Source organism: Geothermobacter hydrogeniphilus, assembly GCF_002898515.1.
Taxonomy (GTDB): Bacteria; Desulfobacterota; Desulfuromonadia; order Desulfuromonadales; family Geothermobacteraceae; genus Geothermobacter_A.
On sequence record NZ_PPFX01000018.1, the window covers coordinates 1 to 57671 of the forward strand.

Below are 57671 nucleotides of genomic sequence, written 5' to 3' on the forward strand. Positions count from 1 at the left end.
CCGTACGCACGGTGGTGTGGGAGGACGGCGGGGGCAACCCCGCCTCCTACCCGATTGCGGGCGTCGGCTTTTTCATCAACTCAGCGTTGCAGACCCGCTTCGCTTGTGCGATGTAGTTGTCGCTACGCCTCCGCGCTCATTGGGCTGCGCCTTCATTTGATAAAAAAATCCAACGTCTTGAGACGGTGATATGGGATTCTTGTTCGAGATGTTGCCGATTTGTTGAGCAATTAATCACTGGAACCGTTGAGGGTGGGAACCCGGATGCTTACGCTCACCCACGCACAACCGTTGAAGGTGATTGAGAAGTACCTGAATGCAAGGCGTCTCCCGCCGGAAGGAGTGAGGCGTAGCGGAAGCTACGTCGCAGCGACCGAGGGCGGGAGCAACGCAGCAGGCAGGTGCTTATCGATCACCCTCCCACCTAACCATGGTGGCTGATGCCGGCTGCCGCAACCACATGATTCGCCTTGGCGGCATAATAGCCGACGGCGATCAGGCAGTAGATGCCGAGGACAACCCAGCCGCCCTTGGCGAACGCGGGTCGAACGACATCCCAGTCGACGATAAAGACCAGGTAGAGAAAAAGTGCCAGAAAGAATAAGGCCAGTAGCATTGCTGCCTCCTTGAAACATGAATGTGCAGGTTGGAAAAGATTTTGCGAATTTTATATCAATGAGTTAAAAATGCCAAAGGCTTTTTTCCGGCTGTCACCCCCGCCGCGGTTCGGCGGCCTGGTGGCGCATGGAGGGATTCGTGACCCTGGATCTTTTTCCGGTCGATGCTCCGACCGATCTCTATTTTGAACAGCAGGCCCGTTCCCGTGGCTACCGGGTCATTGCCGGTATCGACGAAGCCGGGCGCGGCCCCCTGGCCGGGCCGGTGGTGGCGGCGGCGGTGGTGCTGCCGGAACGGTTCGATCTGCCGGGCTTGACCGATTCGAAAAAACTGACCGCCCGCAAGCGTGCCGAACTGTTTCTGCAGATCCGTTCCCAGGCGGCTGCCGTAGGGGTCGGCATCATGCCGGCCGAAGAGGTGGACCGGCGCAATATTCTCCAGGCCACCCTGGCGGCGATGCGCCTGGCGGTGGAGCGCCTGCGCTGCCCGGCCGATTACCTGCTGGTCGACGGGATCTCCAGAATTCCGACGACGATCCCGCAGTTGACACTGAAAAAAGGTGACTCCCGTTCCCTGTCGGTCGCGGCCGCCTCGGTGATTGCCAAGGTGGTGCGGGATCGGATGATGTGTGCCTACGACAGGCGTTATCCGCAGTACGGCTTCGCCGGCCACAAGGGCTACGGCAGTGCCGCTCATCGACGGGCGATTGCCGAGCATGGTCCCTGTCCTCTGCATCGGCGGACCTTCGGTGGGGTGCGTGAGCATCTCGAGCGATCATGACCGAGGAGCGTCTGGCGCTGGGCCGCTGGGGGGAGGAGCAGGCTGTTTTGTTCCTGCGTCGCCAGGGGTTCAGGATTCTGGAGCGCAACTATCGCACCCGGGTCGGCGAAATCGACATCATCGCCCGCAACCGCCGTCTGCTCCTGTTCGTCGAAGTCAAGACCCGTCGCGGCCAGGCCTGCGGCCTGCCGCAGGAAGCGGTCGGCATTTTCAAACAGCGGCAGATCATCCGCACCGCCCAGTGGTATCTCAACAACCAGCTGGCCGGACGGCTGCAGCCGCGTTTCGATGTGATTGCCGTTCGGCAGTGGCGGGACGAGGCGTTTATAGAGCATCTCCCCAACGCCTTCGGGCTTGATTTCTGAGTACGGCTGAAATGCCCTCATCTGCTGCGTTGCGCACCCCCTTCAGTCGCTATTCATCTCCAGGCGAGGTTCAATTTGCCAATTCCCTGAACTTCCCCTATGCTTACCTGAGTCAGAGAGTCCCTTGTCGGCGGCCGGTACAAAGTCATTGCTCTGCCTGAGCTTTCCCAAAATTGCCAACGAATCTATGGGTGCGTTTCAGATTTTAGAAAATCTCATTCAGACCAAGTACTTGCACTCTCCATCCGACAGGAACTCACTGATTCAGGTTGTCGCACACGACAGATGGCAGGAGAGAGATGAGCTATTCTTTGCGAAAACTGGGGCTGGTGCGGGTTGCGGTGGGAACCCCCGAACTGCGGGTGGCCGACATTGATTTCAACCTGCGGCAGATCGTCGGACTGGCCGGGCAGGCTGCCGAGCGCAAGGCGCAAGTGCTGCTGTTGCCCGAACTCTGCCTGACCGGCTACAGCTGTGCCGATCTGTTCTATCAGCCGTTGCTGCAGGAAAAGGCCCTGCAGGCCCTGCAGGAACTGGCCCGGTTGAGCGCCGAACACTCCCTGGTGCTGGTGGCGGGGCTGCCGCTGGCGCTTGACGGCAGGCTCTTCAATTGTGCTGCCCTGATCGCTTCCGGCCGGGTCCACGGGCTGGTTCCCAAGACCTTTCTGCCCAATACCGCGGAATTCTACGAGCAGCGCTGGTTCAGTTCGGCCCGTGAGTTGACGTCCGATACTTTCTGTCTCGATGGTGAGCGGATACCCGTCGGCACCGATCTGCTGTTTGCCGCCGAAGGTTTTCCCGCCTGTTGTATCGGGCTGGAGGTCTGCGAGGATCTCTGGGCGGTTGAACCGCCCAGCGGCCGTCTGGCGGTTTCCGGAGCCACGCTGCTGCTCAATCCCTCCGCCAGCCCCGAGGTTCTCGGCAAACGGGATTACCGGCGGCAGCTGGTCTGCTCCCAGTCGGCGCGCTGCCTGGCAGCCTATGCCTACGCGTCTGCCGGGCCGGGCGAATCGAGTACCGACCTGGTGTATGCCGGTCACAGTCTGATCGCTGAAAATGGTTTGCAGTTGGCGGAAACCGAACGTTTCAGCTTTGACAGTCAGCTGGCCTGCGCCGATGTCGACCTGGAGCGCCTGGTTCTGGAACGTCAGCGCAACGCCAGTTTCGCTGACAGTCCGGCCACGGCGAGCCGCAGGATTCCCTTTGTCCTCAAGGATGTCCGGACAAAAAATTTTGCCCGCCCGATTCCGCCGCGTCCCTTCGTTCCGGAGGGTGACCATGAACGGGATGTCCGTTGCGAGGAGATTTTTGCCATCCAGACCACCGGTCTGGCCCGCCGTCTGCGTCATACCGGCAGCAGCCGGGTGGTGATCGGCATCTCCGGCGGACTCGATTCGACCCTGGCGCTGCTGGTCGCGGTCCGCGCCTTTGATCGCCTCGGTCTTGATCGGCGGGGTATCCAGGCGATCACCATGCCCGGTTTCGGCACCACCGTCCGCACCCGCGGCAATGCGGAAAAACTGGCGGATCTGCTGGGGGTCAGCCTCCAGGTCATCGGCATCGACGCGGCGGTACGGCAGCATTTCGCCGACATTGGGCAGGATGAAAAGAATCACGACATCACCTATGAGAATTCCCAGGCCCGGGAGCGGACCCAGATCCTGATGGATGTCGCCAACCAGCTCGGCGGACTGGTGATCGGCACCGGCGACCTGTCGGAACTTGCGCTGGGCTGGTGTACCTACAACGGCGACCACATGTCGATGTACGCGGTCAATGTCGGGGTTCCCAAGACCCTGGTCCGCTATCTGGTCGACTGGTGTGCCGAAACCGGATTCAGCGGCGAGGCGCGGGCGGTATTGCACGACATCGGTGCCACCCCGGTTTCTCCGGAGCTGCTGCCGCCGGACGAAAATGGTGAGATCGGCCAGAAAACCGAGGAAACGGTCGGTCCCTACGAGTTGCATGATTTCTTCCTCTATCATGCCGTGCGGCTGCACTATCCGCCTGCCAAGATTCTTGCCTTTGCCGGCCAGGCCTTTGGGCGTTATGAATCGAAGGTTATTCTGGACTGGCTGCAGGTTTTCTATCGGCGCTTCTTCAGTCAGCAGTTCAAGCGTTCCTGTCTGCCCGACGGTCCCAAGGTCGGCAGCGTTGTTCTCTCCCCGCGCGGCGACTGGCGCATGCCGTCCGACGCGGCTGTCTGCCTCTGGCTGAAAGAGCTTGAGGCTTTGGAGCAGGGCTGATGAAAAAACGCCATCTGTTTCATTGCCCTTGGCTTTGTTGCTGCGGAGTAGCTGCCGCTGTACCTCACTCCTCGGCCTGCAGGCGCCTCGCATCTGACACTTTTTGATCAGCCTTGCAGCTTTATTGCCTCTCACTTTAGCCTTTAGCCTTGAACCTTTAGCCTCGAACCTCTTTATGCTCTATCTCGTCGCCACCCCGATCGGTAACCTCGAAGACATGACCTTCCGCGCCGTGCGCGTACTCAAGGAGGTTGATCTGATCGCCTGCGAGGACACCCGCCACAGTCGCAAGCTGCTGCAGCACTACGGGATCAGCACCCGTCTGACCTCCTTTTTCGAGCACAATGAACGGGACAAGGGAGAGAAGCTGCTGGTTGAGCTGCGGTCGGGGAAGGATATCGCCCTGATCAGCGATGCCGGTACCCCGGCGATCTCTGACCCCGGCTACCGGTTGGTGCGTCGCTGTCACGAGGCGGGGATCGGGGTCAGTATTGTACCTGGCCCGCAGGCGGCGGTCAGTTCGCTGGCGGTCAGCGGCCTGCCGACCGACCGATTCGCTTTCGAAGGCTTTCTGCCCGCCCGCTCCGGGGCCCGTCGGGACCGTCTGACGGCGCTGCTCAGCGAGGAGCGGACCCTGGTCTTCTACGAATCGCCGCACCGGCTGGCGGCGACCCTGGCCGACCTGGCCGGACTCTGCCCGCAGCGGGACGTGGTGGTGGTCAGGGAACTGACCAAGTTGCACGAGGAGATTTGCCGCGGGAGTGCCGGGGAACTGGCTGAGCGCTGGCGGACAGAGAAGGTGCGTGGCGAGGTGGTGCTGCTGCTGGCCCCGGCGGAACCGGTCGAACCCGAACTCGACCTGGACTCCGCCCTGCGCCGGGAACTGGAGCTGGACCGGCCGCTCAAGGAGGTGAGCCGGGAACTGGCGAAGGTGTACGGGGTCTCGGGGAGCGAAGTCTACGCACGGGCGCTGGCTATAAGGAAGTGAGGGCGGCCGATACGCCCTCGTCTGCTCTGCTCTGTTTCTTGTCGCCCTCAGCGAATTTTGAAGTTGGCGAATGTTTCTCCCGGTTCCCGCCAATCCACCTCCACCTCACTGACCTGCGCCGCCGGAGGCCCCTGGTGGCACCATTGAATCAGCGCCTCGATCTGTTCCTGCGGGCCGCAGGCCAGGGCCTCCACCCGCCCGTCGGGCAGATTGCGGACCCAGCCGGTCAGGCCGAGTTCGCGGGCCTTGTCCTTGGTGCTGCCGCGGTACCAGACCCCCTGGACGCGTCCTGAAATCAGCAGGTGCGCGCAGCTTTCACTCATGATTTCTCCTCCCCGATCAGACGTAGAAAGGCCTCTTCATCCAGGATTTCGATGCCGAGCTGTTCAGCTCTGGCCAGCTTGCTGCCGGCGCCGGGGCCGGCCACCAGGTAGTCGGTCTTGCGGCTGACCGAGCCGGCGGCGCGGCCGCCGAGTTGTTCAACCCTTGTTTCGGCCTGTTTACGGCTCATGCTCTCAAGGCTGCCGGTAATGACCAGGGTCTTTCCGCTCAAAGGGCCGTCCTGCTGCACCGTCGCCTCGGCCTCGGGATGAACCCCGGCCCGTCGCAGCTTTTCCAGCAGTGCCAGCTGGCAGGGATCGGCGAAGAAGTCAATCAGCGATTCGGCAACCTTGTCGCCGATTTCGTGGATGGCCTTGAGATCGTCGACGGTCGCCGCCGCCAGGCTGTCGAGGTCGGGATAGCGCCGGGCCAGCACCCTGGCGGTGTGCTCCCCGACGTGGCGGATGCCGAGTCCGAACAGCAGCCTCGACAGCGGGCGGGTGCGGCTGGCGTCGATGGCCTGCAGCAGCTTGGCGGCGAGAGTCTCTCCCATGCGTTCCAGTTCGAACAAGTCTTCCTTCCGTAACAGGTAGAGCTCGGCGACATCCTCCACTTTCCCCCGTTCGATCAGTTGTGCGATCTGTTTTTCCCCCAGGCCGTCGATATCCATGGCCTTGCGCGAGACGAAGTGGCGGATTCGCTCCAGGGTCCGGGCCGGGCAGTGGGCATTGCCGCAGCGCGGCACGACTTCCTCCTCCCGGCGTATGACCGGTTGTCCGCATTCCGGGCAGAGGGTCGGTTCGGGGCAGGTCGTTTCATTCCCCCGGCGCTGGTCTTTGAGGACCCGCACCACGTCGGGAATGACGTCGCCGGCCCGTTCGACGATCACCCGGTCGCCGATACGCAGGTCGAGACGTTTGATCTCGTCCCAGTTGTGCAGGCTGGCGCGGGAGACGGTGACACCGCTGATACTGACCGGACGCAGATGGGCGACCGGGGTGATGGCACCGGTGCGGCCGACCTGCAGGCCGATCGTTTCAACCACCGTCTCCGCCTGCCTGGGCGGGAACTTGTAGGCGATGGCCCAGCGCGGCGAGCGGCTCAGTTCGCCGACTTCGTGTTGCAGGTCGAGGTCGTTGATCTTGATCACCATGCCGTCGATTTCGTAGGGAAGGTTGTCGCGGGAATCGAGAATTTCGGCGTAGCGGCGGGCGACGGCGTCGACCCCCCGGACCACCCGGGTCTGCTCCAGGTTGACCGGCAGCCCCCAGCGGGCCATCGCTTCAAGCAGCCCGAACTGGGTTTCCGGTTGTGCCCCGTTCAGGCGGCCGACTCCGTAGCAGAAGATGCGCAATGGGCGTTCGGCGGTGACGGCGGCATCAAGCTGGCGCAGGCTGCCGGCGGCGGCGTTGCGCGGGTTGGCGAAAGGTTTCAGCCCGGCTTCGCTCTGGCGCTGGTTGAGACGGCGGAAATCATCGAGGTCGAAAAAGACTTCGCCGCGGATATCGACCAGGTCCGGGTAATCCCCCTGCAACTGTTTCGGCAGCCCGGCGATGGTGCGGATGTTTTCGCTGATCTCTTCGCCGGTGATGCCGTCGCCGCGGGTACTGGCCTGCAGCAGCCGGCCGTCGCGATAGGTCAGTTCGACCGCCAGCCCATCCAGTTTGAGTTCCAGGCAGTATTCGAGTTCGCTTTCGCGGGCGAGAAAAGTGGTGCGCAGGCTGTGGTCAAAATCACGCAGTTCGGCATCGTTGCGCACGTTGCGCAGCGAAAGCATCGGCTGGGCATGACGGATCGGGGAGAATTTTTCTACCGGTTCGGCGCCGACCTGCTGTGAGGGGGAGTCGGGGGTGGCGAGCTGCGGGTACTGTTTCTCGATGGCGAGAAGTTCCCGGAACAACAGGTCATATTCAGCATCGCTGATCTCCGGTGCGTCAAGACGGTGGTAGAGGCGGTTGTGGCGAAGAATTTCCTGGCAGAGTGCCTTGTGGCGGGCAACAACCTGGTCGTCGGGCATCGAAGGTCTCCTGGGATAGATACTTGCAACTGTCGGCTCCGGTGCTGTCTCCGGAGTCCGGATGTCTGGGATATACCATAGGGGGCAGGCCGGTTCAATCGTCACCGCGATCAGCGGGCGACGACAGGAGCGGTTCAGGTGATTGTCAACCCGCGTTCGATGCGCTAAACTCCGGCAAACAAGCTACTGGAGCCTGCATGCCCGACGACCAACTCCTGCGCCTCGGGGCGCTGTTCGTTCTTTTTCTGCTTTCGGCCTTCTTTTCCGGGTCGGAGACGGCGCTGACGGCCATTGACCGGTTGCGTGTCCGCTACCTGGTGGAAAAGAAACGTCCCGGTGCCGAACGTCTCGAATCCCTGTTGAGCAATCCCGAACGTCTCCTGTCAGCCATCCTGATCGGCAACAACCTGGTCAATATTGCCGCCTCAGTTTTCGCCACCACTCTCTTCATCGCCTGGTTTGACAAGCATGGAGAGTTGGCCACCATCCTGATTCTGACCCCGTTGCTGCTCCTGTTTGCCGAGGTCTGCCCGAAAACCTATGCCGCCCGCTATCCGGAAAAGGTCTGTTTCCTGGTTCTGCGGCCGATTCTGCTGGTGATGTTGCTGCTGTTCCCGCTGGTGACCCTGGTCAGTTTTCTGTCCGGTCTGCTGACGCGGGTCATGCCGGGCGAGGAGGAACGCCCGTTGATTTCCGAGGACGAGATCCGTACCATGATCAGCGTCGGCGGTGAAGAAGGGGTGGTGGCCAAGGAGCAGCACCGGATGCTGCATGGTGTTTTCGAGCTGTCGCAGATCCGGGTTCGGGACGTGATGATTCCGCGCACCGAGGTGGTCGGCATCGAACTTGACACTCCCTTTGACAAGGTCCTTGAGGCCGTGCAGCAGGCACGCCACTCCCGCTTTCCGGTATTCGACGGTGAGCTGGATAATATCATCGGCATCATTCATTCGAAGGAGATTCTCAATTACGTCCATCGTCCCGACGAGTTTTCGTTGCGGAAACTTGCCCGGGCGCCTTATTTCGTCCCCGAATCGAAGCAGATCGAAACACTGCTGCAGTCTTTTCGGCGACGGCGTATCCACCTGGCGGTGGTGGTTGACGAGTACGGTGGGGTCGAGGGGATTGTCACGCTTGAGGACGTGGTGGAGGAGATCGTCGGTGAAATCCAGGATGAATACGATGCCGAGGAAGTCCTTTTCCGCGAAATCGAACCGGATCGTTTCCTGGTCGACGGCAGCGCCTCGATCCGCACCGTCAACCGCCGTTTCGGCCTGGATCTCTCCGAGACCCACGCCACCACCCTGGCCGGATTCGTGTTGCGTACCCTGGGCAGTATTCCGCGGCCCGGGGAGAGTTGCCGGGCCGATGGCGTAACCTTTGTCGTTCGCAAGATGGAGGAACGTCGTATCGAGGAAATCGAGATGAGGTTGCCTTCCTCTCCCCCCGGGGACCAGGGTTGATCCGCTTTTCCTGACCTGCTTTTCGCCACTGATCCTTCTTTTCTCCCCGGGAAATTTCAGTCTGTTTTTATTTTCTCCTCGTCCGCGTCAGTTTCGAGCCGTCGATCTCCCTCCTTCAGACAGCCTAACCCCTTAAAAAATTGCCTGAATCTCCTTGACAGGAGGGTTGACTCCCAGTATTCTTTCACGAAAAGTGGTGAAAGGTGTTAAACGAGGTCAAAAAGGTGTCAATGGTCACTTTCCGCGGAAAATTCTACAACACCATCGACCCCAAGGGGCGGGCGAGCATCCCGGCGAAGTTCCGTGACGAGCTGGCCGCGGCTTACGGAGACAATCGCCTGGTGTTGACCGAAGGGGATGGCGGCATCGTCTGCTACCCCGTTCCGCAGTGGGAGGAAATTGTTGCCAGAATTGACGCGCTGCCGCCGACCCAGGATCGTGAGGACCTTTACATGACAACGGTTTCGCCGGCGGTGGAATGCAGTTTCGATAAGCAGGGGCGGGTGCAGCTCAGCCATTCCCTGCGTGAACATGCCGGTCTTGTGGGTGAAGTGAGGGATTTCGTGGCAATCGGCCTGAACAACAAGATCCTGCTGATGAACCGCAATCAGCATGCCGCTCAGCGTGCCGAGGCCCAGGAGCGTCTCAAACAGAAACCCGAAGTCCGTTACAACCTTGGTCTTTGATTTTTGATGACGGCGGCCTTCGAGCATCTTTCGGTCATGCCGGTCGAGGTCCTGGAGTTTCTCGCTCCCCGTTCCGGTGGCGTCTATCTTGACGGAACCGTCGGTGGCGGTGGGCACGCCCGCCTGGTGCTGCAGGCGAGCGCTCCGGATGGACGCCTGATCGGCCTTGATCGGGACCGGTCGGCCCTGGCCGCGGCGGCGGACGAGTTGAAGCCTTTTGCCGACCGGGTGGTGTTGCGGCATGCGCCTTTTGCCGACTTTGAGGAGGTTCTGGAGGATCTCGGCATTGATCGGCTTGACGGCATGCTGCTCGACCTCGGGGTTTCCTCGCACCAGATCGATACTCCGCAACGCGGTTTTTCCTTTCGCCATGAGGGGCCGCTTGATATGCGCATGGACCGGGAGGCGGGCGAGACGGCGGCCGAAGTCCTGGCGCGTCGGGATGCCGATGAGTTGACGGATATTTTCCGCACTTACGGCGAAGAGCGTTTTGCCAGACGCATCGCCCGCAGGATTGTCGCCCGGCGCGAAGAAGAGCCGCTGGTGACGACGAAGCAGTTGGCCGAACTGGTGAAGGAGGTGGTTCCGGCTTCCCGGGACAGCCGCCGGATTCATCCCGCGACGCGCGTTTTTCAGGCGTTGCGCATTTATGTCAATGGCGAGCTGGATCAGGTTTCCGAGGGGGTGGCCCGGGGGATCCGACGACTTCGCCCGGGGGGGCGGATGGTGGTGATCAGTTTTCATTCGCTGGAAGACCGCATTGTTAAACGGGCATTTCAGGAGGCGGCCCGCGGCTGCATCTGCCCTCCCAGACTGCCAATCTGCCAATGTGGTCAAACTCCGGCGGTCCGCATTCTGACCCGTAAGGTGCGGCGCCCCGGTGATGAAGAAATCGAGTTGAATGCCAGGGCGCGCAGTGCTGTTCTGCGGGCCGTTGAAAAATTGTGAAAGTTCACGTGAAGGGAGGGTGGTATGGCCGATACTCTTCTCAAGCCAATCCCGAAAATCAATGGGTTCAGTCTGCATCGTCCCCAGTTGCTGCCGACATTCCTGTTCCTCGGTCTGGTCCTGGCGGTGAGTCTGTTTATCGTCTGGTCCCGCCTGCAGGTGGTCAATCTCGATTACGACATCTCGCGGCTTGAGTCAGAGTTGCGCGCCCTGGGGCAGCAGACACAGCAGTTGCGTCTGGAGGCGGCCAGCCTGAGCCGTCCGGACCGGATTGAGGCGCTGGCCAGACGTGATCTGGGATTGCGCTTTCCAACATCGCGACAGATTATTCCGGTTCGTTGATGACCAGGTCGGGGCAGGGACACCACTGGCGGATCAGGGTTTTCGGGTTGCTGTTCGTGGTGGCCTTCGGATTGGTCGTCGTCAGGGCTTACCTGCTCCAGGTGCGCGGGCAGGAGGAATGGCTGCGACGGGCCGAACGGCAGCATCAGCGGGTGATTCCGCTCACCCCGCAGCGGGGCACCATTTACGATCGCAACGGCGAGGAGCTGGCTTTGAGCATCGAGGTTGATTCCATCTACGTCAACCCCGCCCAGGTCAAGAAGACCGCATCCGTGGTGCGCGAACTGGCACCGACGGTCGGCCTGAAGAAGCGGACCTTGAAGGCCAAGCTTTCCTCACGCCGTGGTTTCGTCTGGCTCAAGCGACAGGTTTCTCCGGCCGAGAGCATGCGGGTGAAATCCCTCGGGGTGCCCGGGGTGCATTTCATCAAGGAGCACAAGCGCTATTATCCCAACGGTTCGCTCGGTGCCCAGGTGCTGGGTTTTACCGGCCTCGATCCGCATGGACTCGAAGGTCTTGAGTTGCGTTACGACAGCGCGGTGCTCGGCGAGGGTGGCTTTCTGGTCACCGAACGAGACAATCTCGGTCGTGGTATAGGCGCCGGTGATGGATTGGTCAGCGGCGCCCGGAGGGGCGGCAGCCTGCATCTGACGCTGGATAAAAATATCCAGTATATCGTTGAAAAGGAGCTTGCAGCCGGGGTCAGGGCAGTGCGTGCCAAGTCCGGCTCGGCCGTGGTTCTGGACCCGCGGACGGGCGAGGTGCTGGCCATGGCCAGCCAGCCCGATTTCAATCCCAACGCGTTCAGCAAGTATGGTCCGGGCAATTATCGCAACCGGGCGATTGCCGACGCCTATGAGCCCGGTTCGACTCTCAAGACATTTCTGCTGGCAGCGGCCCTGGATAAAAAGGTCGTCCGGCCGGACCAGGTTATTTACTGCGAAAAGGGAGTTTACCGGGTCGGCGGCAAGACCATCCATGACCACCATCCCTATGGCAGGCTGAGTGTCGCCGAGATCCTCAAGTACAGTTCCAATATCGGCGCCGCCAAGATCGGTCAGGCGATGGATAGGGAACGTTTCTACCGGGCGTTGCGCGATTTCGGTTTCGGCTCGGTGACCGGTATCGAATTGCCGGGAGAATCCCCGGGGCTGTTGCGGCCGCCGGAGGAATGGTTTGATGTCGACCTGGCGGCGATCTCTTTCGGGCAGGGGCTGATGGTGACGCCGCTGCAACTGGCGACCGCCCTGGCGAGCATCGCCAATGGCGGCACCCTTATGCGTCCCTATCTGGTGGAGCGGGTGGTTGACGGTTACGGGCAGGTGGTCGAGTCGCATGGACCCGAGGTGGTGAGGCGGGTCATTTCCGAAGAGACCGCGGCGATTGTAACCAGGATGCTGGAAGGGGCGGTTGAAAAGGGTGGTACCGGAACCCTGGCGGCGGTGCCCGGATTCAAGGTCGCCGGCAAGACCGGTACCGCGCAGAAGGTCGACCCGGTGACCGGCGGTTATTCCCGGGATCGCTACCTGGCCAGTTTTGCCGGTTTTGTTCCGGCCGAAGACCCCCGCCTGGTGATCCTGGTGATGATTGACGAGCCGCAGGGGAAATCGTATGGCGGTCTGGTGTCGGCGCCGGTGTTTTCCCGCATCGCCAGCCAGGCGCTGGCGCAGATGAAGGTGGCTCCCCGGCGGCCGATCAATGGGCCGCGCCTCGCACCATTGCCGGTACTGGTGAAGGATGCCGCGCCGGTGATGCCGGTGGCGAGGGTTGCCAATGGCGCTGATGGTGCGCCGCTGATGCCGAGTTTCATCGGCATGAGCATGCGCCAGGTACTGCAGACCATGGAACGGACCGGACTGAATGTTCGTCTGCGCGGCAGCGGCCGGGTGGTTGAACAATCTCCCCGGCCGGGGCAGAAGGTCAGTTACGGCAGCGAAACCTGGGTCCGGCTGGCCCAGTCCTTCAGCCGCCGACTTTGACTTTATCCCCACAAGAGTAGGACAATAGGGATTCCGATGAGACTTGCCGATATAATACCCAATCTTCATCCCCTCCAGACGCGTGGGGTGCGCGAAGTTGAAATCGGCGCGTTGTACTATGATTCCCGCCGGGTGACTGCCGGCGGGTTGTTCTTTGCCTTGCCGGGAGCCCTGACTGACGGCCATCGTTTTATCGCCGATGCCGTTGAATCCGGGGCCGCGGCCGTGGTCTCGGAACGGGAGATGAATCTTCCGGAAACGGTCGCGGCGATTCGGGTGAGGGATGCGCGTCACGCCCTGGCCGAGGCCGCCCGTACCTTTTACCACGATCCGACGGCGGCCATGACGGTGGTCGGGATTACCGGCACCAACGGCAAAACGACCATCAGCTACCTGGTGGAGTCATTGCTGGCCGCCGCCGGTCGTCGACCGGCGGTTACCGGCACCGTCGCCTACCGTTTTGCCGACCGGTGCTATCCGGCCCCCAACACCACTCCGGAGTCTCTCGACCTGCAGCGTCTCGCTGACCAGTTCCGGCAGGCCGGCAGTGACAGTCTGGTGATGGAGGTCAGTTCGCACGCCCTCGACCAGCAGCGGGTGGCCGGGGTTTCCTTCGACGTTGCGGTCTTTACCAACCTGACCCCCGAGCATCTCGACTATCACCGCGATATGGAAGGCTATTTCGCCGCTAAAAGCCGACTCTTCCGGTCCACGGACGGGGGGAAGGCTCCACTGGCGGTCATCAACGTCGATGACCCTTATGGCGCGCGACTGGCCGGAGAGCTTCCCGAGGCGATCACCTGCGGCCGGGATGTAGACGCCAGGGTCCGGCTGCTTTCATCGCGGGTGGGCCTGGAAGGTATCCAGGCGCGGGTGGTGACTCCGCATGGCGAGTTGCAGCTGCGCTCCCCGTTGCTCGGTCATTTCAATCTTTCCAACCTGTTGTGCGCAGCCGCCGTCGGTGTTGCTCTTGATCTGACAAAAGAACAGATCGAGAGCGGGCTGGCGGATGTCAGCCGGGTTCCCGGTCGGCTCGAGCCGGTCGCCAATAACCTCGGGGCCCATCTCCTGGTTGACTATGCCCACACCGGCGATGCCCTGGAAAAGGCCCTTGAAACGCTTAAAAGCCTGCAGCCGGAGCGTCTCATCTGTCTGTTCGGTTGTGGTGGTGACCGTGATCGCGGCAAGCGGCCGGTGATGGGAGAGGTGGCCGGTCGCCTGGCCGATCTGGCGATTGTTTCATCCGATAATCCCCGTACAGAGGATCCGCAGGCGATTATTGCCGATATTCTGCCCGGGTTGGAACGGGTCGACCGGCAGCGGATCGACCCGGATCAGGCCGCGGCCGGGGCCAGTGGCTACCTGGTCATCCCCGACCGCGGGAAAGCCATTGATGTTGCCGTAAAACTGCTGAAGACCGGTGATATGCTGCTGGTCGCCGGCAAGGGGCATGAAGATTACCAGATTGTCGGTCGGCAGAAGATTCATTTCGATGACCGTGAGCAACTGCTGGCGGCGCTGGCGCGCCGGAAAGAACAGCCATGAAACTGTCTCTGCAACAGATTGCGGATATGACCGGTGGTCGTCTCACCCCGGCAAATGCTCGCGGAGAGATCTGCGGTGTGTCCACCGACAGCCGCACCATCCATCCGGGGGAACTTTTCATTCCCCTGCGCGGACCGAACTACGACGGTCATGATTTCCTGGTACGCGCCCTGCGCAACGGGGCGGAGGCCTGTCTCAGCGAGGAGGTCATCGGCGGTTTGAAGGTGCCGGTCATCCAGGTGGCTGATACTTTGCGGGCACTGGGTGATCTGGCCGCCGGTGTCCGGCGCGGCTATCGGGGACCACTGGTGGCGATCACCGGATCCACCGGCAAGACGACCACCAAGGAGATGCTGGCCGCGATCCTCTCCCGTACCGCCGAGGGGCTGAAGTCGGCCGGTAATTTCAACAACCTGGTCGGTCTGCCGCAGACCCTGCTGCAGCTCCGTCCGGATCACGCCTGGGCGGTGGTCGAGATGGGTATGAGCGCCCGCGGCGAGATTGCCCGCCTGGCGGAGATCGCCGCGCCGAACATCGGTCTGATCACCAACGTCGGTCCGGCGCATCTCGAAACTCTACATGGACTTGACGGGGTGGCCCGCGCCAAGGGGGAGCTGTTTGCCGCCCTGCAGGCCGGAACCACTGCGGTTATCAATGCCGATGATCCCCATGTGGCGGCGATTCCGGTCGCCAACGGCGTCAGGCGGCTGCTGTTCGGTCTTTCCGGGCAGGCCGAGGTGCGGGCCGAAGAGATCGTCGCCCGTGGTCGCCAGGTCCGCTTCAAGCTTCATCTGCGGGGTGAGGTGCTGCCGGTGGTGCTGCCGGTGGCCGGCAGCTGCAATGTTCTCAACGCGCTGGCGGCCGCTGCGATCGCTATGGCGCTCGATGTTCCCGCGATTGAAATCGTTGCCGGTCTGCAGAGTTACCGGCCGCTCGACGGGCGGATGGAAGCCGTGACCCTTGCCAACGGCGTGGTGCTGCTGAAGGATTATTACAATGCCAACCCCCTGAGCATGGGGGCCGCGCTGGAGGCGCTCGACCAGCTCAACGGCGGCGGCCGGCGGATGGCGGTACTCGGTGACATGCTGGAGTTGGGGGATGAGAGTGAGCGTCTGCACCAGGAGGTCGGCGCTTTCGCCGCCAAGTATTGCGACCTGCTGCTGCTTCTCGGCGACATGGCCGAGGCAATGGCCCGCGGCGCCCGCGCCGCCGGTCTCAGTGCCCGCCGGGTGCGGATTGCCGCCAGCCACGAAGAAGCGGTCAGTTGTCTCGGCCGGGCTCTGCGCAGTGGTGACCGGGTGCTGATCAAGGGATCGCGCGGTATGCGGATGGAACGGATTGCCGAAGGGCTCAGCGCGGCCAAGCCGCGTTCGGCCGGAAACTAGGGGGACGGATGCTGTATCACCTGCTCTACCCGTTGCACACGGAATTCTCGGCGTTCTACGTCTTCCGCTTCATCACCTTCCGCACCATTTACGCGGCGATTACCGCGCTGGTTCTGTCGTTCATTATCGGCCCCTGGCTGATCCGCAAGCTTTCCGAACTGCAGATCGGTCAGCAGATCCGCAAGCTGGGACCCGAATCGCACTTTAAAAAAGAGGGGACGCCGACCATGGGCGGCACCCTGATCCTGTTTGCTATCGTCCTGCCGACCCTGCTGTGGGCCGACCTGACCAATTACTATGTCTGGGTCACTCTGCTGGTAACGATCGGTTACGGGGCGATCGGGTTCGTCGATGACTATCGCAAGATCAAGCTGAAGAACAGTGACGGGCTGCGGCCGCGCCAGAAGATGTTCTGGCAGCTGGCGGTGGCGGCCGCCGCCGGAGGCAGTCTTTACCTGCTGCCCTCCTTCGAGACCACCCTGGCGGTCCCTTTTTTCAAAGGGGTGAAACCGGACCTGGGAGCCTTCTATATCCTTTTCGCCATGGTGGTCATTGTCGGTGCCAGCAATGCGGTCAACCTGACCGACGGGCTGGACGGTCTGGCGATCGGACCGATGATCATCGCCTCGGCCACCTACCTGGTCTTCGCTTATGTGGCCGGTCATGCCAAGGTCGCCGCCTACCTGCAGATCAGTTCGATATCGGGTGCCGGAGAACTGGCGGTGCTGTGCGGCTCGATGATCGGTGCCGGGCTCGGCTTCCTCTGGTTCAACAGCTACCCAGCGCAGGTGTTCATGGGGGATGTCGGCAGTCTCTCCCTCGGCGGCGCCCTCGGGACCATCGCGGTGATCACCAAGCAGGAGATCGTCCTGATCATCGTCGGCGGCATTTTTGTCATGGAGGCGCTGTCGGTCATTGTCCAGGTGACCTCGTTTCGTCTCTACGGCAGGCGGATTTTTCGCATGGCGCCGATTCATCATCATTTCGAGCTCAAGGGTTGGCCGGAACCGAAAATCATTGTCCGTTTCTGGATCATCAGCATCATCCTGGCGCTGGTGGCCCTGTCGACGCTGAAGTTGAGGTGACATGAAGCACGGCTATGAAAACATGCAGATTGTCGTCGTCGGGGCGGGTCGCAGCGGCCGGGCCCTGAGTCGCTATTTCTGCAGCCGGGGCGCGCAAGTCGTGCTTTCGGATCGTCGTCGCCGTGAGCAGATCGACTCCCTTGACGAGTCCGGTCTCGACGGAGTGCGTTTCGATCTCGGCGGTCACGATTCCGGGCTGCTGAAGGCCGCCGACCTGGTGGTGATCAGCCCCGGCGTGCCGAGCGATCTGCCGGTTCTGCAGCAGGCGCGCGCCGCCGGCGTGCCGGTGGTCGGGGAAGTGGAAATCGCCTGGCGTGATCTGGACGCGCCGCTGGTCGGCATCACCGGCACCAACGGCAAGTCGACCACGACCGCCCTGTGCGGTGAGATGTTCCGACGGGCCGGCTGCGGAACTTTCGTCGGCGGCAATCTCGGTACGCCGTTGATTGAAGCGGTGGATAGCGCTGACTGGCAGTACCTGGTGGTCGAGCTTTCCTCTTTTCAGCTGGAAACGATCGCAGACTTCAGGCCCCGGTACGGGATGCTGCTCAATCTCAGCGCCGACCACCTCGACCGCTACGCCGACATGGATGCCTACCTGCGGGCCAAGCTGCGGCTGTTTGAAAACCAGCGGTCCGCGGATGTCGCCATTCTGAATGCTGATGATCCCCTGGTCCGGGAAATCGCCGCCGACCTGCCGGGACGCCGGGTGTTGTTTTCCTCGGAGAGATGTCTGTCGGAAGGGATCTGCCGGGAAGGGAAGGAGATCGTCTGGCGGTGGCAGGGGGGCGAACAGCGCTTCGCCATCAACCAGCTCAGGCTGCGCGGGGCTCACAATCTGGAAAATGTCATGGCGGCCCTGCTGCCGCCGCTGCTGGAAGGGTGTGACCCGCAGCTGATCTGGCAGGCGGCCTGTGAGTTCAGCGGTCTGCCTCATCGCATGCAACAGGTGCGGACGTTGGGCGGTGTTGACTGGATCAACGATTCAAAAGGGACCAATGTCGGCAGCGTGCTGAAGAGCCTCGCCGGCCTGGATGCGCCGGTGACGCTGATTGCCGGCGGCCGGGACAAGGGCGGCGATTTTCGGCAGCTGGCGTCCCTGGTTCGCGAGAAGGTGCGGCATCTGCTGCTGATCGGCGAGGCCGCCGGGAGAATCGCGGTGGAACTTGAAGGTTGCAGTGAAATTGAACTCTGTCCCGGTCTCGACGTGGCTGTCGATCGTGCCCGGGCGGTGACTGCCGAAGGCGGCACGGTGCTGCTTTCACCGGGCTGTTCCAGTTTTGACATGTTTGCCGACTTTGAGCAGCGCGGCGACCGTTTCATCCGCCTGGTGAACGCCCTGCCCGGAAACGAGGATCGCTAGGATGGAAATTCGCAGCGGACATGATCGCACGATCCTGATGCTGGCGGTGGCCCTCACCTGCTTCGGCGTGGTGATGGTCTACTCCTCGTCGTCGATCATGGCGGCGAAAAAATATGCCGACGGATTCTTCTTCCTCAAGCGCCAGGGCCTCTTCGCCCTGATCGGATTGACGCTGCTGGCCGGGCTGATGCAGTTTGACTACCACCGCTTGCGCAAGTTGGCGGTGCCGCTGTTCTTTTTCTGCGGGCTGCTGTTGCTGCTGGTGTTCGTCCCCGGCCTCGGCAACCGCGCCGGCGGCGCCAGTCGCTGGATCAGGCTACCCGGTTTTTCCCTGCAGCCGTCGGAATTGGCGAAGCTCGCCCTGGTGATTTTCATGGCCCATTCCCTGGCCAAGAAGGGGGAGAAGATAAGAACCCTGAAGGTTGGCTTCATGCCCTACATGGTGGTGTTGGCGCTCCTGCTCGGCATCGTGCTGGCACAACGCGATCTCGGTGCCGCGGTGACCATGGCCGCCGTGGCCCTGAGTATGCTGGCGGTCGCCGGAACCCGCTGGCGGCACCTGGTGTCGGCGGTGCTGGTGGCCGCTCCCTTCGCCTATTACCTGGTGATGGGGGTCGATTACCGGCGGCGACGGATCCTGGCGTTTCTCAATCCCTGGGATGACCCGACGGACACCGGCTTCCAGATTATCCAGAGCTGGATCGCCTTTGGTACCGGCGGCTGGTTCGGCAGCGGTCTGGGTGAGGGTAAGCAGAAGCTGTTTTTCCTTCCCGAAGCGCATACCGATTTCATCTTTTCGGTGGTCGGTGAGGAACTCGGCTATGTCGGGGTGCTGGTGACGACTCTGATCTTCCTGGTGCTGGTACTGCGCGGGATCAGGACCGCGCTCCACGCTCCCGACGATTTCGGCCGCAACCTGGCCTTCGGTCTGACAGTGCTGATCGGCCTGGAAGCCTTCACCAATATCGCGGTAGTCCTCGGCATGCTGCCGACCAAGGGACTGGCCCTGCCGTTTCTTTCCTACGGCGGGACCAGCCTGGTCTGTACCCTGATGGCGGTGGGAATTCTGCTCAATATCTCCAGCCGGATCCCGGGGGAGGTGCGATGAAAATGCTGCTGGCCGGCGGTGGAACCGGCGGACATCTTTTTCCCGCGGTGGCGATCGCCCAGCAGCTGCTGAGGACTGTGCCCGATGCGGAAACCCTGTTTGTCGGTACCGAAAAAGGTATCGAGGCACGGGTGCTGCCGCAGCTGGGATTGGCGCTGAAAACCATCGATATCGCCGGTTTCGTCGGCAAGAGCCTGGCGGCGAAACTGGCGCTGGCGCCGAAGCTGCTGCGCAGTCTGCGGCAGTCGTTGAAGATTATCGACCAGTTCCGTCCGGACGTGGTGGTCGGTGTCGGCGGCTATGCCAGCGGGCCGGTGCTGCTGGCGGCGAAACGGCGCGGCTGTCCGATTCTGATCCATGAGCAGAACGCCGCGCCGGGGCTGACCAACCGGTTGCTGGGACGACTGGCCGGGCGTATCTGCCTGACCTTTGACGAAAGCGCGGTCTTCTTCCATGGCAACACGGTGCTGACCGGGAACCCGGTACGCAGCGCGATGGCCGATTGTCCGCCGCTGCCGGAATCCCCGCCGACCCTGCTTGTTTTTGGCGGAAGCCGCGGCGCGCGGGCCATCAACCAGGCGATGGTCGGGGCTCTTCCTCATCTCGAATCCTGGCGCGGGGGGTTGAAGATTATTCATCAGACCGGTGATGAGGATCTGGAAATGGTTCAGGGGGCCTATCGTGAAGCCGACTGGAAGGATGCCGAGGTCAGGGCTTTCATCGATGATATGGCGGATGTCTATGCCCGTTCGCAACTGGTGGTCTGCCGCGCCGGCGCGACCACCATTGCCGAGCTGACCGCCTGTGGTAGGCCTGCGGTGCTGGTTCCTTATCCGCATGCGGCCGGGGATCACCAGAATGCCAATGCCAGGTCGCTGGCGAAAAAGGGGGCGGCGCTGCTGTTGCCGCAGACCCAGCTGGATGGAGAACGGCTGGCGACCCTGGTGGCCGACCTGCTTGACGATCGCCGGCGACTGCTGGAGATGGCCGGCGCGGCACGGTCCCTGGGGCGGCCGGAGGCCGCCGAACTGATTCTTGACCAGTGCCGGGCCATGGCCCGGAAAGGATGAGCTGATCATGTATGGCAAAATACGCAACATACATTTTGTCGGCATCGGCGGTATCGGCATGAGCGGCATCGCCGAGGTGCTGCTCAACCTCGGCTACCAGGTCTCCGGATCCGATCTCAGGGAGAGCGAATCCACCCGCAGGCTGCAAAGTCTCGGCGGGCTGATCTCGTTCGGTCACGTGGCGGAAAATATCGGTGAAGCCGACGTCGTGGTGACCTCCACCGCGGTTCGTGATGACAACGTCGAGGTGCTGGAAGCCCAGCGTCGCCTGATCCCGGTGATTCCCCGGGCCGAGATGCTGGCGGAACTGATGCGGATGAAATACGGCGTCGCCGTGGCCGGAACTCACGGCAAGACCACCACCACCAGCATGGTGGCGACGGTCCTGACCCGCGGCGGGCTTGATCCGACCGCGGTCATCGGTGGCCGGCTGGACGCATTCGGATCCAACGCAAAGTTGGGACGGGGCAAGTTTCTGGTCGCCGAGGCGGACGAGTCGGACGGCTCGTTCATGCATCTCAGCCCGACCATCGCCGTGGTGACCAATATCGACGCCGACCATCTTGATTTTTACAGCGGCCTGGATGAAATCAAGACGATCTTTGTCAACTTTATCAACAAGGTTCCCTTTTACGGACTGGCGGTCCTCTGTCTCGATGATGCCAACATTCAGGAGATTATCCCGCGGGTCAACAAACGCTTCGTCACCTACGGCCTGGCGACCCAGGCGGATATCTATGCCACCGATGTCGAGCATAAGGCCGACGCGACCCGCTTCAAGGTCCATGATCGCGACGGACTGCTGGGCGAGCTGTCGCTGCGGATGCCGGGACGGCACAATGTCCTCAATGCCCTGGCGACGGTGGCGGTGGCCATGGAACTGGGACTGTCGTTCAAAAAGATTGCCGAAGGTTTCAACGGTTTCGGTGGTGTGCAGCGGCGTTTCCAGATTCTGCCGAGCGGCGGAGACATCATGGTGGTGGATGATTACGGGCATCATCCCGCTGAAATTCGCGCCACCCTGGCCGCGGCGCGGAGCGGATGGCCGGATCGCCGGGTGATCGCGGTTTTTCAGCCGCATCGCTACAGTCGTACCCGGGCACTGTTCGAGGATTTCACCACCGCTTTCTACGATGCCGACAAGCTGCTGGTGATGGACATTTACGCGGCGGGTGAAGAACCGTTGACGGATATTTCGGCCGAGGCCCTGGTTGCCGGCATCAGCGGCCACGGTCACCGGGATGTCACCTGGTGCGGGGATCAGGAGGCGGTGCTGAAGCACCTGGAAGATGAACTTGAAGCGGGTGACCTGGTGATCACCCTCGGCGCCGGCAGTATCTGGCAGACGGCCAGGGAACTGGCGCAACGCTTGGCCCGATGAAAAACGGGCTGCAACAGCTCTTTGACAACCTCAGCAAGTCGGGCGGCGTGCTGCGTCGCCACGAACCGCTCAGTCGCTGGACCAGCTGGCGGGTTGGCGGCCCGGCGGACCTCTTTTATCAGCCGGAGAATTCGGAGCAGCTGCTTTCGGCTCTGGAGCAGGCGGTTCGATGCGGTCAGCCCTGGACGGTGATCGGCGCCGGCAGCAATCTGCTGGTACGCGATGGCGGTATTCGCGGACTGGTCGTCCAGACCCGCCGCCTGGATGGTCTGCAGGTCGGCGCTGATGGGCGCGTTGAGGCCGAATGCGGGCTGTGGCTGCCGCTGCTGGTGCGGCGCTGCGTTGCTTCCGGACTGGCTGGGCTGGAGGAACTGGCCGGAATTCCAGGAACTGTCGGCGGCGCCCTGGTGACCAATGCCGGGGCCCATGGTCGGAACATCGGCGACTGTCTGCAGCAGGTGGAACTGTTCAATGCCGGTCGCCGCGAGATCTGGAGCGCCGCGGAGGTCGGATGCGTGTATCGCGGATCCAATATCGGTCCCGGGCAACTGGTGTTGCGGGTTGCCCTGCAGCTGCAGCAGGGGGCGCCGACCCCGTTGCGGAACCGGGTTGACGCATTGCTGGCGGCCAGGCGTCGTTCCCAGGCGGTCGGTGGAGCCAATGCCGGTTCGGTGTTCAAGAACCCGCCGGGAGAGGTGGCCTGGAAGCTGATCGATGCCGCCGGATTGCGCGGCCTGGCCGTTGGGCCGGCCCAGGTTTCACCGCGGCATGCCAATTTTATCGTCAATCGCGGCGGAGCCGGTGCCGGGCAGATTCTTGAGCTGATCGGGCTGGTGCAGGAAAAAGTCAGAACTTGCTGTGGAGTGGAACTGGAAACCGAAGTAAAGGTGGTCGGTGAAGACAACCCGGACCGCCCGGCGGAGAAATAGGACAGCAGTATGACATTGAGTCAACAACAGATTCGCGCCGCCACGATCGGCATTCTCTATGGAGGGCTTTCCGCCGAGCGGGAGATTTCCCTGCGGACCGGGACGGCGGTTGAGAAGGCGTTGACCGGGCTCGGCTATCGGACCGTCGGCATCGATGCCGGCCGGGACCTCGCCGCCCAGTTGCGGCAGGCCGGAGTCGAAGTCGCCTTTCTCGCCCTGCATGGACGCTATGGTGAGGACGGCACGGTGCAGGGGATGCTGGAACTGATGGGCATTCCCTACACCGGCAGCGGGGTCCTGGCCTCGGCTCTGGCGATGGACAAGGTGGCAACCAAGAAAATCCTCCTCCACCACGAGCTGCCGACGCCGGGCTTCGCGGTGTTGACCGCCGGTGAAGATCGGAGTTCGCTGCTTGAGCGCTGCCGCCATTTTCCGCTGGTGGTCAAGCCGTCCCGCGAGGGTTCGACCATCGGCATCAGCATTGTCCATGACCGGGAAGAGTTGCAGACCGGGCTGGATGAAGCCTTGAAATGCGATTCGCTGGTGCTGGTCGAGGATTACATCGAGGGACTGGAGGTGACCGTCAGCGTGTTGTGTGATCAGGTGCTGCCGATCATCCAGATCGTCCCGAAGGACGGTTTCTATGATTACAACGCCAAGTACACCGCCGGGCAGACCGAATACCTGTTGCCGGCGCCGCTGCCGGCGGTCCTCTACGAACGTCTGCAGCAGGTGTCGCTGCAGGCCTGTCGGGCGCTCGGCTGCCGCGGCGCGGCGCGGGTCGATTTCATGGTTCGCGAGCGGGAGTTCTATTGTCTTGAAGTGAACACCATTCCGGGAATGACCGAGACCAGCCTGCTGCCGAAGGCGGCGGCCGAAGCGGGTCTGGGTTTCGCCGAACTGGTCGAACGGATGCTGCTCGATGCCGGATTGAACAGGTAGCGGAAAAGGGTCCGCTGACGCTGCGGACAGGGGATGATGGATGCGCGATTTCAAGTCGCCGGCTGTGAAAAAAAAGACCCGGGGCAACCGGCGCAAGCTGCAGAAAAAGCAGCGCAACTGGCGCAAGCTGCTGCGGAGGGCGATGCGGTCGCTGGTCTTTTTCTGCAGCGCCGCGCTGGTGGTCGGTGGTGGTCTGCTGGCATCCCGCCTCTTGCTTGACTGGGGCTATTTCAGGGTCGAAACCATCCGCGTCGAGCATCAGCAGCGGGTCTCGAAGGAAGCGATCCTGGAACTGTCGAATATCCGACCCGGGGTGTCGATCTTCTCCCTTGACCTGGAGCGGATTGGTCAGAAGATCGAGGAAAACCCCTGGATCGCGACCGCCAGCGTGAAGCGTATCTTCCCCCGCGACGTGGTGATCGATGTCGTCGAGCGGACTCCGGCGGCGGTCCTGAGCCTGGGGTACCTCTACTATGTGGATTGGGATGGGGAAATTTTCAAATTGCTGGACGCCGAGGATCGACTCGATTTTCCGGTGATCAGCGGTGTCTCCAAGGAGGATCTGCTGAAACGTCCGCGACAGACCCGCGAGAAGCTGCGGGAGGTGATGCAGTTGTTGCGGGAAATCGAGACCCGGCAGGGATTCAACCTGGACGACCTGTCGGAAATCCACCTCAGCGACAGTGACGGCATCGAGCTGATGACCTATGTCGGCGGGGTGCCGATTCGCCTGGGGTTCGGTCATTATGCCGCGAAGCTTGATCGGCTGGAAAAAGTCTACAAGGAACTGCAGCCAAAACTGATGGCTCTCAAATCGATCGATCTGAATGTTGCCGACCGGGTGATCGTTCGGGTCGCGACGAACATGACGGTTGGGAAGGGTTAGCCCAAGGGGGTAGGTTATGAGCACAAAACGTGAAAATCTGATTGTCGGTCTCGATATCGGCACCACCAAAATCTGCGCCATTGTCGGCAGCGCCACCGAAGATGGGCTCGACATTGTCGGTATCGGCACGGCACCGTCGAAAGGTCTGCGCAAGGGGGTGGTGATCAATATCGAGAGTACTGTCGAGGCGATCCGCAAGGCGCTGCAGGAGGCAGAACTGATGGCCGGCTGTGAAATCAAGTCGGTTTTCGCCGGCATCGCCGGCGGGCACATCAAGGGCCTCAATTCGCAGGGGGTGATCGCGGTCAAGAACCGCGAGGTGACCCAGGAGGATATCCGCCGGGTGATTGACGCCGCCAAGGCGATCGCCATCCCCATGGATCGCGAGGTGATTCACATCCTGCCTCAGGAATTCATCATCGACGACCAGGACGGCATCAAGGAGCCGCTCGGCATGAGCGGCGTGCGGCTGGAGGCCAAGGTGCATATCGTCACCGGGGCGGTGGCCAGTGCCCAGAATATCATCAAAAGCTGCCAGCGTTCGGGGGTGGATGTCGCCGACATCGCCCTGGAGCAGCTGGCATCGAGCGAAGCGGTGCTCTCTCCCGATGAAAAGGAGCTGGGTGTGGCGATGGTCGATATCGGCGGCGGCACCACCGACGTGGCGATCTTCTCGGAAGGGGCGATCAAGCATACCGCGGTGCTTTCCCTCGGCGGTAACCACCTGACCAACGATATCGCCGTCGGGCTGCGGACGCCGATGGCGGAAGCGGAGATGATCAAGCAGAAATACGGCTGCTGCCTGGCGGCGATGATCGGCAAGGATGAGACCATCGAGGTACCTTCGGTCGGCGGCCGCGAGCCGCGGGTTCTTTCCCGGCAACTGCTGGCCGAGATTCTTGAACCGCGGGTGGAGGAAATCTTCACGCTGGTCAATCGCGAGATTGTCCGCAGCGGGTTCGAGGACATGATCGCTTCGGGCGTGGTTCTGACCGGCGGCAGCGTGATCCTGCCGGGGATGCCGGAGCTGGCCGAGCAGATTTTCAACCTGCCGGTACGGCGCGGGGTCCCTCAGGGGATCGGCGGTCTGATCGACGTGGTCAATTCACCGATCTACGCCACCGGGGTCGGGCTGGTGAAATATGGCAGCCGGAACCTGCAGACGAAGAATTTCAGTATCGGTCAGGAAAATATTTTCGATAAGGTCATCCGTCGGATGAAGGACTGGTTCGGCGAGTTTTTCTGAACCGGTCGTTGAGTTCGCCGGTTCAAGGCCAAAGAGTTGTGTCAACCCAAGGGGCGGGAACGGAGAACCCGCGCCACACCAGGAAAGGGAGGGAGTTATGTTTGAATTTGATGAAACGATGGATCAGGGTGCACGGATCAAGGTCATCGGAGTCGGGGGCGGGGGCGGCAATGCCGTCAACACCATGCTCGCGTCCGGTGTCGCGGGAGTCGATTTCGTGACCGCCAATACGGACGCCCAGGCGCTTCGGGCCAGTAAATCGCCGATGAAGGTGCAGCTCGGCGGCAAGCTGACCAAGGGGCTCGGTGCCGGTGCCAATCCGGAGGTCGGTCGCGAGGCCGCCCTCGAGGATCGGGCGCGGCTGGCGGAACTGCTTGAAGGAGCTGACATGGTGTTCATCGCCGCCGGGCTCGGCGGCGGCACCGGAACCGGGGCCGCGCCGGTGATCGCCGAGGTGGCGCGCGAGGTCGGCGCGTTGACCGTCGGGGTGGTGACCAAGCCCTTCAGCCACGAGGGCAAGCAGCGCATGGCCAGGGCCGAAGAGGGCGTTAATGCACTCAAGGAGGTGGTCGATTCGCTGATCCTGATCCCCAACGACCGGCTGATCGGGCTGGCGGGCAAGAACATGAGCATCCTCGACGCCTTCAAGCCGGCCGATGACGTGTTGCGTCAGGCGGTGCAGGGGATTTCCGACCTGATCACCACCCACGGCATGATCAACGTCGACTTCGCCGATGTCAAGGCGGCGATGAGCGAACGCGGCATGGCGATGATGGGCATCGGCGTCGGTTCCGGTGAAAAACGGGCTGCCGAGGCCGCCCAGGCGGCGATTTCCAGCCCGCTGCTGGAGGAGATCGACATCTCCGGCGCCAAGGGTGTGCTGGTCAACATCACCGGTTCCGCCAGCATGACAATGGAGGATTTCGAGGAAGTTTCGCGGATCGTGCATGAGAAGGTTCACGATGAAGCCAACATCTTCATCGGCCTGGTGATCAACGAGGAGATGGGCGATGCCATCAAGGTGACCGCCATCGCCACCGGATTCGGCGACTCCTTTGAACAGGCGCAGCGCGGCAGCGAGGTCCTCAAGACCAATGCCGTCGCTCCGGTGAGCAAGGTCGATCGTGATCTGCCGACCTTCATTCGGCGGCGTCAGATGGAAAATCCGCGGGCCTTTGCCGGGGGGATGAGCGAGGAGGATGAGTATGATATTCCGACATTCCTCCGCAAACGCGTCGATTGAGGAGCAGGGGCGGTTCTTTTCCGTCAACTCTGCGTTGCGTCTCTCTTCGCTTGTGCGACGTAGCTGCCGCTACGCCTCCGCGCTCATCGAAGGAAGGAGGGGCGACTCTTTTCCGCCAACTCTGCGTTGCGTTCCTCTTCGCTTGTGCGACATAGCTGCCGCTATGTCGCCGCGCTCATCGGGACGCGCCTTGATTTGGCGAAAAATCCCTCGCCCTTGGAACGGCGGAGGAAGAGTGGCGCTCCCGGGGACTGTCCCCGCAGTGGGACTGTCCCCCTTGAAGTAGGCAGGTGCGGGGATGCAGACAGAAGGGGTTTTGCTTTGCGCCTCTGCGTCTTTGCGCCTCTGCGCGAGACAGGTTTCTTGTTTGTCCGTATGTACGGTTCGGATACCCCGGTACCGGTGTTCTCCGCCCGGTACGTTTGACGGGGAGACCGTCCATGGTGTGTTATTATCTCCCTCCAGGGTCGCAAACGCGGCCCTTTTTTTCTTGGGGGCGGTTCCTTTTAGCCATCTCGGGGTTGTCTGGAAAACCTGTTATAACGGAGAGGCGCAGAGAGGGAGAGAGCGCGGAGGGGAAAATTTCAAGGTTTTTGATTTCTAAACCAACAGGCCTGATTTTTCTCTCCAACTCAGCCCCTCCCCGTCTCTGCGTTGAAGCCGTTGATTTTCTAGGCTCACTTGGCGGCCTGGCAAAGACTTTGTCTTTATCCTTTCCTTTACCCGAACCGGCAGAAATGCCAAGATACACCCATGGCATCATCACGACTGATCGACAAGGCCAGGCGGCGTCTGGCGACCGAGACCGGGGTGCGCTCCAACCCCTGGGGCGGGCGGCTGAGTGTCGCGCTGGTGTTCCCCAATACCTATCACCAGGCGATGAGTAACCTCGGGTTTCTGACCGTCTATCGCCTGCTCAACAGCCGCGATGACACCCTGGCGGAGCGTTTTTTTCTGCCCGATCCGGAGGATCTCAAGGAGCATCAGCGGACGAAGACGCCGCTTTTTTCTCTCGAATCGGGACGGCCGCTGAGTGATTTCGACCTGGTGGCGTTTTCGATTTCCTTTGAAAACGATTTCCTCAACCTGCCGGTTCTGTTCGAGCTGGGCCGCCTGCCGCTGATGCGCGCACAGCGCAACGCCTGGCACCCGCTGGTGATCTGTGGCGGGGTCTGCGCTTTTCTCAATCCGGAGCCGCTGGCCGACATCATAGACCTGTTCGTGGTCGGGGAAGGGGAGGTGATTCTGCCCGCGCTTCTGGATGGTCTGCTCGCTGCGGAAGGAAGGGATAGACCCGAGCTGCTTGGTCGTTTGGCTGAGGTTCAGGGGTGCTATGTCCCGTCTGCCTATGCCGTGGAATCAATGCCGGATGGGAACCTGGTCGCCGGGCCTCCCCTTGAGGATGCTCCGCAACGGGTTCGACGACAATGGCTGGCTGACCTCGACTCATCACCGACCGGATCGGACATCCTGACTGAGGAGACTGAGTTCAGCGACATGTATCTGGCCGAAGTTTCCCGCGGCTGCAGCCGCGGCTGCCGGTTCTGCGCCGCGGGTTACATCTATCTGCCGCCCCGCGAACGGGGGTTGAGCAGTCTCACTGATCAGGTGGAAACGGGACTCTGTCAGCGACGGCGTATCGGTCTGGTCGGGGCGGCGGTTTCCGATTATTCACAGCTTGAGGCCCTGAACGCCGAAATTCTCAACCGGGAAGGAGAAATATCGGTCGCCAGCCTGCGTATAGATTCTCTCACCGCTGCTGAAGTGGAGGCCCTCAAGACCGCCGGACATCGGACCCTGGCGCTGGCTCCCGAGGCGGGCAGCCAGCGGATGCGTGACCTGATCAACAAGCAGCTGTCGCGCGACCAGATCCTGGCGGCCGTCGACCTGCTCGGTGAAAAAGGAATTTTGAACCTGAAGCTCTATTTTCTCATCGGGCTTCCGGGAGAAACGCATGCCGATATCGAAGAAATGGTCGACCTGGTGGTGGAGATTCGGGACCGCTGGCTGGCGCACGGCCGTTCTCTCGGGAGGATCGGCAATCTGCTGCTCTCGGTCAATCCTTTTATCCCGAAACCCTCCACACCGTTTCAGTGGGCCCCGATGGCGGAGATGCGGGTTTTGAAAAGAACCTTGAAATATCTTCAGCAGCAGATCGGGCGGTTGCCCAATACCGAACTGCATCATGAATCCCTGCGTGCGGCGCGCCTGCAGGGAGCCCTTGCTCGCGGCGACCGTCGATTCGGTCAGCTGTTGTCGGAACTCGCCGCTGGAAAATCGCTGGAGTCCTGTTGTGCCGACGTCGGCCTGGACTTGGCCGGAATGCTCCATCGACAGCGCCCGGAAAAGACACGTTTCCCCTGGGAGATTCTCGATATCGGCGTCTCTCGTGACTACCTGTGGCGGGAATACCGGCGTGCCCTTGACGGCCTCAAGACCCCGCCCTGCCGTCCCGGTTGCCGGCGCTGCGGCATCTGTCACTGAATCCCCCTGGGGGAGGACGATGTTCCTGCCCCGCCACTGTGGATCTGCGCACCCGTTTTTTACGGACCTTCGCACGACTGATTAAAACCGCGTTTTACAGCTTGCCCCGCATCTTTTTCCTGCTAAACTCAACCCATTATCTGTGCATTGTGAAAGGCCGTCCTGTCCGTGGCCTGTGACGGGTTGTTCCATGAAAACCCACTCCTGAGTTTCGTAACCACCTCCACTTATTGCCCCGCCGGCGGCGATATACCTGAACCGGGTTGCGAAAAGAACCGATAAGAACGGGTCAACACTGTGTATGCCGGGATCGTTTTTCCGGCCGATGAGGAGGTTCCCCGATGAAAGTGCGTTTTTGTGTGGCCAGGGGGCTGCTGCTGGCCGTGCTGGCTCTGCTGGCACTGCCGATGAACAGTGCCGCGGTCGAATTGCGGGTGCAGTCAGATACCCTGCTGCGGGTTTTTGAGCGGGATACCACGAGCGGTACCGATAACCTGGTCACTCCGGGGTACGAATACCTGCAGGTTGACATGGGCAGCCTTTCGGAGGCCGGACTCTCGTTTCACGCCTACGGCTGGGGACGTTATGATTTTGCCGACAATGATTTTTACCAGGATGCCGATGCCGGGGAACTGCTCTACGGTTATCTTGAATACAAGCGGGAGAATGCCAATCTCAACATCCGTCTCGGCCGCCAGTATATTTTTGAAGGGGTGGCCAATGAGTCGGTTGACGGTCTGCGCCTCAGTTCAGATCTGAGCGAAAATATCTCCGCTTCGATCTATGCCGGCCAGCCGGTCGGGCTTGATTCGACCAGTGGTCGCAGCGGCGACAGCATCTATGGCGGTCGGGTCGCCCTGCACAAGATGAGTCTCGGCGAAGTCGGACTCTCCTACAAGAATATCCAGAATGACAGCGATACCGCCGAGGAGATGGCAGGTGTCGACATCGCTCTCTACCTGCCGAAGGGCATCAATTTCTTCGGGAATTCGAGTTACAACCTCGACAGCAACGGTTTCGCCGAACATTCCTACGAGTTCAGCATCCCCTACGAGAATTTCCGCTTCCGTCCATTCTTCCAGATGTTCAACTACGCCGACTATTTCGCAACCGGTGCCAACAGCGTCAATCCCTTCCGGGTGCTGGCGACCGGTGACGAGGAGATCAGTATCTACGGTATCGACCTGAGCTGGCTCAAGTCGGAGGCCTGGACTTTCGTCGGCAAATTCAAGTACTACGACTACGACCAGGCCGACGGCAACCAGTACTACGGTCTGGCGGCCACCTGGCATCCCGGAGAAGCCACCGATCTCGGTGGTGAAGTCGGCTACCTGAACGGTGACCTGAGCAAGAACACCTACCTGCTGACCCGCCTGTTCGCGACGGTTGACCAGTTGGGGGACAAGCTCTGGCTTGATTTTCTGACCGGCGATATCGTCTACGCGAGCTACGATCAGGATATCTATGGCGAGGATTACTCGTTGTTTGTTTCCCTGGGGACAGGCAAGACCTTCCTGGACGGTCGATTGCGGGTCAAGCTTTCCGGTGACTACAGCCAGGATCCCTATTTCGATGACGACCTGCGAGGTCTGCTCAGCCTGACTTACAATTACGATCACGGTCTTTGATGCCGTTTGTGCCCGACAGGAGTCCGACCATGAAGAAGATCTTCTCCCCGCTTGCGGTTCTGATTATCTGCCTTGCCGTTCTGGCGGCATGCTCGACCATGAACAACAGCTTCCAGCTGCCGAACAACCACCCTTCACCTGATGACCTCGGTGAACAGCCCAAGGTCTGCACCAACTGTCATGACGCCCGGGGGGACATTCCCTTCGAGCGTTTCGTGCATGGTCCGACCTGGGGAGAGAACCACCGCCAGGCTGCCTACCAGGGAGAACGGGTCTGCGCCCTCTGCCACCAGACCAGCTTCTGCAACGACTGTCATGCCACCCGGGTGGAACTGAAGCCGTCGCTCAGGCATCAGACCGATAACGTCCGGCGCATGCCGCATCGGGGCGATTATCTCAGCCGTCACCGTATCGACGGCCGGGTCGACCCGACGTCCTGTTTCCGTTGTCATGGCAATCCCAAGGCCGCAGCGACCTGCGTGACCTGTCACGGCTAGAGCCACAGGAGGGAAGGATGATGAAGCGTTTTCTGTCGATACTATTTGCCATATCGCTCCTGGGTGCCCTGCTTTACGGCTGTTCCAGCAGCAGTTCCGATGCTCCGCGGATCGGCACTGCCCACCCGGAGGGATGGGTAACCCTGCATGCGAGTGATGCACGGGCTGAGCAAAAGAGTTGTAAAAGCTGCCATGGCCTCGACCTCGCGGGTAGTGGTAATGCTGTCAGCTGCTTCTCCTGTCATCTCGACGGACTTCCAGTTCGGTTGCATCCGGTTTCCTGGGAGGATGCCACTGGTTCAATTGTTCCCGGCCATAAGGTGTGGCCGGATAGTTTCAGTTGGACCAGTTGTGCGGTTGCGGCCTGTCATGGTGCTGATTTGCAGGGAGGAGTGGCCGCCCCTAGCTGTCTAGCCTGTCATCCCGACCCCAGCAGCATGGCCCCACATGCCTTGCCTTTTACCGATCCTGTCGATCATGGAACCCCTGCCAAGTCAGGTCAGAATTATTGTCTGCACTGCCATGGTACGCCGCCCAACAATGTGGATGGTGGAATGACCACCAGCGCGGCGATCTGGGGAAACAACTTCAGCGTGAATGGTAATTGCTCCAACTGTCACAAACATGCCGGGGCGCACCCGACCAACTGGCAGGGCGATAATGATAACGGGACGGGAACTGATGTTCAGGATCCTGCTTATGATTCCAGCCATCGCGGTATTGAGCAGACCACTCAGAATACCAGCTGCGCTCTCTGTCACAAGGTTAATGGGCCGGGGAGCGGACCTGTACCTGCCGCGCCAAGCTGTTTCTCCAGTGAACATGACAATGCCAACGGAACGCGGATCAACGGCAATATACCGGCCTGCCATTCGAGTGGTCCGCGTACGGCCAATCACCCTCTGGGTACGGATTGGAGAGCGGCGAGCGGACACGGTAAACAGGCCAAGGCCGACCTGACGAAGTGCCAGCAATGTCATGCCGACAAGCCGGCAGGAGGCCCGGGAAGCAACCCGCGCTTTGATGTCGCGCTGGGCAATCTGACGAACGGTTGTGAGACTTGCCATGCCTTCCAGACTGCCCACCCCGTTGACTGGGCCGGGCCCAATAACACCTTTCATTATTCCGCCGGCAACATCCAGAAGGCCTGTACGCTCTGTCATGGAGTGGCTCTTGACGGTGTCGGTGGGGCTCCGACCGCGATCAGTTGCAAGGACTGTCACGCGGAGACCGTGGCTTTTACGCTGGACTGTACCAAGTGCCATGGATTCCCGCCGGATGGGACGGGAGACATCGAAGTTGTTATCGAAGGCGGCCAACCGGTAGATCATAAAAATGTCAGTGTTGTCGCCAGCCATGACACCTGCGCCACTTGTCACGGTGTCAAGCAGACCGGAACCGGCAGCAGTGGAGAACTCAATCCATCGGCAAATTATGCGGCCTTCGATAAGACTACAGATACGATCGGTGACCACTGGAATGGCCAGATCAACATGAACGGACCATCGGTAAATGATCCGAGCAACACCAGTGGACAGAATGTAGGGGCAGGTTACGACCCGGCCACGTTCGGTTGTGATGCGGCCTGCCATAGCACAGGCCCCAATGACGCCGCTCATCAGTTGTCAGATTCATTGCTGCCGGTGAAATTCGGTGATTTCGGGACCGGTGCGCCGCATGTTGTTGGTGACAGTTGGTTGACGCTTTCGGCCCATGCTACCCAGGCTGTTGCCGGAAGCCTCGATTGTGTCGGTTGTCATACTCAGACCGGGGGCGGGGTCAATCCACCCTGCCAGGGCTGTCATCAGGTTGCGCCGAAGATGGACTTGACCCAGGCTGGATGCAGTTCCTGCCACAGTGTCCCCCCTGATGGCGCCACGCCGGTCGCGACAGCTCCCAATCGTGCCGGGAAACATGCAACCCATGATGGTTTTACCACTGAAACGGCCGATTGCAGCGCATGCCATGAGGGTGGCGGAAGCGACTCCTTATCCCACTACGACCGGACCGACCAGACAACTCCCAACTTGCCTGCGGATATCAGCTTCCCGGCCGCCTACAATGCCAAGAGCGGCGCTGCGGGTTACGATACCGCAAGTCAAACCTGCTCCGCGGTCATTTGTCATGGCGGGCAGACCACTCCAGACTGGGCATCGGGCTCGTTGCCAACGACCGATCCCGCGACCAGCAATGCCTATTGCCAGGCCTGCCATGTTGCGGGCACGGGTCAGTACAACGGATATTCTTCAGGCCAGCATGACCGCCATGTGAATAGTGAAAACCGTAAATGTGTTGAATGCCATGACCAGACGATTCTGCAGTCTGGTGTGGGGGGGACGGGACCGACTCATTGGAGTGATCTTTCCACGTCAGTTTTTGAACTGGATCCGGCCAAGACGATTGAAAGCAGTGTCAATTATGATGGGACCAGTTGCAACCCCAGCTGTCATGGGAGTGAAACTTGGTAAAGGTATTTCCGGCAGAACCGGGTATTTATCCTGCCGGACCTTAACCCCATGAATTGTAACGAAGAAAGGGGACGTACTCCGATGGAGCACGTCCCCTTGTTATTTTTAACGCTGGCCGTTTTCTGTTCAGCTTTTCTTGTCCGGCCCGTTCTCCGTCCTGTCGTCGGGTTTCTTCCCCCCAAGGAAGCGTTCCAGCAACCCCGTCGGGCTGAGGACGCTGCGTTTGGCCTCATCGACCTTCTTCACCGTGCCGAAGATCTTGCCCGCCATCGCTCCGGCCCGTCCCGGGCCGAAGACCAGCACCAGGATCAGGACGAGTATTCCGATTTCCATCCAGCCGAGTCCGAACATGCCTGCATCCTAGCCCAGACGGGGGCAACTGGCAAGGATGGACATCCGGATTTCTTTGCGTTATCCTGACTGCAATTGTCAGTTATTATGTTAAAAACCTGAGGCCGCCAAGACGCCAAGGGCGCCAAGAAAACCTTTTTTAACGGAGAGACGCAGAGCAGGAGAGAACGCAGAGCAACCCCAAGCCTGGATTCAGGGTTTTAAATTCTCCTAAATGGATTTTCTTCATCTCTGCCCCTCTCCGCCTCTGCGTTAAACAGGTTTTGACTTTCTTGGCGCCCTTGGCGTCTTGAGCGAACAGCGTGAGCGGGCGGCTCGTGAATCAAGGATTTTCTTCATGAACATCGAACAGATGAAGCTGGTTCTCAAGGAGATGCTGGCGAAAACTGACCTGACACCCTGCGTGGTGGGGCACCGCGGGGTCGGCAAGACGGCCGGGATCATCCAGGCGGTCAGGGATCTTGAACGCGACTATGTCTCTTTGCGTCTCGGCCAGATGGAGGTCGGCGACCTGGTCGGCATTCCCTGGCGGGATGGCAACACCATGCACTGGTCACGTCCCTCCTGGTGGCCCGGGGATGACGCGTCGCCGACCGTGGTCCATTGCGACGAATTAAACCGGGCCCAGCAGGAGGATACCCTGCAGGCGATCTTCCAGTTCGTCGAACCGCCGGCCGAGGGGCTGCGGCGGGCGCTGCACACCCACCGGCTGCATCCAAAGCACCGGGTGGTGGTCTCCATCAACCCGCCTGACGGCAGCTACCAGGTGGCGACCCTCGACCGCGCCCTGCTCGACCGCATGGTGCTGATCTATGTCGAGACCGATTACCAGTGCTGGGCGCGGCATGCCCGCAGCCGGGACTTCGACGGTGACGTGCAGCAGTTTCTCTCCGCCAGCCCGGCGCTGCTGGCGCGGCAGGGCAGTCCCCTCGACCTGCAGGTCGAACCGACCGAACGCGCCTGGGAGATGGTCAGCACCCTGAAAAAATATTGCCGCCTGCCGCGGGAACTGGAGATGGAGGTCTATGCCGGGATCGTCGGTCAGGAAGCGGCGGTGGCTTTTATGCAGTGGTGCCGGGAACGGAAGGAACGCCCGGTGACCGGACGGGACATCCTGGAAAACTGGGAGGAGGTGGCTGAACGAGTCAGGAGCCAGCGTCATGATCTGCTGGCGGCGACCCTCAGTGACCTGGTTACCACCCTGGAAACGGCTCCGCAGCTGGCCGAGGCCGGCGAAGCCAACCTGGTCGCCTGCATCGGCAGCCTGCCGCGAGACCTGCAGTTCGGCCTGGTCAAGTCGCTGCTGAAGATTCCCGCCGTCGCCGCCATCCTCGCCAAGGATGAGCATGACGCGGTGGTTTACGATGCTATCGCCGCGTTGAGCCGGGAGGCGTCGTGAATTGATTTCACTACCAAAAGATCAGGGTTTCCAGGACCCCCCCCCTCAATCCCCCCTATAAAATAGGGGGGAAGCAAGCGTAGCGCAGCAGGGGGGTGCTCGTTGTGGAATGATCAATTTTTACCTGCCTGTCAGATTCAGGGCATAGTTACGGCTTCAAGTTATGGAAATCCTGCAGAATGCCATCATCCGGATGTTGAAGCGACGCCCCTTTTACGGTCAGCTGCTGCTTGCCTGCGACCGCCGCGGCGGGGATGCCGAGAGCTTTGGCCTGCATCTGCAGAACGGCACCCCGGTGCTGACCTGCGGTGACAATTTTCTCAAGCAGTATCCGTTGCCGGTGCAGGAGGCGCTGCTTGAACACCTGCTGCTGCACCTGCTGCACCTGCACCCGGCGCGCGGCAAGGGACGCCATCCGCTGGTCTGGGATATCGCCTGCGATCTGGCGATCAATCCCTCCATCGAAAGCCTTCCGGAATATGCCACCCTGCCGGAAGCCTATGACTTGCCGGACGGGTTGGCGGCCGAGGAGTATGAGCAACTTCTTCTGCGTCGCTTCGGACTCGGCAACCAGCGCGGTGAAGGGCAGGGGAATGCCGACCGCAGCGCGGCCGGCAGCGATCAGCTCGGGACCGGAGAGGACAACCAGGAGCTTGAGCAGGCCGCCCGCCAGCGCAACCGGTTGGACAGCCACCGCGACTGGCCGGAGGCGGACAGCACCCCGTTGCGGCTGGCGGAGCAGGTGGTGCGGCAACTGGTGCGTGATGCTCATCGTAAAAGCGACGGCACGGTGCCGGCGGGGCTTGAGGCCCTTGTCGCCGGCTATCTCGCGCCGCCGGCCATCCCCTGGCGCGAGGTGCTACGCCAGTTTGTCGCCACTGCCGGCCGGGTCGGTCGGACCGGTACCTGGAAACGCGAGCATCGCCGTTTCGGACATGAGACCCCCGGGCAACGCAAGCGGCGGCGGCTCAATCTGCTGGTCGGCATCGATGTGTCCGATTCGACCATGGTGCCCGAACTCCGTGAAAATTTTGCCCGGGAACTGCTGCAGATCGCCCGCGGTCGTGACAGCCGGTTGACGGTCCTCTACAGCGGCAGCCGTATCCAGCAGATCCGGCGTTTTTCCAGCAGCAACGTGGTTCACGAGGTCTTCCACGGCGGCGGTTTCACCGATCTGCGCCCGGTGTTCGACTATGCCCGCGAGATGCGGCCGCAACCGGCAGCCATCATCTACCTGACCGACGGTTACGGCGAGGCACCGGAAACAATGAAAATCCCCACCCTCTGGGTGCTGACCGCCGACGGGCGCAAGCCGGCCGACTGGGGGGTGGAACTGCGGTTGGGGGATGAGACGTGAGATGGGAGATGGGAGATGCAGCAGACTGAAGCGATGACGGAAGACTCGGTCCGTGAACTGGTCGAAGCCGCCGGGGCGCGGGTGATGTCGCGCGGCGGCCGGACGGAGCATTATGGTTCGCCGCGGGAATTTTCCTTCGAGGTCAAGGCGGTGTTTGCCAACGGCCTGGCGCTGCATATTATTGCCCGCCAGTACAATTACCGTGACCCCTGGGAGGCCGAGGGTCGGGTCAACGACCTGGTCGACGTGACGCTGATTCAGGGCGGCGGTCCAAGCTGCCTGCCGAAGGGGCACGCCTGGTTCCAGGGGCGGGACGAGGAGGAGGGGGTCGACTGGCCGGGCTTGCGGCAGATCGTCGAAGTGGTCAGCAGTTTGAACCCTAAGGTAATAGAACTACAGAGACTAACCGGCGATTTGTGAGGTAGGGGCGACTCTTTTCCGCCAACTCTGTGTTGCGGCCCTCTTCGCTTGTGCGACGTAGATGCCGCTACGCCTCCGCGCTCATCGGGGAGCAGGGGCGGTTCTTTTCCACCAACTCTGCGTTGCGTTCCTCTTCGCTTGTGCGACATAGCTGCCGCTATGTCTCCGCGCTTATCGGGACGCGCCTTGATTTGGCGAAAAATCCCTCGCCCTTGAACTGGCGCGTGGTGACGGGACGCTCCAAGGGACTGTCCCCGAAGCGGGACTGTCCCTCTCGAAACATCCGCCTCTGCGTCTCTGCGCGAGATACGGAGTTCGGTCTTCCGCTTTTGGATCCCTTGGCGCCTCGGGGCCTAATCCTTCGATTTTCCCTGTTTTTTCTCCAACTCCTCCACCCGCCTGCGCAATTCGTTACTGAGGGTCACCTGGCCGTCGAGAACGCAGCCACGCCGACCGGGGATGCACTCCCCGCCGAGTTTGCGGCAGCAGTCGCCACTGGCGTCATAGTTGATGCAGGCGAAGGTCATCTGTTACTCCGGCAGTTTCCAGGCCACCCGCTCATCCCCCTGCCGCAGGGTGTATTTCTTCGCGTCCCAGTATTCGAGCAGCGCCTGGACCTGCTTGCGCGCCGAGCCGAACAGGTCGCGGAACTGGGCGAGGGTGAGGGTCTTTTCGTCGGCAAAATGGTTTTTCAGCAGGTCGAGAGCTTTGCGATAGCTGTCGGCGTGGAGGAAATTCTCCTCGTTCAGGCGCACCAGGATACCCTGGTTGAAGAGCAGTTGCAGCAGCGGTTCCGCCTGTTCAAGGGTCATGCCGATCTGGCCGAGCATTTCCCGGTGGTTCTTCGCCTGCGGACCGGCGCTGCGGTAGAGTTCGACGATGCGGTCCAGCTGTTTCTGCATGGCCGGGTCAATTCTGATCTCGAAGCCTTTTTCTGCCAGCCATTCATCGTTCTGCACCAGTTCGCCTGATACGAGCAGCCGGTTGAGCAGGGCGTCGAAGCCTTTCTGCTTCAGCTGTCCGGGAAGAACTCCCTTGAGGGTCGCTTTGGCCATCCCCGGCTGCAGCGGTTGGTCGCGGTGCCATTTCCTGACAGCATTCAGCAGCAGTTTCTGCCAGTGCCGGAAGGTTTCGCCTGCCGTCCATTGACCCGCCAGTTCTTCGACCAGGCCGGATTCCGCCAGCGCCTGCAGGTGATCCTCGATACGGTCGCGGCCGAGTCCGGACGCGGTTTCAAGTTCGCGTAATCCGGCGCAGCAGAGTTCCTGCAGTTTCTGCAGCAGAAAGGCCCGTTCTCCCGATTCGAGCTCCTTCAGTCCCTGCATGACTTCATCGCGGAAGCGTTTGTGGCGGGCCGGCCTGGGATCGATCACGCTGCCGCCGCCGATGGTGGTGACCGGCGAGTAGGAGCGGATGATGAAACGGTCCTGGCGGTGGGCGACCAACGGCCGGTCGAGGTGGATCTGGACCAGCGCGCTCTCACCCGGACGCAGCACATCGCGGTCGAGCAGGGCGACCAGGCCGACCGCCCGGCCGGTGCCGATCAGCAGGTGGACCGGGTCGCGGAAACGCAGCGGGCGGGGGGCGGTTTCCAGCAGGCCGAGGCGCACGTCGAGACGGCGGGTCTGGGTGAAGATGCCGGGCGTGGCGATCACCGTGCCGCGTCGCAGCATGCTTCGGTCGAGACCTGCGAGATTGAGGGCGACCCGTTGCCCGGCCGCGGCTGTTTCGACCTTCCGGCCATGCACTTGCACCTCGCGTACCCGCACCTGCAGTCCCCGCGGCAGCACTTCGACCTGGTCGCCTGTGCCCACCCGGCCGCTGAGCAGGGTGCCGGTGATCACGGTGCCGAAACCGGCGACACTGAAATGGCGGTCGATGGGCAGCCGCAGGGGCCCGTCGGCCGGTTTCGGTTCGATGCGCCGGACTTCTTCGGCGATGGTCCGTACCAGCTCCGGGATGCCGGTGCCGTCGATGGCGGCAACCCGGCAGCAGGGCGCTCCCTCAAGGAAGCTGCCGGCGACCTCGTCGCGGATTTCTTCCTCCACCAGGTCGACCAGATCCTCTTCGGCCTGGTCGCACTTGGTCAGCACGATGATGCCGCGCGGTATCTGCAGCAGCCGGAGAATCTGCAGATGCTCGCGGGTCTGCGGCATTACCCCCTCGTTGGCGTCGACCACCAGCAGCACCAGGTCGATGCCGCCGATACCGGCGAGCATGGTGTTGATAAAACGTTCGTGGCCGGGGACGTCGACCACTCCGGCCAGGGTGCCGTCCGGCAGGCGGAAGGGGGCGAAGCCGAGTTCGATGGAGATGCCGCGCTGCTTCTCCTCCTTCAGGCGGTCGGTTTCGACCCCGGTCAGGGCGCGGATCAGGACCGTCTTGCCATGGTCGACATGGCCGGCGGTGCCGATGATGATATGGCGTGGTTCAGGCATGGATCAATGGTCCGGGGCGTTCAGTGCCGCAGCCAGGCAGCGGCAAAGCAACGGCTCCTCTTCGGGGAGGACGGTGCGTGGATTGAGCAGCAACTGATCGTTTTGGATACGGCCGACCAGCGGTGGTTCGCCCTGTCGCAGGCGGGCGGCCAGGGCTTCAACGCTGCCATCGGGCAGGCGCAGGGCCAACGCCCAGCCGGGCAGTTCTGTCAACGGCAGGGCGCCGCCGCCGACCCGGGAGACTTCCGCGAGAATCTCGACCGCCACGTGCCCGCCGCAGGTTTTTTTCAGTGTGGCGGCCAGTTTGCGGCAACGCCTGCGCAGATTCCCGGCACTTTCACCAAGCATGCGCAGCACCGGGATTTCCCGCAGAGCCCGTTCCCGGTCAAGGTAGGGACGCAGGGTTGCTTCCAGCGCCGCCAGGGTCATCTTGTCGATGCGCATGGCACGCGCCATCGGATGGCGGCGGATTTTGTCGATCGCCTCCCGGCGGCCGACGATCAGGCCGGCCTGAGGGCCGCCGAGCAGCTTGTCGCCGCTGAAGGTGACCAAGTCGACACCGGCGGCCACGGTTTCGGCGACGGTCGGTTCGTGCGGCAGACCGTATTCGGTGAGGTCGATCAGCATGCCGCTGCCGAGGTCTTCCAGCACCGGCAGGCCGTGTTCAGCGGCCAGGCCGACCAGGTCGGCGGCCGGTACCGCTTCACTGAAGCCGACGATCCGGTAGTTGCTGGTGTGAACCTTGAGCAGCAGGCCGGTCTGCTCGCCGATGGCGGCGCGATAGTCGCGCAGGTGGGTCTTGTTGGTGGCGCCGACCTCGCGCAGTTGTACACCGCCGGCCGCCATCACCTCGGGGATGCGGAAGGCGCCGCCGATCTCGACCAGTTCGCCGCGTGAGACGATGGCCTCTTTCCCCTTCGCCAGAGCGGTCAGGGCCAGCAGCACGGCGCCGGCGTTGTTGTTGACCACGGTCGCCGCCTCGGCACCGGTGAGTTTGCAGAGCAGGTCCTCGACATGGCTGTAGCGGTGCCCGCGGCCACCGTTGTCAAGATTGAATTCGAGGTTGGAATACCCCCGCGAAACCCTCTCAACCGCCCGCAGGGCGGCGTCACTCAAGGGGGCGCGGCCGAGGTTGGTGTGCAGCAGGGTGCCGGTGGCGTTGATGACCGGCCGCAGGTTCGGCCGGTGGAGTTGCCGGGCCTGCCCGGCGGCCCGTTGCGCGACTGAGTCGATATCGAGGTCGGCAGTGGTGAAGGCTTCCGGGCGATCCAGAATCTCCCGTCGCAGGCACTCGACCGTGGTCTGGCAGGCTTCCAGTTGCAGGGCGTGCGGGATGTCGGTGGCCAGGTCGAGAAAGGGAGCGGACTGGAGCAGCTTGTCCACGGCGGGGAGGTTGCGCAGCAGGGTCTGTTTGTCTCTCATTATGCGAACTCCAGGCCGGAATTGATGACAAATTTGTGTATCAAATTCCCGTACAATTTACAACCTGCGATTATGATCGGGACAGATCCTGATCCTTCTCGTTTTTCTTGTCCCTCTCATGAATGCCTGTTTCAGTCCATGCGATCTCTCGCGTTTTTCATGCCGTCAAAAATCTGCGTGGCAACTTTATCCGGGAATCCTGCCGGGAGTTTGCCGGCAACGTCATCAATAACCCTGTCCATTTCGCCAGCTATCCTGTCTATGATCTGCGACATTTCGTTTTCCGGAAAGTTGCATTTCTTCGCAGTTGACAGCCAGTGCCTGCGAAAAATGCCATCCCATTTACGATGGCGGTTTTTCCCTCGAACAGCCATTGCCATGGAAATCTCTTTCTTGCTTTTAAGGATCGGGTAGGCCGAGATGATGTCATATGCCGGGGTGAGCTGAAACGCCCCATGGGGCAGCAGGAAAATACTGAAGTTTTTCGCATGCCCGTCAGGAGCCCCCAAGAGCCAGAACAGAAAGACCTGGGTCATGAACAGCTTGCGGTCCTCGAGACCGTTCTCGGATCCCAATAGCAGGTCCATGATGTCTTCTATGCCAGGCCCGCCATCAGATTCGTATTTAAGATTTGGCGGAATGTTCAGGCTCTGGCACATGTCTTCCTGGGGAAGACGAATAAGCCATGATTTGTCAGTTGACCAACGTCGATCAAATCGTTCCACGATGAGAACTTTTGTGCCTTCAAATGTCATTATCTCCGTGTTGGCCACAGGGATTTCATAGGCTTTCAGGATGGCATGGCAAAGCCATTCATTTTCTACGCTGTCGCTCAAATCCATGCCGCCAGGTTCAATGCGGCCGATCGGGAGCTTGAAGATGTGACTCGTCGGGGTCATCCCCTGGGGCCGATGCCACTCATCGTCAAGTCGCAGGAGCGCTGTTTTTTCCTGTGCCCCGGCTATCGAGATGCGAAACTCTTTATCCTCTCGCATGCCCAAAGGCATGGTCCTGTAGTTTTTAAGTATTTCAGCAATTTCTGCGTTACTTAATGGCTCGGATTCTATTTTCTGGACATCGACTTGAGTATCTTCATGCAAAAGTTGTATTGCGCCGACGCAATCGCTGCCAATATGCCATAACAGATCAAACCCTCGGTTTGATCTGGCCCCAAACCTTTTCTGGATACGGTTTCTTATCGGCTGGCTGTCAGGGAGAAGGTTGTCGAAATAGTTTTCGACTTCATCACCCGAATAAGTCTGATCTGTTAAGGGCATTGACAGCGACAAGGGGCGTCCGGATTTACTGTCCAGCCATGTCGCGTCGTATTGGAATGCGAGATTTCCGTTTGAAGCCCTGGAAAGAAGCCCCACTTTTTCACCGTTCATAAAAATGAACAATTCAGAACCTCGTCGTTTTCGACCCATTTACCAGGTGTCTCCTTCGCTCATGTCGGATGTTTTTTCTCGGGGCCTCACGATCAATTCCATGTCCAGGGCCGCTAATATCCGGAAGAGTGTATCGATTCGAGCGTTGGACTCACCTCTCTCAATTTTAGATATGGTTGTTTGGTCAACGCCCACGAGTTTTCCGGTCTCCGTCTGGTTGAGACCTTTACTTTTTCTCACGGATTTCAGGATTATCCCAAGGCTTTTGGAGTTGACAGCTTTTGTTCTCATCACGGGCTCCCTGGCGTTCTGCTGGATTCTTTATCCTGAATCAGTAAGTTTCTGTTGGATGGAGAGTGCAAGGGCTTGGTCTGAATGAGGTTTCCGAAAATCTGAAGCGCACCCATAGGTTCGCTGGTGATTTTTGGGAAGCTCAGGCGGAGCAATGACTTGTGCTGTCTGCCGACAAGGAGCTCACTGATTCAGATTTATGGTTATTAAGCCATAAAATCAGTTTATAGTCAATGGACTATAAAATAAAAATATAGCTTAATGGCCATAAAATGAATTTATGTTCAATGGGCATAAAGGTGGAGGGGATGGTTGGGAAACTGAAAAAGCGCCGGTTGTCAGGCGCTAAGGAGGGTTGGCGGGAGTAGATGGGAATCGAACCCACCAGGGACGGATCACGCCCCCCACCGGTTTTGAAGACCGGGCGCGGCACCAGCCTACGAACTACTCCCTTAAATTCGGGTTTTCAGCGGGTCTTTTCACTCAACTCTGTGTCAGATGCTCAACTCCTTGTGCGGCGTACCGGGGTACGCCTCCGCGTCGTTATCACATCTTCCTTGATTTGAGCGAAAATCCCTCGCTGAAAATCCCGAATTTGTTTTCAGCGGGTCTTTTCACTCAACTCTGTGTCAGATGCTCAACTCCTTGTGCGGCGTACCGGGGTACGCCTCCGTGTCGTTATCACATCTTCCTTGATTTGAGCGAAAATCCCTCGCTGAAAATCCCGAATTTGTTTTCAGCGGGTCTTTTCACTCAACTCTGTGTCAGATGCTCAACTCCTTGTGCGGCGTACCGGGGTACGCCTCCGTGTCGTTATCACATCTTCCTTGATTTGAGCGAAAATCCCTCGCTGAAAATCCCGAATTTAGTTTTCAGCGGGTCTTTCTGCATGACGAAAGAGTCCTGATTATAGTGATAACGCGCTGTATCAACAAGTGTTTTGAGACTATTTCCGTTTTTTTCGGCTTTTGCGCAGTTCCGGGTGCGGGCTGAGCAGGGCGATGGTTTCGACGTGCGGGGTCTGCGGGAACATGTCATAGGGCTGCAGCTTGTCGACGCCCATGCCGTGGGATTCGAGGATCGCCAGATCGCGGGCCAGGGTCTGCGGGTTGCAGGAGACGTAGACCATCTTTTTCGGCTGCAGGCTGGCGACCTGCTCCAGCACCTCCGGGGCGCAGCCGGTGCGCGGCGGGTTGACCACCACGCGGGTTCCTGACGGCAGTCGGGCGACCAGTTCGGCGACCACCCGGGCGGTATCACCGGCGATGAAGCGGCAGTTGTCAAGTCCATTTCTTTTGGCGTTCTGTCCGGCATAGTGGACCGCTTCCTCAACCATTTCCACCCCGGTGACCTCTGCCCCCTTTGCTGCCAGGTGCAGGGCGATACCGCCGATACCGCAGTAGAGGTCGAGGGTCGGCTCACCTTTTTGCGGCTGCAGCCAGTCGGTCACCTGACGGTAGATGCGGGCCGCCTGGTCGTGGTTGACCTGCAGGAAGGAGGTCGGGCCGAGGTGAACGGTGAAATCACCGAGTTGGTCGCGCAGATCGGGGGCGCCGAGCATTTTCAGGGTTTCGCGACCGAGGATGGCGTTGCCGCTGCCGGGGTTGACATTCTGGTGGATGGCGACCACCTCGGGAACCTTCTTCTGCAGCCACTTGGCGAGGTGGGTGAGGCTGCGGTAGTCGCGGCGGCCGGTGACCAGGGTCACCAGGGCCCTGTTGTTGGCGGGACTGACGCGGATCAGCAGGTAGCGCAGCAACCCGTCCCCTTGGCGCGGATCCCAGACCGAGAGTTTCTGGTGGAGGATCTCTTCGCGGACGACGTCGATAATGCGATTGATCAGCGGATGGTGCAGCGGACAGTTTTTCAGGTCGACGATCTCATGACTGCCGCGCCGGTAGAGACCGATGCGCAGGTGCCGGTGCCGGCGGCCGATAGCCAGTTTGGCGCTGGTGCGGTAGCCGAGTTCCTGCGGGGCGGCGATGACTTCGGGGACCGTGACTCTTTTCAGCCCGGCTTCCTGCATCGCCCGGATGACCTGCTGCCGCTTGAAGTCCAGTTGCGCCCGCGGCTGCAGTTCGATCAGTGGGCACCCCTGGCAGGCCTGGGCCTGTCGACAAGGGGAGGGACGCCGCAACGGTGAAGGCTGGATGACTCGCTGCCGGCGGGCGATGATCCGCCGCTGCCCCTTGTGCAGGATGGTCGCCTCCAGCTTTTCGCCGGGGAAAGCCCCCCAGGTCAGGACTTCTTTTCCCATGCTGCGGCACACGCCGAGCCCGTCCTCGTTGAGGCGGTCGATGGTGAGTTCGAGATGGTTGTCATGGGGCTGTTTCGGTGCCGGTTTTTTCACTCATAGACTCCTGATGAAATAGTCTCGGCGACCATAAGCCGAGCGGAACTCTCTGTCAATCGCCTTCGCCCCTTGACCGCGGCGGTCGGGCGACCGTACACTGCGCTCTGCGGGCAGGTGGATGACAAGTTTTCAGTGCTGAGTGTCGGCAGACCAACTGAGGATTTCTCCCTCACTCCCCCTTTAAGCAAGGGGGAGGATTCTCTTTCGCTTACCAAAGGGTTGACGTTCTTGGCGTGCTTGGCGCCTTGGCGGCGGCTTTTATCTAGATCAGGATCAATCCAATGAGCAGAACGACTCGTCAGATTCAGGTGGGTGATGTGAAGGTCGGCGGTGGCGCTCCGGTTTCGGTGCAGTCGATGACCAATACCGATACCCGTGACAGCGTGGCGACCCTGGCGCAGATCGGCCGGATAGAACAGGCCGGCTGCGAAATCGTGCGCTGCGCCGTGCCCGACCGGCAGGCGGCCGAGTCCCTGGCCGCGATCTGCGCCGGCAGCGGCATCCCGGTGATCGCCGACATCCATTTTGATTACCGGCTGGCACTTGAGGCAGTGGAATCGGGGGTGGCGGGCCTGCGCATCAATCCCGGCAATATCGGTGAGCGCTGGAAAGTGCAGGAGGTGGTCAGGGCCTGTGCCGAAAAGCGGCTGCCGATCCGTATCGGTGTCAATGCCGGTTCGCTGGAGAAGGAGCTGCTGCGGAAGTATGGTCATCCGGGAGCCGAGGCGATGGCGGAGAGCGCTCTCGGTCATATCCGCATCCTTGAAGAACTGAACTACGACCAGATCAAGGTCAGTCTCAAGGCCTCCGATATCCGCCGTACGGTCGAGGCTTACCGGCTGCTGGCGGCGCAGGTCGATTATCCGCTGCACATCGGCATCACCGAGGCCGGTACCAGTTTCAGCGGTACGGTCAAGAGCGCCGTCGGTCTGGGGGTCCTCCTCTACGAGGGCGTCGGCGATACCCTGCGGGTGTCCCTGACCGGCGACCCGGTTGAGGAGGTGCGGGTCGGTTTCGAAATCCTCAAGAGTCTCGGCCTGCGCGAACGGGGACCGGTCTTCATCAGCTGTCCGACCTGTGGTCGCTGCCAGATCGACCTGATCGAAACCGCCGAAGAGGTGGAAACGCGTCTCAGCGGTCTGCCGGTGCCGCTTACCATCGCCGTCATGGGGTGCGTGGTCAACGGTCCGGGGGAAGCGCGCGAAGCGGATCTCGGCATCGCCGGCGGCAAGGGGCAGGGGCTGCTGTTCCGCAGGGGAGAGATCGTCCGCAAGGTGCCGCAGGCTGAGTTGGCCGACGCGCTGGTCGAGGAGGCCGAGCGGATGGCGGCCGAGCGCCGCAAATCCTGAACCCGGCTCTTTCTGCCGCGTCGCCTGTTTGTGGAGTGGCGATCCTCTCAAGGTCTGCTAGTCTTTGGTTGATACCTGAATCCGTGAGTTCCTGTTGGATGGAGAGTGCAAGTGCTTGGTCTGAATGAGATTTTCAAAAATCTGAAGCGCACCCATAGGTTCGTTGGTGATTTTTGGGGAAGCTCAGGCAGATCAATGACTTGTACTGTCCGCCGACAAGGGACTCACTGATTCAGGTGATACCATTTATTCAGGAGGAATGCCCATGGACTGGCAGAGCTTTTTCTCCGGGGACGCGTTCACTGACTACGTGATTCCCTGGGTGATCAACATCGGTCTGGCGGTTGCCGTTTTTATTATCGGACGGATTGTCGTCGGCATCATCACCGGGTTGATGCGCAAGCTGCTGACCAAGGCGAAGATGGATGAAATCCTGGTCGATTTCATCTGCTCGATAGCCCACGCGGCGCTGGTGCTGTTTGTTATCATCGCCGCCCTTGACCAGCTCGGAGTCGATACCACATCACTGATCGCCCTGCTCGGTGCCGCTGGCCTGGCGGTCGGCCTGGCGATGAAGGATTCGCTGCAGAATTTCGCCGCCGGGGTGATGCTGATCATTTTTCGCCCCTTCCGGGCGGGGGATTATGTCGAGGTCGCCGGAACCGCAGGGACGGTTGAGAAGATCAGTATTTTCAGTACTATACTGAAAACCCCGGACAACTGCGAGGTCATCGTTCCCAACGGCAATATCTACGGGGACAACATCAAGAACTATGCGGCCCGCCCGACCCGGCGCATCGACCTCAAGTTCGGTATCGGTTACGAGGACGATATCCGGCAGGCTCGCGACATCATGCTGCGGCAGATCCGGGCCGATGAACGGATCCTTGAGGATCCCGAACCGGTGGTGGCGGTTGCCGAGTTGGCTGACAGCAGCGTCAATTTCGTCGTTCGGCCCTGGGTTGAAACCGCTGATTACTGGGTGGTTCGTTTTGACCTGATCGAAAAGATCAAGCTCGCCTTTGATGCCGAGGGCATCTCGATTCCCTATCCGCAGATGGATGTCCACCTCGAACAGCCCGCCGCAGTCGTGGCGGCCGGAAGCTGATGGAAATTTTCGGTATCGATATCGGCGGCACCGGGATCAAGGCCGCGCCGGTCGATGTGGCCCGTGGTCGCCTGCTGTGCGAACGCCGTCGTCTGCCGACGCCGCAGCCGGCGACGCCGCCTGCGGTGGCGCGGGCGGTGACGGAACTGGTGCGGATTTTTTCCTGGAGCGGGCCGATCGGCTGTGGTTTTCCCGCGGTGGTTCGTAACGGCGTGGCATTTTCGGCGGCCAATATCGACCGCTCCTGGGTCGGGGCCGATGCCGGGGCGCTGCTGTCGGAGGCGACCGGTTGCCCGGTGCGGCTGATCAATGATGCCGATGCCGCCGGGCTGGCCGAGATGCGTTTCGGGGCCGGGCGCGGCGTCGGCGGAACGGTGATCATGGTGACCATCGGCACCGGGCTCGGCTCGGCCCTGTTTCGTAACGGGGAGCTGCTCCCCAACAGTGAACTCGGTCATCTCTATCTTGCCGACGGCACCATGGCCGAGCACTTTGCCTCCGCCCGTGTCCGCAAGGCTGAAGGACTCTCCTGGCAGCAGTGGGCGGGGCGTTTCAGTCTGCACCTGCAGCAGCTGGAGCGGCTTCTCAACCCCGATCTTTTCATTCTCGGCGGTGGCGGGAGTAAGAAACATACGGAGTTCATCGATCTGCTCAAGGTCGAAACGCCGGTCAGGGTGGCACGCTACTTCAACGATGCCGGGATTGTCGGCGCCGCTCTGGCTGGATGTCCGCAGGCGTTGCAAGGTGGTGCCGCCGATGGCATAATTCAGGCCTGAAACCGAGGACTTGCCGGTTCGGGAGTCCCCCTCGCGATGTTTTCAGTATGGAGGTTCGATGCGTCTGCTGGTTGTTGTCCTTGTTCTCTTCTGTTCGGTTGTTTCCAGTCCGGCGGCCGAAACCGCGGTCACTGCCGACCAGGTGGTGAACCGTTTCCTGCAGCGGGACCTGATCGGCAGTCGTCTGACGCCGGAGGAATGGAAAACCAACATCGCCACCCTGGTCGGCTGGAAGACCGAGCCCGACTGGGCGGTGCTGGTGGTGGTGGAGAGCTACCGGGCCAAGCCGGTCCAGCGCGCCCCCGACGGGCTCCGTGCCGTGGTTGAATACCGGGTTCTCGGCGAACTGCTTGACGGACAGTGGATTCCGCGCAAGAAGAGCCCTGAACTGCAGCGGGTCAACTTTCTGCTCGACCGGCAGGATGGGCGGTGGCAGGTGAAGCGGCCGGTTCAGCCGCCGCATATTTCTCTAGCCACGGCGATTCGACAGCTTGAAGCCGCCGCCGGCGAGTTTCAGCAGGCCGGCCGCCAGGCCATGCTGCAGCAGTCCCTGCAGCAACTGCGGACGCTGCGGGACGCGGGATCATGACGTCCCGGAAAGAAGGTTTCCAGGCTTGTGCCTGAAGCAGCCGATGCCACACTGATTCAGATCGCGGGTCGTGAAATTCGTATTCAAATTTCAATCTGTTATCGGGAGGTTCGTCTCTGTCATCCGAGGAGAGGTGCAAAATGGCTGTACAGAAGTTGATTGATGATTTGAAAAATGGCAGTGGTATCAAACGTTCCCGTGCCGCGGCCGAACTGGGTCACTGCGGCGATCTCGCCGCCGCCGCCGCCCTGATCGGCGCCCTTGAGGATACCAATGCCACGGTACGCAGTAATGCCACCTTCGCTCTCGGTGAACTGGGAGTGCGTGAAGCAGTGCCGCAATTGGTCCCGATGCTGAAGGATGACGATGAGTGGGTCCGCAAGAGCGCGGCCAAGGCTCTCGGGCTGCTGAAGGCCGAAGAGGCCCTGCCGCACCTGGAAGCGGCCCTGGATGATCCCTCGGATGTTGTCCGCAGCAATGTCAGCCGCAGCCTGGAGCAGATCCGTGGTGTGATATCAGGTTCTTGAGTTTTTTTAATTTTCAAGTATTATTGTTCGATACGCATCGTTTCCGGCGCAACATGGAGGTTGGACCTGAATCAGTGAGCCCCTTGTCGGCGGACAGCACAAGTCATTGACCTGCCTGAGCTTCCCAAAAATCACCAGCGAACCTATGGGTGCGCTTCAGGTTTTTGGAAATCCCATTCAGGCCAAGCACTTGCACTCTCCATCCAACAGGAACTCACGAATTCAGGTTGTAAATAAGCCGCGAAAGGAGGGTGGAAGATTGCCGGAGGCGCTATCCATTCAACCCTTTTCATGGAGGAAAAGAACGATGAAACGTTTGTTTGTTGCTGTGCTGCTGGTTGTGTCGAGCCTGTTTGTCTTCAGTCTGCCGGCTGGTGCCGCCGAGGTGCCGTTGCAGGCTCAGGTCAAGACAGGCGCTGTCAATGTCAATGTTGCTACGACCAGGGAATTGCAGAAGCTGCCCGGAGTCGGCCAGGTGACCGCTGAGCGGATTGTCGCCTTCAGGGACGCCAACGGCCCTTTCGCTTCGGTCGACGCCCTTATCAAGGTCCAGGGGATCGGCAGGAAAACGCTGGAAAAGATTCGTCCGCTGGTGGTGGTTGAGTAATTCCGATTCCCTGCCCGGTTTTCCATCAAACGGAGCAGAGCCCGCCGGGCAACCGGCGGGCTTTTTCAATAAAATGTGAGCTGTGAGATGTTTTTTGAGATTTTTTTGAGATGGCGAGGCTATACTCGCAACTTCTTTCTGTTGATGGCGTCGCAAAAACTCACCAGCAGCTGCGTTGCTGCGTTTGTCTCGCTGCTTCAACGTACGTAAGTACGCCTCATTGCTCGACAATCGCGCGCCTTGCTGCCGGCGCTTTTTGCTTAGCCAACACTCTTGATGCTTTTTGCGAAAGCATCTTTTGTTCAGCCGATCGAGGTGTTTTTTTCATGCAGTATGAAACCAGGGCACGCTCCATCTTCAAGGCCCTTTCGTGGCGCACCTGGGCCACCATCACCACGGCGGTCATCGTCTTCGCCTTTACCGGACGGTTCGCCCTGGCGCTGACCGTCGGCGCCCTGGAAGTTGTTGCCAAGATGGCGCTCTATTTTTTTCATGAGCGCCTGTGGCAGAAGATCCGCTGGGGGAAGAAAGAGGTGCCGGCCTTTGTCCTCTGGTTTACCGGTCTGCCCGCCTCCGGTAAAAAAGCCGTGGCCGACAGGGTGTACCAGCTGCTGAAAGACCGGGGGCTCAAGGTTGAACGTCTCGACAGTCGTGATGTCCGCCCCCTTTTCCCCGAAACCGGCTTCTCTCCGCCCGAGGTCAACCGCCACGTCAAGCGCTCCGGCCATCTCTGCGCGATGCTGGAAAAGAACGGGGTCAGCGTGGTCGCGTCCTTTGTTTCTCCCTACCGTGAAAGTCGTGAATTCGCCCGGCGGATGGCCGCGACCTTTGTCGAGGTTCACATGCGTTCGACGCCGGAGGCCTGTATGAAGCGGGACAGCAAGGGGCATTACGCCAGGGCCCAAAGAGGAGAATTCAAATATTTCCCCGGCGTGGATGTCGCCTATGAGCAGCCGCGGCAGCCGGAAATCGTGATCGACGTGGAGCAGACTCCTGCCGAGAGAGCCGCGGAGCAGGTGCTTGACTACCTGAAGAAACATGTCCTGGTCGAAGGCCGACGTTTGAAGAAGTCGCTCCCTGCCGCCGAAGTTTCTTTTGACGAACCCTGACCCACGGTCGATACCCATCAAAGAAAGATAAGAACGGGACGTTATTTTATGAACCAGACCCACCTGCGCCAGCTGGAAGCGGAAAGTATCCATATCATGCGCGAGGTCGCCGCGGTTTTCGAAAACCCGGTGATGCTCTACTCCATCGGCAAGGATTCCTCGGTGATGCTGCATCTGGCCCGCAAGGCCTTTCATCCCGGGAAGCTGCCCTTCCCGTTGATGCATGTCGACACCACCTGGAAGTTCCGCGAGATGATCGCGTTTCGCGAGCGGATGGCGGCCGAGCACGGTTTTGAACTGCTGGTTCATACCAACCGGGAGGGTGTTGAACAGGGGATTTCTCCCTTCACCCACGGCAGCGCCCTCTACACCGACGTGATGAAGACCGAGGGGCTGAAGCAGGCGCTTGACAAGTACGGTTTCGATGCCGCCTTCGGCGGCGCGCGGCGGGATGAGGAGAAGTCGCGCGCCAAGGAACGGATTTTCTCTTTCCGTAGTGCCAACCACCGCTGGGATCCGAAGAATCAGCGACCCGAATTGTGGAATCTCTACAACACCCGGGTCGCGCCGGGCGAGAGCATCCGCGTTTTTCCGCTCTCCAACTGGACCGAACTGGATATCTGGCAGTACATCTATCTTGAGCAGATCCCCATCGTGCCGCTCTACTACGCCAAGGTCAGGCCGGTGCTGGAACGTGACGGCATGCTGATTCTCGCCGATGATGACCGCCTCGAACTCCGGCCGGGTGAAAAGATCGTCGAAAAGTCGGTCCGTTTCCGTACTCTCGGCTGCTATCCGTTGACCGGCGCCGTCGAATCGACCGCCGCCACCCTGCCGGAAATCATCCAGGAAATGCTGCTGACCCGCACCTCGGAGCGCCAGGGGCGCGCCATCGATCACGACCAGGCCGGATCGATGGAGAAGAAGAAGCAGGAGGGGTATTTTTAAAATCAAACTGCGGCCAAAGGCTAAGGGCGAAGGGTCAAGGGGATCACGCCCTTTAGCCTTGTGCCTTTAGCCCTTAGCCGAATTCGAGGGTTTATGAACAACCAATCTGAACTGATCGCCGAAGATATTCACGCTTACCTGAAGGCCCAGGAAGAAAAATCGATGCTGCGTTTCATCACCTGCGGCAGCGTCGATGACGGCAAGTCGACCCTGATCGGGCGGCTGCTGTGGGATTCGAAGCTGGTCTTCGAGGATCACCTGGCGGCGCTGGAAGCCGACAGCAAACGGGTCGGCACCCAGGGGGACGAGATCGATTACGCGCTGCTGCTTGACGGCCTGCAGGCCGAGCGGGAGCAGGGGATCACCATCGATGTCGCCTACCGCTTCTTTTCCACCGACAAGCGCAAGTTCATCGTCGCCGATACCCCGGGGCACGAACAGTACACCCGCAACATGGTCACCGGCGCCTCGACCGCGCAGTTGGCGGTGATCCTGGTTGACGCCCGCAAGGGAGTGCTGACCCAGACCCGGCGCCACAGCTACCTGGTTTCGCTGGTGGGGATCCGCAAGGTCATCCTGGCGATCAACAAGATGGACCTGGTTGAATATCGTGAAGAGACGTACAAAACCATCTGCGCCGACTACCGGCAGTTCGCTGCTGAACTCGGTTTCGAGGAGATGACCTGCATCCCGATCTCGGCTCTGAAGGGGGACAACATCATCCACCCCGGGGAGAACATGCCCTGGTACGATGGTCCGACGCTGATGCACGCCCTGGAGACGGTCGCGGTCGGCGACCGGGCGGTGGAACTGCCGTTCCGCATGCCGGTGCAGTGGGTCAACCGGCCCAATCTTGATTTCCGGGGATTTTCCGGCACCATCGCCTCAGGTCGCATTTTGCCGGGAGATAGGATCGTGGTGCCCGGATCGGGACAGACCAGCCGCATCCGGCGCATCGTCACCATGGACGGAGACCTGGACCAGGCGGTTGCCGGACAGGCGGTCACCCTCTGCCTCGAAGACGAGATCGATATCAGTCGCGGCGACCTGCTGGCCGACGCCGAGGCGCGGCCTGTCCATGCCGACCAGTTCCAGGCGCACCTGGTCTGGATGCACGAGGACGCCCTGTTGCCGGGACGCAGCTACCTGCTCAAGACCGGTGCCAGCCTGGTGACCGCCCAGATCGGCGAGTTGAAATACCGCATCGACGTCAACAGTCTCGAACATCAGCCGTGCAAGACCCTGGCGCTCAACGAGATCGGCGTCTGCAACCTCGCCCTTGATCGCGCTATCTCCTTCGATCCCTACAAGGAGAACCGCGGCACCGGCAATTTTATTCTCATCGACCGCCTGACCAATGCCACCGTCGGTGCCGGAATGATCGATCATCCGCTGCGCCGCGCCAGCAATATTCACTGGCAGTCGATTGATGTCAACAAGGACTCCCGTGCCGCCATCAAGGGGCAGAAACCCTGTGTCCTCTGGTTCACCGGGCTTTCCGGCGCCGGCAAGTCGACCATTGCCAACCTGGTGGAAAAGAAACTGCATGCTCTCGGCCGTCATACCTACCTGCTCGACGGCGACAATGTCCGCCATGGTCTGAACAAGGATCTCGGCTTTACCGACGCTGACCGGGTGGAGAACATCCGCCGCATCGCCGAGGCGGCCAGGCTCTTCGTCGATGCCGGGATCATCGTCCTGACCGCCTTCATCTCCCCGTTTCGCAGCGAGCGAAAGATGGCCCGTGATCTGCTGGAGGAGGGCGAATTCATCGAGGTCTTTGTCGACACCCCGCTTGAAGTCTGTGAACAACGCGATCCCAAGGGACTCTACAAGAAAGCCCGTTCCGGCCAGTTACCGAATTTCACCGGCATCGACTCGGCCTACGAACCGCCGGAAAATGCCGAAATGGTGGTCGATACCCGGGAAAAACCGGCCGAGGAGATCGCCGAAGAGATCGTCAAGCGGCTGCTCGGCGATGAATTGCTCGGCGAGCAGCGCGACGGAACCCTGTGGCAGTCATGACCGAACAGGACAATGCAATCATGGATATCGACATCGCCAGGGTCTGCGCCATCGCCCGTGCCGCGGGAGAGGCGATCATGGAGATTTACGCCGGGGAGTTCAACGTCGAACTCAAGGGGGATCAGTCACCGCTGACCTGCGCCGACAAGGCCTCCCACCAGGTCATCAGCGCCGGGCTCGGGCGTAACTTTCCCGACATTCCGATTCTCTCCGAGGAGGGCGCGGAGATTGCCTTTGAAGAGCGCCGCGGCTGGGAGCGTTTCTGGCTGGTCGATCCCCTCGACGGCACCAAGGAGTTCATCAAGCGCAACGGCGAATTTACCGTCAACATCGCCCTGGTCGAGGCCGGACGGCCGGTTCTCGGGGTGGTCTATGTTCCGGTGCCGGAGAAACTCTACTGGGGAATCGAGGGCGAGGGAGCCTGGCTGCAGACGGGGCAGGACGAGCCGTGCCCGGTCCGCGTCCGCAACCCCGATCCCGCGGCGGGATTGAAGGTGGTGATGAGTCGCTCCCATCCGTCGCCGGAACTGGCGGCTTACCTGGAGCGGATCAAGGTTGCTGAGGCGGTTTCAGTCGGCAGTTCGCTGAAGCTCTGCGTGGTCGCCGAGGGGCTGGCCGATATCTATCCCCGTCTCGGTCCGACCATGGAATGGGATACCGCCGCCGGTCACGCCGTCGCCGTCGCCGCCGGGGCGAGGGTGACGACACCCGGGGGAGAGCCGCTGCGTTACAACAAGCAGAACCTGCTCAACCCCCACTTCATCGTCGCGCCGCCGGGGCTGGAGCTGCCGCGGGTCTGAATCTGGGAGGAGAAGATGTCGATACTCGTGACCGGCGGGGCCGGATATATCGGTTCCCACACCGTCCTTGAGCTGCTGCAGGCGGGGCAGGAGGTGGTCGTGGTCGACAACCTCAGCAACGCTTCCCCGGTTTCCCTGGAGCGGGTCGCCGAGTTGACCGGGCGCCAGGCACGGCTGGAAGTGGCCGATATCCGTGACCGGTCGGCACTGCGGCGAATTTTCGACGACTGTTGCCCCACCGCGGTGGTCCACTTCGCCGGACTCAAGGCGGTCGGCGAATCCTGTGAAATGCCGCTGGCCTATTATCAGAACAACGTTGCCGGCACCGCCACCCTCTGCGAGGTGATGGCCGAGGCCGGCTGCAAGCGGCTGGTCTTCAGTTCCTCGGCCACCGTCTACGGTGACCCGGCCTCCCTGCCGATCCGCGAGGATTTCCCCACCGGGGCGACCAATCCCTACGGTCGGACCAAGCTCTTCATCGAGGAGATGCTGCGCGACCTGCATACCTCCGACTCCGAGTGGCGGATCGCCCTGCTGCGTTACTTCAATCCGATCGGCGCCCATGAAAGTGGCTGCATCGGTGAGAATCCCAACGGCATTCCCAACAACCTCTTCCCCTTTATCACCCAGGTCGCTGTCGGCAAGCGTGAACGGCTGTCGATTTTCGGCGACGATTACCCGACCGTCGACGGTACCGGGGTGCGCGACTACATCCATGTCGTCGACCTCGCCCTCGGCCATCTCCGGGCGCTGGAGCGTCTCGAGCGCGAGCCGGGGCTGGTCTGCGTCAATCTCGGGACCGGGCAGGGCTACTCGGTGCTGCAGATGGTCGAAGCCTTTCAGCGGATCAACAACATCGCGGTGCCCTACCGGATCGTGGCCCGCCGCCCGGGAGATATCGCCGCCTGCTACGCCGACCCGTCCCTGGCCGTGAAAGAACTGGGCTGGACAGCCGAGCGCGGCCTCGAAGAGATGTGCCGCGACGGCTGGAGATGGCAACGGCAAAATCCGAACGGCTACGCCGGGGAGTGAAAGGGAGGGGCCGGGCTCCGCAGGTGCCTGTCCCCGGTGGATGCGAGAGGGCAGGATGCAGGGGGGGATAGTCCCCTTAAGGGAGGGGGACAGTCTCCGTTCTCTCTCATCTCACATCCCCGTCCGCAGTCTTCTCGCCGCCTCTTCCAGCACCGGCCAGGACTTGCAGAAGGCGAAGCGGACCAGGTCGCGGCCGTCGTCCGGGTGGCTGCAGAAGGGGCTGACCGGGATGGCGGCGACGCCGACCCGTTCGGTCAGGTCGCGGCAGAATTCGATATCATTCCCCCGTCCCAGATCGCCGATGTCGACGCAGACGAAATAGGTCCCCTGCGGGGTCAGTGGCGGCAGGCCGACGTCGGCCAGCAGTTCGCAGAGAAAATTGCGCCGCTGCCGGTAATCCTCCTTCAGCCGGTGATAAAAGTCCTCTCCGGCGGCCAGGGCCTCGGCCGCGGCGGTCTGCAGCGGGGCGGCGCCGCAGAAGGTGATGAACTGCTTGACGCGCAGCAGGGCCTCGACCAGATCCGCCGGTCCGGCGGCCCAGCCGACCTTCCAGCCGGTGACGCTGAAGGTCTTGGCGAGACTGGAAATGGTCAGGGTGCGTTCCGCCATGCCGGGCAGGGTCGCCAGGGGGATGTGCTCGCCCTCGAAGAGGATATGCTCGTAGACCTCGTCGGTGACGGCGATGACATCATGTCTGACGCAGAGTTCGGCAATCGCCCGCAGTTCCTCCCTGTTGAAAACCTTGCCGATCGGGTTTTGCGGCGAATTGAGCAGCAGCAGTCGGGTGCGGGGTGAGATCAGCCGCTCCAGTTCGTCGAGGTCGACGTGCCAGTCGGGCGGTCGCAGGGTGAGGGGGCGGGATACGCCGCCGGCCATGCCGATCGCCGGGCGGTAGGAATCGTAGCAGGGTTCGAACAGGATCACCTCGTCGCCCGGATCGAGCAGGCCGAAGAGAGCGGCGAACAGCGCCTCGGTGGCGCCGACCGTGACCGCGATCTGCCGCTTCGAATCGAACCGCAGCCGGTACTGGCGGTGCAGTTTGGCGGCGATCGCCTCGCGCAGCTTCGGCTGTCCGTTGCCGGGGGCGTACTGGTTGCAGTCCTTCTCGATGGCGCGGATGGCACTGCGCTTGATCGCTTCCCCGGCGGCGAAGTCGGGAAATCCCTGGCCGAGGTTGACCGCCCGGTGGCGGTTGGCGAGATCGGTCATCGCGGTAAAAATAGTCGGTTGCAGTGAGGCTGCGCGTCGGGCCATGCGGGTCATGGTATTTCCTCCGGAAAGCAGGAGAAAACTTTACCCGATCGCTGCTGATCGGTAAAGCTGTCGTTCGGAAATTGACTTTCGTACCGGCAGATAGTATCAAGCTGCA

The 57671-nt window shown here is 61.1% G+C and carries 50 protein-coding genes and 1 tRNA gene; 39 read left to right on the forward strand and 12 right to left on the reverse strand.

The features are described 5' to 3' along the window. Positions 1-424: 424 nt before the first annotated feature. Positions 425-616 carry a hypothetical protein gene (locus tag C2E25_RS09015; protein WP_085009463.1) on the reverse strand — a complete coding sequence of 64 codons (192 nt, stop codon included), beginning with the start codon at positions 614-616 and terminating at the stop codon, positions 425-427. 140 nt (positions 617-756) lie between these two features. Here C2E25_RS09015 and C2E25_RS09020 point away from each other — a divergent pair, with 140 nt between their 5' ends. The 4 genes from C2E25_RS09020 to rsmI all read left to right on the forward strand — a co-directional run bounded on the left by C2E25_RS09020 (position 757) and on the right by rsmI (position 4997). After that, complete coding sequence (locus C2E25_RS09020; RefSeq protein WP_281249642.1) at positions 757-1398, forward strand: ribonuclease HII; 642 nt, start codon at positions 757-759, stop codon at positions 1396-1398. Then, entirely contained in the window at positions 1395-1763 is a 369-nt protein-coding gene (locus C2E25_RS09025) for a YraN family protein (protein ID WP_103115428.1), read from the forward strand. The genes C2E25_RS09020 and C2E25_RS09025 overlap by 4 nt, the downstream gene beginning before the upstream one ends. Positions 1764-2062: 299 nt before the next feature. Next, positions 2063-4009, forward strand: coding sequence for an NAD(+) synthase (locus C2E25_RS09030; protein WP_103115429.1), 1947 nt, complete (start codon positions 2063-2065; stop codon positions 4007-4009). A 175-nt stretch (positions 4010-4184) separates the two neighbouring features. Continuing rightward, positions 4185-4997 (forward strand): 16S rRNA (cytidine(1402)-2'-O)-methyltransferase, encoded by an 813-nt coding sequence (gene rsmI, locus C2E25_RS09035; RefSeq protein WP_103115430.1) that lies wholly within the window; start codon positions 4185-4187, stop codon positions 4995-4997. A 47-nt stretch (positions 4998-5044) separates the two neighbouring features. Here the strand turns inward: rsmI and C2E25_RS09040 are convergent, their stop codons facing one another. Both C2E25_RS09040 and ligA read right to left on the reverse strand, forming a co-directional pair. Continuing rightward, a complete protein-coding gene (locus tag C2E25_RS09040; protein ID WP_103115431.1) occupies positions 5045-5320 on the reverse strand; it encodes an acylphosphatase in 276 nt (91 codons plus the stop codon). After that, positions 5317-7335 (reverse strand): NAD-dependent DNA ligase LigA, encoded by a 2019-nt coding sequence (ligA, locus tag C2E25_RS09045; protein WP_103115432.1) that lies wholly within the window; start codon positions 7333-7335, stop codon positions 5317-5319. The genes C2E25_RS09040 and ligA overlap by 4 nt, the downstream gene beginning before the upstream one ends. A gap of 197 nt (positions 7336-7532) precedes the next feature. On the opposite strand from ligA, the gene C2E25_RS09050 reads away from it, so the two are divergent. The 21 genes from C2E25_RS09050 to C2E25_RS17310 all read left to right on the forward strand — a co-directional run bounded on the left by C2E25_RS09050 (position 7533) and on the right by C2E25_RS17310 (position 34013). Then, a complete protein-coding gene (locus C2E25_RS09050) occupies positions 7533-8798 on the forward strand; it encodes an HlyC/CorC family transporter (protein ID WP_103115433.1) in 1266 nt (421 codons plus the stop codon). Between the two features lie 230 nt (positions 8799-9028). Beyond that, complete coding sequence (locus tag C2E25_RS09055) at positions 9029-9484, forward strand: division/cell wall cluster transcriptional repressor MraZ (protein WP_085009471.1); 456 nt, start codon at positions 9029-9031, stop codon at positions 9482-9484. Positions 9485-9490: 6 nt separating this feature from the next. Further along, a complete protein-coding gene (gene rsmH, locus C2E25_RS09060) occupies positions 9491-10432 on the forward strand; it encodes a 16S rRNA (cytosine(1402)-N(4))-methyltransferase RsmH (protein WP_103115434.1) in 942 nt (313 codons plus the stop codon). A 24-nt stretch (positions 10433-10456) separates the two neighbouring features. Continuing rightward, positions 10457-10774 (forward strand): cell division protein FtsL, encoded by a 318-nt coding sequence (ftsL, locus tag C2E25_RS09065; RefSeq protein ID WP_085009473.1) that lies wholly within the window; start codon positions 10457-10459, stop codon positions 10772-10774. Then, positions 10774-12753 carry a penicillin-binding protein gene (locus C2E25_RS09070; protein WP_103115435.1) on the forward strand — a complete coding sequence of 660 codons (1980 nt, stop codon included), beginning with the start codon at positions 10774-10776 and terminating at the stop codon, positions 12751-12753. The genes ftsL and C2E25_RS09070 overlap by 1 nt, the downstream gene beginning before the upstream one ends. 36 nt (positions 12754-12789) lie before the next feature. Beyond that, positions 12790-14298, forward strand: coding sequence for a UDP-N-acetylmuramoyl-L-alanyl-D-glutamate--2,6-diaminopimelate ligase (locus tag C2E25_RS09075; RefSeq protein WP_103115436.1), 1509 nt, complete (start codon positions 12790-12792; stop codon positions 14296-14298). After that, positions 14295-15683: a UDP-N-acetylmuramoyl-tripeptide--D-alanyl-D-alanine ligase gene (locus tag C2E25_RS09080; RefSeq protein ID WP_103115437.1), complete on the forward strand. Its 1389-nt coding sequence runs from the start codon at positions 14295-14297 to the stop codon at positions 15681-15683. Before C2E25_RS09075 ends, C2E25_RS09080 begins: the two co-directional genes overlap by 4 nt. Positions 15684-15691: 8 nt before the next feature. Next, a complete protein-coding gene (gene mraY, locus C2E25_RS09085) occupies positions 15692-16768 on the forward strand; it encodes a phospho-N-acetylmuramoyl-pentapeptide-transferase (RefSeq protein WP_085009477.1) in 1077 nt (358 codons plus the stop codon). 1 nt (position 16769) lies between these two features. Then, complete coding sequence (gene murD, locus C2E25_RS09090; RefSeq protein WP_103115438.1) at positions 16770-18131, forward strand: UDP-N-acetylmuramoyl-L-alanine--D-glutamate ligase; 1362 nt, start codon at positions 16770-16772, stop codon at positions 18129-18131. A 1-nt stretch (position 18132) separates the two neighbouring features. Next, positions 18133-19239, forward strand: a complete 1107-nt coding sequence (gene ftsW, locus C2E25_RS09095) for a putative lipid II flippase FtsW (protein ID WP_103115439.1) — start codon at positions 18133-18135, stop codon at positions 19237-19239. After that, a complete protein-coding gene (gene murG, locus C2E25_RS09100) occupies positions 19236-20309 on the forward strand; it encodes an undecaprenyldiphospho-muramoylpentapeptide beta-N-acetylglucosaminyltransferase (RefSeq protein WP_103115440.1) in 1074 nt (357 codons plus the stop codon). Before ftsW ends, murG begins: the two co-directional genes overlap by 4 nt. Positions 20310-20316: 7 nt before the next feature. Next, on the forward strand, positions 20317-21690 hold the full coding sequence (murC, locus tag C2E25_RS09105; protein WP_103115441.1) for a UDP-N-acetylmuramate--L-alanine ligase: 1374 nt from the start codon (positions 20317-20319) through the stop codon (positions 21688-21690). After that, positions 21687-22619, forward strand: coding sequence for a UDP-N-acetylmuramate dehydrogenase (gene murB / locus C2E25_RS09110; protein WP_103115442.1), 933 nt, complete (start codon positions 21687-21689; stop codon positions 22617-22619). The genes murC and murB overlap by 4 nt, the downstream gene beginning before the upstream one ends. 15 nt (positions 22620-22634) lie before the next feature. Further along, complete coding sequence (locus tag C2E25_RS09115; RefSeq protein WP_199177399.1) at positions 22635-23561, forward strand: D-alanine--D-alanine ligase; 927 nt, start codon at positions 22635-22637, stop codon at positions 23559-23561. Between the two features lie 40 nt (positions 23562-23601). After that, positions 23602-24447, forward strand: a complete 846-nt coding sequence (locus C2E25_RS09120) for a cell division protein FtsQ/DivIB (RefSeq protein WP_103115444.1) — start codon at positions 23602-23604, stop codon at positions 24445-24447. Positions 24448-24463: 16 nt separating this feature from the next. Beyond that, entirely contained in the window at positions 24464-25693 is a 1230-nt protein-coding gene (gene ftsA, locus C2E25_RS09125; protein WP_103115445.1) for a cell division protein FtsA, read from the forward strand. 97 nt (positions 25694-25790) lie between these two features. Further along, positions 25791-26936 carry a cell division protein FtsZ gene (gene ftsZ / locus C2E25_RS09130; RefSeq protein ID WP_103115446.1) on the forward strand — a complete coding sequence of 382 codons (1146 nt, stop codon included), beginning with the start codon at positions 25791-25793 and terminating at the stop codon, positions 26934-26936. Between the two features lie 753 nt (positions 26937-27689). Beyond that, positions 27690-29420 carry a radical SAM protein gene (locus tag C2E25_RS09135; protein WP_103115447.1) on the forward strand — a complete coding sequence of 577 codons (1731 nt, stop codon included), beginning with the start codon at positions 27690-27692 and terminating at the stop codon, positions 29418-29420. A 341-nt stretch (positions 29421-29761) separates the two neighbouring features. After that, positions 29762-31048, forward strand: a complete 1287-nt coding sequence (locus C2E25_RS09140) for a hypothetical protein (protein WP_103115448.1) — start codon at positions 29762-29764, stop codon at positions 31046-31048. 29 nt (positions 31049-31077) lie between these two features. Next, on the forward strand, positions 31078-31545 hold the full coding sequence (locus C2E25_RS09145) for a cytochrome C (RefSeq protein WP_085009488.1): 468 nt from the start codon (positions 31078-31080) through the stop codon (positions 31543-31545). A gap of 20 nt (positions 31546-31565) precedes the next feature. Beyond that, a complete protein-coding gene (locus C2E25_RS17310; RefSeq protein WP_158247202.1) occupies positions 31566-34013 on the forward strand; it encodes a CxxxxCH/CxxCH domain c-type cytochrome in 2448 nt (815 codons plus the stop codon). Positions 34014-34139: 126 nt separating this feature from the next. Here the strand turns inward: C2E25_RS17310 and C2E25_RS09165 are convergent, their stop codons facing one another. After that, a complete protein-coding gene (locus C2E25_RS09165; protein ID WP_103115452.1) occupies positions 34140-34364 on the reverse strand; it encodes a Sec-independent protein translocase subunit TatA/TatB in 225 nt (74 codons plus the stop codon). A gap of 337 nt (positions 34365-34701) precedes the next feature. On the opposite strand from C2E25_RS09165, the gene C2E25_RS09170 reads away from it, so the two are divergent. From C2E25_RS09170 to C2E25_RS09180, 3 genes are all read left to right on the forward strand, one after another. Further along, positions 34702-35763, forward strand: a complete 1062-nt coding sequence (locus C2E25_RS09170; RefSeq protein ID WP_103115453.1) for a hypothetical protein — start codon at positions 34702-34704, stop codon at positions 35761-35763. 163 nt (positions 35764-35926) lie between these two features. Beyond that, entirely contained in the window at positions 35927-37120 is a 1194-nt protein-coding gene (locus tag C2E25_RS09175) for a DUF2201 family putative metallopeptidase (RefSeq protein ID WP_103115454.1), read from the forward strand. Positions 37121-37135: 15 nt separating this feature from the next. After that, positions 37136-37540: a hypothetical protein gene (locus C2E25_RS09180; protein WP_103115455.1), complete on the forward strand. Its 405-nt coding sequence runs from the start codon at positions 37136-37138 to the stop codon at positions 37538-37540. 353 nt (positions 37541-37893) lie between these two features. Here C2E25_RS09180 and C2E25_RS17665 read toward each other — a convergent pair whose 3' ends face one another. The 7 genes from C2E25_RS17665 to rlmD form a co-directional block, all read right to left on the reverse strand. After that, the gene (locus C2E25_RS17665) at positions 37894-38067 is read right to left on the reverse strand and encodes a hypothetical protein (RefSeq protein ID WP_199177393.1); all 174 of its coding nucleotides are present in this window, start codon (positions 38065-38067) and stop codon (positions 37894-37896) included. A 3-nt stretch (positions 38068-38070) separates the two neighbouring features. Further along, a complete protein-coding gene (gene selB / locus C2E25_RS09185) occupies positions 38071-39978 on the reverse strand; it encodes a selenocysteine-specific translation elongation factor (protein WP_103115456.1) in 1908 nt (635 codons plus the stop codon). A gap of 3 nt (positions 39979-39981) precedes the next feature. Continuing rightward, on the reverse strand, positions 39982-41400 hold the full coding sequence (gene selA / locus C2E25_RS09190; protein ID WP_103115457.1) for an L-seryl-tRNA(Sec) selenium transferase: 1419 nt from the start codon (positions 41398-41400) through the stop codon (positions 39982-39984). Positions 41401-41531: 131 nt separating this feature from the next. Continuing rightward, positions 41532-42827 (reverse strand): type II toxin-antitoxin system HipA family toxin, encoded by a 1296-nt coding sequence (locus C2E25_RS09195; RefSeq protein WP_103115458.1) that lies wholly within the window; start codon positions 42825-42827, stop codon positions 41532-41534. Further along, positions 42828-43079 (reverse strand): helix-turn-helix domain-containing protein, encoded by a 252-nt coding sequence (locus C2E25_RS09200; RefSeq protein WP_103115459.1) that lies wholly within the window; start codon positions 43077-43079, stop codon positions 42828-42830. A gap of 356 nt (positions 43080-43435) precedes the next feature. After that, positions 43436-43531: transfer RNA gene (locus C2E25_RS09205), tRNA-Sec, on the reverse strand. Positions 43532-44025: 494 nt separating this feature from the next. Beyond that, the gene (gene rlmD, locus C2E25_RS09210; RefSeq protein ID WP_233189383.1) at positions 44026-45429 is read right to left on the reverse strand and encodes a 23S rRNA (uracil(1939)-C(5))-methyltransferase RlmD; all 1404 of its coding nucleotides are present in this window, start codon (positions 45427-45429) and stop codon (positions 44026-44028) included. A 284-nt stretch (positions 45430-45713) separates the two neighbouring features. On the opposite strand from rlmD, the gene ispG reads away from it, so the two are divergent. The 11 genes from ispG to galE all read left to right on the forward strand — a co-directional run bounded on the left by ispG (position 45714) and on the right by galE (position 56302). Beyond that, complete coding sequence (gene ispG / locus C2E25_RS09215) at positions 45714-46781, forward strand: flavodoxin-dependent (E)-4-hydroxy-3-methylbut-2-enyl-diphosphate synthase (RefSeq protein ID WP_103115460.1); 1068 nt, start codon at positions 45714-45716, stop codon at positions 46779-46781. A 265-nt stretch (positions 46782-47046) separates the two neighbouring features. Beyond that, a complete protein-coding gene (locus tag C2E25_RS09220) occupies positions 47047-47889 on the forward strand; it encodes a mechanosensitive ion channel family protein (RefSeq protein WP_199177394.1) in 843 nt (280 codons plus the stop codon). Beyond that, positions 47889-48665: a polyphosphate--glucose phosphotransferase gene (gene ppgK / locus C2E25_RS09225; RefSeq protein ID WP_103115462.1), complete on the forward strand. Its 777-nt coding sequence runs from the start codon at positions 47889-47891 to the stop codon at positions 48663-48665. Before C2E25_RS09220 ends, ppgK begins: the two co-directional genes overlap by 1 nt. Before the next feature lie 58 nt (positions 48666-48723). Continuing rightward, on the forward strand, positions 48724-49254 hold the full coding sequence (locus tag C2E25_RS09230; protein WP_103115463.1) for a hypothetical protein: 531 nt from the start codon (positions 48724-48726) through the stop codon (positions 49252-49254). Positions 49255-49394: 140 nt separating this feature from the next. Further along, complete coding sequence (locus C2E25_RS09235; protein WP_103115464.1) at positions 49395-49781, forward strand: HEAT repeat domain-containing protein; 387 nt, start codon at positions 49395-49397, stop codon at positions 49779-49781. A gap of 307 nt (positions 49782-50088) precedes the next feature. Then, positions 50089-50388: a ComEA family DNA-binding protein gene (locus C2E25_RS17670; protein WP_199177395.1), complete on the forward strand. Its 300-nt coding sequence runs from the start codon at positions 50089-50091 to the stop codon at positions 50386-50388. 326 nt (positions 50389-50714) lie between these two features. Beyond that, positions 50715-51497: an adenylyl-sulfate kinase gene (gene cysC / locus C2E25_RS09245; protein ID WP_158247203.1), complete on the forward strand. Its 783-nt coding sequence runs from the start codon at positions 50715-50717 to the stop codon at positions 51495-51497. Between the two features lie 48 nt (positions 51498-51545). After that, on the forward strand, positions 51546-52445 hold the full coding sequence (gene cysD / locus C2E25_RS09250) for a sulfate adenylyltransferase subunit CysD (RefSeq protein WP_103115467.1): 900 nt from the start codon (positions 51546-51548) through the stop codon (positions 52443-52445). Between the two features lie 93 nt (positions 52446-52538). Further along, entirely contained in the window at positions 52539-54470 is a 1932-nt protein-coding gene (cysN, locus tag C2E25_RS09255) for a sulfate adenylyltransferase subunit CysN (RefSeq protein ID WP_103115468.1), read from the forward strand. After that, positions 54467-55270, forward strand: coding sequence for a 3'(2'),5'-bisphosphate nucleotidase CysQ (gene cysQ, locus C2E25_RS09260; RefSeq protein WP_103115469.1), 804 nt, complete (start codon positions 54467-54469; stop codon positions 55268-55270). Before cysN ends, cysQ begins: the two co-directional genes overlap by 4 nt. 15 nt (positions 55271-55285) lie before the next feature. Beyond that, positions 55286-56302 carry a UDP-glucose 4-epimerase GalE gene (galE, locus tag C2E25_RS09265; RefSeq protein WP_103115470.1) on the forward strand — a complete coding sequence of 339 codons (1017 nt, stop codon included), beginning with the start codon at positions 55286-55288 and terminating at the stop codon, positions 56300-56302. A gap of 111 nt (positions 56303-56413) precedes the next feature. Here the strand turns inward: galE and C2E25_RS09270 are convergent, their stop codons facing one another. Next, entirely contained in the window at positions 56414-57565 is a 1152-nt protein-coding gene (locus C2E25_RS09270) for an aminotransferase class I/II-fold pyridoxal phosphate-dependent enzyme (protein ID WP_199177397.1), read from the reverse strand. Positions 57566-57671 lie beyond the last annotated feature (106 nt).

Bases quoted from the DNA above. Each gene is read 5' to 3' on its own strand.
- C2E25_RS09015 (WP_085009463.1), bottom strand. From the start codon at position 616: ATGCTACTGGCCTTATTCTTTCTGGCACTTTTTCTCTACCTGGTCTTT.
- C2E25_RS09025 (WP_103115428.1), top strand. From the start codon at position 1,395: ATGACCGAGGAGCGTCTGGCGCTGGGCCGCTGGGGGGAGGAGCAGGCT.
- C2E25_RS09030 (WP_103115429.1), top strand. From the start codon at position 2,063: ATGAGCTATTCTTTGCGAAAACTGGGGCTGGTGCGGGTTGCGGTGGGA.
- rsmI (WP_103115430.1), top strand. From the start codon at position 4,185: ATGCTCTATCTCGTCGCCACCCCGATCGGTAACCTCGAAGACATGACC.
- C2E25_RS09040 (WP_103115431.1), bottom strand. From the start codon at position 5,320: ATGAGTGAAAGCTGCGCGCACCTGCTGATTTCAGGACGCGTCCAGGGG.
- ligA (WP_103115432.1), bottom strand. From the start codon at position 7,335: ATGCCCGACGACCAGGTTGTTGCCCGCCACAAGGCACTCTGCCAGGAA.
- C2E25_RS09050 (WP_103115433.1), top strand. From the start codon at position 7,533: ATGCCCGACGACCAACTCCTGCGCCTCGGGGCGCTGTTCGTTCTTTTT.
- C2E25_RS09055 (WP_085009471.1), top strand. From the start codon at position 9,029: ATGGTCACTTTCCGCGGAAAATTCTACAACACCATCGACCCCAAGGGG.
- rsmH (WP_103115434.1), top strand. From the start codon at position 9,491: ATGACGGCGGCCTTCGAGCATCTTTCGGTCATGCCGGTCGAGGTCCTG.
- ftsL (WP_085009473.1), top strand. From the start codon at position 10,457: ATGGCCGATACTCTTCTCAAGCCAATCCCGAAAATCAATGGGTTCAGT.
- C2E25_RS09070 (WP_103115435.1), top strand. From the start codon at position 10,774: ATGACCAGGTCGGGGCAGGGACACCACTGGCGGATCAGGGTTTTCGGG.
- C2E25_RS09075 (WP_103115436.1), top strand. From the start codon at position 12,790: ATGAGACTTGCCGATATAATACCCAATCTTCATCCCCTCCAGACGCGT.
- C2E25_RS09080 (WP_103115437.1), top strand. From the start codon at position 14,295: ATGAAACTGTCTCTGCAACAGATTGCGGATATGACCGGTGGTCGTCTC.
- mraY (WP_085009477.1), top strand. From the start codon at position 15,692: ATGCTGTATCACCTGCTCTACCCGTTGCACACGGAATTCTCGGCGTTC.
- murD (WP_103115438.1), top strand. From the start codon at position 16,770: ATGAAGCACGGCTATGAAAACATGCAGATTGTCGTCGTCGGGGCGGGT.
- ftsW (WP_103115439.1), top strand. From the start codon at position 18,133: ATGGAAATTCGCAGCGGACATGATCGCACGATCCTGATGCTGGCGGTG.
- murG (WP_103115440.1), top strand. From the start codon at position 19,236: ATGAAAATGCTGCTGGCCGGCGGTGGAACCGGCGGACATCTTTTTCCC.
- murC (WP_103115441.1), top strand. From the start codon at position 20,317: ATGTATGGCAAAATACGCAACATACATTTTGTCGGCATCGGCGGTATC.
- murB (WP_103115442.1), top strand. From the start codon at position 21,687: ATGAAAAACGGGCTGCAACAGCTCTTTGACAACCTCAGCAAGTCGGGC.
- C2E25_RS09120 (WP_103115444.1), top strand. From the start codon at position 23,602: ATGCGCGATTTCAAGTCGCCGGCTGTGAAAAAAAAGACCCGGGGCAAC.
- ftsA (WP_103115445.1), top strand. From the start codon at position 24,464: ATGAGCACAAAACGTGAAAATCTGATTGTCGGTCTCGATATCGGCACC.
- ftsZ (WP_103115446.1), top strand. From the start codon at position 25,791: ATGTTTGAATTTGATGAAACGATGGATCAGGGTGCACGGATCAAGGTC.
- C2E25_RS09135 (WP_103115447.1), top strand. From the start codon at position 27,690: ATGGCATCATCACGACTGATCGACAAGGCCAGGCGGCGTCTGGCGACC.
- C2E25_RS09140 (WP_103115448.1), top strand. From the start codon at position 29,762: ATGAAAGTGCGTTTTTGTGTGGCCAGGGGGCTGCTGCTGGCCGTGCTG.
- C2E25_RS09145 (WP_085009488.1), top strand. From the start codon at position 31,078: ATGAAGAAGATCTTCTCCCCGCTTGCGGTTCTGATTATCTGCCTTGCC.
- C2E25_RS17310 (WP_158247202.1), top strand. From the start codon at position 31,566: ATGAAGCGTTTTCTGTCGATACTATTTGCCATATCGCTCCTGGGTGCC.
- C2E25_RS09165 (WP_103115452.1), bottom strand. From the start codon at position 34,364: ATGTTCGGACTCGGCTGGATGGAAATCGGAATACTCGTCCTGATCCTG.
- C2E25_RS09170 (WP_103115453.1), top strand. From the start codon at position 34,702: ATGAACATCGAACAGATGAAGCTGGTTCTCAAGGAGATGCTGGCGAAA.
- C2E25_RS09175 (WP_103115454.1), top strand. From the start codon at position 35,927: ATGGAAATCCTGCAGAATGCCATCATCCGGATGTTGAAGCGACGCCCC.
- C2E25_RS09180 (WP_103115455.1), top strand. From the start codon at position 37,136: ATGCAGCAGACTGAAGCGATGACGGAAGACTCGGTCCGTGAACTGGTC.
- C2E25_RS17665 (WP_199177393.1), bottom strand. From the start codon at position 38,067: ATGACCTTCGCCTGCATCAACTATGACGCCAGTGGCGACTGCTGCCGC.
- selB (WP_103115456.1), bottom strand. From the start codon at position 39,978: ATGCCTGAACCACGCCATATCATCATCGGCACCGCCGGCCATGTCGAC.
- selA (WP_103115457.1), bottom strand. From the start codon at position 41,400: ATGAGAGACAAACAGACCCTGCTGCGCAACCTCCCCGCCGTGGACAAG.
- C2E25_RS09195 (WP_103115458.1), bottom strand. From the start codon at position 42,827: ATGGGTCGAAAACGACGAGGTTCTGAATTGTTCATTTTTATGAACGGT.
- C2E25_RS09200 (WP_103115459.1), bottom strand. From the start codon at position 43,079: ATGAGAACAAAAGCTGTCAACTCCAAAAGCCTTGGGATAATCCTGAAA.
- ispG (WP_103115460.1), top strand. From the start codon at position 45,714: ATGAGCAGAACGACTCGTCAGATTCAGGTGGGTGATGTGAAGGTCGGC.
- C2E25_RS09220 (WP_199177394.1), top strand. From the start codon at position 47,047: ATGGACTGGCAGAGCTTTTTCTCCGGGGACGCGTTCACTGACTACGTG.
- ppgK (WP_103115462.1), top strand. From the start codon at position 47,889: ATGGAAATTTTCGGTATCGATATCGGCGGCACCGGGATCAAGGCCGCG.
- C2E25_RS09230 (WP_103115463.1), top strand. From the start codon at position 48,724: ATGCGTCTGCTGGTTGTTGTCCTTGTTCTCTTCTGTTCGGTTGTTTCC.
- C2E25_RS09235 (WP_103115464.1), top strand. From the start codon at position 49,395: ATGGCTGTACAGAAGTTGATTGATGATTTGAAAAATGGCAGTGGTATC.
- C2E25_RS17670 (WP_199177395.1), top strand. From the start codon at position 50,089: ATGAAACGTTTGTTTGTTGCTGTGCTGCTGGTTGTGTCGAGCCTGTTT.
- cysC (WP_158247203.1), top strand. From the start codon at position 50,715: ATGCAGTATGAAACCAGGGCACGCTCCATCTTCAAGGCCCTTTCGTGG.
- cysD (WP_103115467.1), top strand. From the start codon at position 51,546: ATGAACCAGACCCACCTGCGCCAGCTGGAAGCGGAAAGTATCCATATC.
- cysN (WP_103115468.1), top strand. From the start codon at position 52,539: ATGAACAACCAATCTGAACTGATCGCCGAAGATATTCACGCTTACCTG.
- cysQ (WP_103115469.1), top strand. From the start codon at position 54,467: ATGACCGAACAGGACAATGCAATCATGGATATCGACATCGCCAGGGTC.
- galE (WP_103115470.1), top strand. From the start codon at position 55,286: ATGTCGATACTCGTGACCGGCGGGGCCGGATATATCGGTTCCCACACC.
- C2E25_RS09270 (WP_199177397.1), bottom strand. From the start codon at position 57,565: ATGACCCGCATGGCCCGACGCGCAGCCTCACTGCAACCGACTATTTTT.